Raw genomic sequence first — 56576 nt, 5'->3', positions numbered from 1 at the left:
GGATCACCTTTGCCGTCACCGATCACATCAAGAGCGTTCCCGTGACCTATAACGGTATCCTTCCCGATCTCTTCCGCGAGGATCAGGGCGTGGTGATCGAGGGCACGTTTGCGCCGGGCGGCGCGTTTCAGGCGGACAGTGTGCTTGCCAAGCATGATGAAAACTATATGCCCAAGGAAGTTGCCGACAGTCTGAAGGCCAAGGGCGTCTGGCAGGGGGAGAACAAGCAGCCATGACCGTTGAGCTCGGACATTTCGCACTGGTTCTGGCGCTCGCCCTGTCCATCGTGCAGGCCGTGGTGCCCGTGTGGGGTGCGCGGCGCAATGACGACCGCATGATGGCCGTTGCCGTTCCTGCTGCCTTCACGGTCTTTGCCCTGATCGCACTTGCCTTTGTCGCACTGACATCCGCCTACATCGTGTCGGATTTCTCCCTGCAGAATGTCTGGGAGAACTCGCATTCGCAAAAGCCGATGCTGTACAAGATCACCGGCGTCTGGGGCAACCATGAAGGCTCCATGCTGCTGTGGGTGCTCATCCTGACGTTCTTCAGCGCACTGGTTGCCTTTTTCGGCAACAATCTGCCGCCTTCGCTCAAAGCCAATGTGCTGGGCGTGCAGGCCTGGATCGGCTCGGCCTTCCTGCTGTTCATCGTTGCCACATCCAATCCGTTCACACGCACCAGTCCCGCGCCGATCGAAGGGCAGGACCTCAACCCGATCCTGCAGGACATTGGTCTCGCCATCCATCCGCCGCTGCTTTACCTCGGCTATGTCGGCTTTTCCGTCTGCTTCTCCTTTGCCGTGGCAGCGCTCATCGACGGGCGTATCGACGCCGCCTGGGCGCGCTGGGTGCGGCCATGGACGCTGACAGCCTGGATGTTCCTGACCGGCGGCATCGCCATGGGTTCCTACTGGGCCTATTACGAGCTTGGCTGGGGCGGCTGGTGGTTCTGGGACCCGGTTGAAAACGCCTCGTTCATGCCGTGGCTGGCGGGAACGGCGCTGCTGCACTCGGCCCTGGTGATGGAAAAGCGCTCGGCCCTGAAAATCTGGACGGTGCTGCTGGCCATCCTGACCTTCTCCCTGTCGCTGCTCGGCACCTTCCTCGTCCGCTCGGGCGTCCTGACCTCGGTGCATACCTTTGCCACCGATCCGGGCCGCGGCCTGTTCATTCTTGCCATTCTCGTGCTTTTCATCGGCGGATCGCTGGCGCTGTTCGCACGCCGCGCCCAGACGCTCGCGCCGGGCGGCCTGTTCCAGCCGATCTCGCGGGAAGGGGCGCTGGTGTTCAACAACCTCTTCCTGACGACGGCTGCTGCAACCGTGCTGATCGGTACGCTCTATCCGCTGCTCCTGGAAACATTGACCGGCGAAAAGATTTCCGTCGGGCCGCCGTTTTTCAACATGACCTTTGGTCCGCTGATGATCCCGCTGCTTGCCGCCGTGCCATTCGGACCGCTTATGGCATGGAAGCGCGGTGATATTCTCGGCGTCGCCCAGCGGCTGATGATGGCATTCTTCCTCGCCCTGCTGGTGGTGGCCGTGGTTCTCTACAAGACCTCGGGCACGGCGATCTTCTCGGCGTTCGGCATCGGCCTGGCGTTCTGGCTGATGCTGGGCGCACTCACCGATCTTTCCCTGAAAGCCGGTTTTGGCAAGGCACCCGTCAGCGTCATGCTGCGGCGGCTGGCCGGCCTGCCGAAATCGGTGTTCGGCACGGCCTTCGCCCATTTCGGCCTTGGCGTCACCCTCCTGGGCATCGTTGTCGTCTCGACCTTTGCCACGGAAGACGTGACGGTGATGAAGCCGGGCCAGACCATCCGGGTCGCCGATTACACGCTGCGCTTTGAGCGCATCGATCCGGTCAAGGATTCGAATTTCACCGAGGATCAGGGCAAGTTCACCATCCTCGACAGCGCGGCGCGGGAGGTGGACACGATGATGTCGTCCAAGCGCTTCTACCCCGTGCGCAAGATGCAGACCACCGAGGCGGGCATCAAGACATTCCTCTTCAGCCAGCTCTATGTCTCGCTGGGCGACGCCACGCCGGATGGCGGCATGGTCGTGCGCGTCTGGTGGAAACCCTATGTCACGCTGATCTGGCTCGGCGCGCTGGTGATGATGGCCGGCGGCGCCATGTCCCTGGCTGACCGGCGCCTGCGGGTCGGCGCACCCGGCAAGGCAAAAGCTGCCAAGCCGCAGCGGGCGAGGGGAGCCGTGGCATGAGGCGCGCGCTCGCCGCGGTTTTGCTGTTGCTGACGGCCCTGAGCTTCGCGGCGACCGGCGCACGCGCCGTCTCGCCCGACGAGATGCTGGCCAACCCGGCACTGGAGACACGGGCGCGCACCCTGTCCACCGAGCTGCGCTGCATGGTGTGCCAGAACCAGTCGATCGATGATTCCAACGCGGACCTGGCCAGGGATTTGCGTGTGCTGGTGCGTGAACGGCTGACGGCAGGCGATACGGACGAGCAGGTGCTCGATTTCATCGTCGCCCGCTACGGCGAATTCGTCCTGTTGAAGCCGCGCCTGATGCTGAGCACGATCCTGCTGTGGGGTTTTCCCGTTGCGGCGCTGGTTGCCGGTGCAATCGCCATCGTGGTTTCGATTCGCCGCCGCCGCCGTTCTCCTCTGGAAACGGCGCCGCTGTCCGACAGCGAAAAGAAGCAGCTCAAGAAACTCCTGGCTGCTTCCAACGATTGATCCGCAACCGCTATTTGCGATGCGCGCCGATGACCGATTCCACATTCTGCCTGTGGACCGGCTCGTAGGGTGCGTAATAGGTCAGCACGCCCGAACGGAAATCATCCGCGGTAAACGCCTGCAGGTCATCGCCAGCCAGCTCCGGCTCGTTGCGCAGGCGCATCAGCTTGCTGACATAGCGCCCCGTGGCGGCAATCAGTTCCGGTCCATAGCCGCCGGCCACGATCACATTCTCCGCGCCGTGATTGGGCAGAATTTTTTCGATATCCCAGGTTGAAATCCGTTCCAGATCGAGCAGGTGGTTTTCCAGCCGGTTCGGTTCCGCCACATAGGTGATCGGCTCTTCCAGCGCGTCGCCGGCAAACAGCAGCTTCAGATGCGGCAGGATCATCACCGTGCCGTCATGGCTGTGAATATCCACGTGACGCAGTTGCACCGCGATGTCGCCGATCTTCAGGTCGCGCTCGCCCGTGAAGATGCTGTTGGGCATGACCAGCGGCCGGATGGGCGGCGTGCCGTTCTCCAGCCGTTGCCTGTTGTCGGTAAGCGCCTTGGCCGTCAGGACATTGGCGATGATCTCGCAATCGGCAAACACCGCATTGCCTGCCACATGATCCACATGCCAGTGGCTGAGCACCACGCGGATGTGCCGCACGCCTGCCTCCTGCAGCGTGTTGCGGATCAGCGCCGCATGCTGGTTTGAAATACTGGTGTCATAAACCAGAGCTTCCTCGCCGGAAACGATGGCGTAGGAACACAGGCCAAGCGTATAGGCTCCGTCATCCAGCCAGTTCGGATCGGCGGAATAGGCGCGCGCGCCGTCTATCCTGCCATCGTAAAATGCATAAACGCCCGGATAGGGCTGGTGCGTACGCATTGTGGATCCGAGCGGTGGCATTGATGGCATATGGGCTATCCTCCAGTGGCTGACGAATCGCAGCGCCAGAAAATTATCTTACAAATTTGTCATGTTGCGGAAATGGCGGCGTAACGTTCTTATCTGTATCACTGTTGGTTATTAAACGGTCGGATTTCCGATCGGGCGTCCAAGGAGAAAGTTTTATGTCTAACAATCGTACGTCCTCCACATACCGCAAGGGCATTGCTGCCGCGCTGCTCGCCTCGGCGCTCGCCGGGGGACTGCTGGCCACAGGCCCGCTCGCTGCCGTTGTGCCTGCGCAGGCTGAAGCCGTGCGTGTAGACGGCGCGCAGCAGCCCGGCTTTGCCGATGTCGTTGAAAAGGTGAGCCCCGCTGTTGTCAGCGTCCGGGTGAAGAGTTCCGTCCAGCAGACCGCCGATGACGGTTCGGGCATTCCCGGCTTCGACCAGCTTCCCGACAATCATCCGCTCAAGCGCTTCTTCTATGAATTCGGCGGCCCGAACGGCCAGCGCGGCATGCAGCCGCGCAAGGGTCCGCGCGATCACCAGAACCGTCCGGACCGCATGCGTCCCACCGCCCAGGGCTCGGGCTTCTTCATTTCGGAGGATGGCTATCTCGTCACCAATGACCATGTGGTCGAAGACGGCAGCACCTACACCGTTGTACTCAATGACGGCACCGAACTCGATGCCAAGCTGATCGGTAAGGACAAGCGTACCGATCTCGCCGTTCTCAAGGTCGACGACAAGCGCAAGTTCACCTACGTGTCCTTCGGCGATGACAACAAGATGCGTGTCGGCCAGTGGGTCGTTGCGGTCGGCAATCCCTTCGGTCTCGGCGGCACGGTGACGGCCGGTATCATTTCGGCGCGCGGCCGCGATATCGGCGCCGGTCCTTATGATGACTTCCTGCAGATCGATGCGGCCGTCAACAAGGGCAATTCCGGCGGTCCGGCTTTCAACCTGAACGGTGAAGTCGTCGGCATCAACACCGCGATCTATTCGCCGTCCGGCGGCAGCGTCGGCATCGCCTTTGCCATCCCGTCGACGACGGCCAAGATGGTCGTCGACCAACTGATCAAGACCGGTACCGTCTCCCGTGGCTGGATCGGCGTGCAGATACAGCCGGTCAGCAAGGAAATCGCCGAATCGCTTGGCCTTTCCGAAGAGAAGGGTGCGCTGGTTGCCGAACCGCAGTCCGATGGACCCGCTGCCAAGGCCGGTATCCAGTCGGGCGACGTGATCACCGCCGTCAATGGCGAGACGGTCTCCGATCCCCGCGATCTGGCCAAGAAGATTGCCGCGATCAATCCGGGCAAGGATGCCGAACTGACCGTCTGGCGCAAGGGCGAGGCCAAGTCGCTCAACGTGTCGATCAAGTCGATGCCCGGCGATGACAAGCAGGCATCGAACAAGGACAGCGGCGGCAAGCATCAGGATCCGGCTTCGGTGCTGGATGATTACGGCCTGACGGTTGTTCCTTCCGACGATGGCAAGGGTGTCGTGGTGACCGATGTGGATCGCTCCGGCGATGCCGCCGACAAGGGCATCACAACCGGCGACATCATCGTCTCGGTCAACAACAAGCCGGTCAAGAGCGGCTCCGACATCGATGCGGCGATTGCTGAAGCGACGAAGAGCGGACGCAAGGCCGTTCTCCTGCAGGTGCAGACCAACGACCAGTCGCGGTTCGTGGCCCTGCCCATCAACCAGGGCTAAGCGGACCGGATAGGATTGCAGCGGCGCTGCACCTGTCCCCCGTTAGCGCCAAAGCAAAGGGCAGCAGATTGTCGACAGATCTGCTGCCCGCTTGCCGTAAAGGGTGCCATTGCTATGGTGCTTACCTCTGTCTCAAAACCGGCTTAGAATGAACGTCATGAAAATTCTCGTTATTGAAGATGACCGTGAAGCGGCCCGTTATCTGGAAAAGGCCTTTGCCGAGGCCGGGCACTCCGCCGATCTGGCAGGCGATGGCGAGACCGGCTATACCCTGGCGGAGCAGGGCAGCTATGATGCGCTGATCGTTGACCGCATGCTGCCGCGCCGTGACGGCCTATCCGTTGTCGCCGCCCTGCGCGCCCAGGGCATCGATACGCCGGCGCTCATTCTTTCCGCGCTGGGGCAGGTGGATGACCGGGTGACCGGCCTGCGCGCCGGCGGCGATGATTATCTCACCAAACCCTATGCATTCTCGGAATTGCTGGCGCGCATCGAAGTGCTGCAGCGCCGTTCCAGCCCGAAAGAGGCGGAAACCATGTACCGGGTCGGCGATCTGGAACTCGACCGCCTGTCCCACACGGCCAAGCGCGCCGGCCAGGCCATTGTCCTGCAGCCGCGTGAATTCCGCCTGCTGGAGTATCTGATGCGTCACTCCGGTCAGGTGGTGACCCGCACCATGCTGCTCGAGCATGTCTGGGATTATCATTTCGACCCGCAGACCAATGTGATCGACGTGCATGTCTCGCGCCTGCGCGGCAAGATCGAGAAAGGTTTCGACACGCCCCTGCTGCACACGGTGCGCGGCGCCGGCTACATGCTCAAGGCTGGCGGAATCGATGCATGAGCCGCTTTCTTGCCATGATGAAAATGACAGCCGTCCGGCTGTCAGCGCTGTATCTTCTGCTTTTTACCGTTTGCGCCATCGTGCTGGTCTTCTACATGACCAGTCTTTCCGTCAATCTTCTCACATCCCAGACTGAAGCCGCCGTCAACGAGGAGGTCGAAAGCGTCGGCCAGTCCTATCAGCGCGCCGGCATTGCCGGTCTTGTGCGCTCGGTTGACCGGCGCAGCCGTCAGCCCGGCGCCTATCTCTATCTCGTCGCCGATCCCGCCGGACGCATCGTCGCCGGCAATGTGCAGAGCATCGAGGCGGGTGTTCTGCAGACCGACGGCTGGATCGAGCGGCCGATTGCCTATGAACGCTATGGCGAAACCAGCAGCGATCCGCAGGTGCATACCGCCATCGCGCGGGTGATCGTCATGCCCAATGGCATCCGCGTCATGGTCGGCCGCGATCTGGGCGAGCCGGAAAAGATCCGGCTCGTGGTCCGGCGCTCGCTCGGCGCGGCGCTGGGCATCATGGGCGTCGGTGCGTTTCTGATCTGGTTTTTCGTCGGGCGGCGCGCATTGCACCGGATCGATGAGGTTTCCGCCGCGTCGCAGCGCATCATGGGCGGCGATCTCGCCGGACGCCTGCCGGTCAGCGGGTCGGGCGATGAGTTCGACCGTCTGGCCGCCAATCTCAACGGCATGCTGGCGCGTATCCAGGAATTGAACGAGGGGGTGCGCCATGTCTCCGACAACATCGCGCATGACCTCAAGACACCGCTGACCCGCATGCACAACCGGGCGGAATCCGCCCTGGCCAATGCCACGACCACCAAGGCCTATCGGGCCGCGCTGGACGGAATGATTGCCGATTCCGACCAGCTGATCCGCACTTTCAATGCCATTTTGATGATTTCGCGGCTGGAATCCGGTTATTCCTCCGAGACGATGGAGCTGTTGCCGCTGTCGACGGTCGTGCAGGACGTCTATGAGCTGTACGAGCCCACGGCCGAAGAGGCGGGCATCCGTTTCGTTCTGGGCGCGGAGGATGCAACGCCGGTCCGCATCAACCGCGAACTGGTCGGGCAGACCATCTCCAATCTGGTCGACAACGCCATCAAATATGCCGGCGGCGGTGAAAAGCCGGTGGAAATATCCCTCGCTGTGGAAAAGCAGGATCACACGATCCGGGTGATTGTCACTGACAATGGCCCGGGCATCCCGCCCGATCAGGTGGATCGGGCCACGGAGCGTTTCGTGCGCCTGGAGGAAAGCCGTTCGCAACCGGGGTCAGGACTGGGTCTCAGTCTTGCCAAGGCGGTGATGAAATTGCACGGTGGCACTCTGGAATTGCAGGACAATGCTCCGGGGCTGCGCGCTGTGCTCGCTTTCCCGGTGGGGGAGGAGACCAAATGAATGTCAGGACCAGGGCATCCGGCCTTGATGATGCAGCGTTTTTCGCCCGCGATCTGCGCCCGCTGACACCGCTGGACAAGAAGGCGGCCGCCGCCTTTCTGGCCGAGCTTGCCGACAGCGCCGCCGGGAAGGAATGCCCTGCCACCGCTGGCGTGAAGGGCCATGGACAAGCGGCGGCCTTCCTGGCGGCTGTCCTTGACCTCTCGCCCTATCTGCGCACGGTCTTCATCCGCCGCCCTGCCATTCTGGAACCGCTGTTCACCATGCCGCTGGCACAGCGTCTTGACGCGCTCATGCAGAGCGTGGCGGCAAGCTCGGAAGCAGAGAATATCACCGAAACCGGCATTATGGCTGTCCTGCGCCAGTTGAAACTGGAGGGGCATGTGCTGATCGCGCTGGGCGATCTTTCCGGCGTGTTCGATACGGCAGAAACAACACGCTGGCTGTCGCGGCTGGCGGAAGAAAGCGTGCGGGCGGCGGTGCGGTTCCTGCTGCGCGATGCGCACGAGTCCGGCAAACTCAAGCTTCCGGACCCGGAACACCCGGAAAAGCAGTGCGGCTGGATCATCCTCGCCATGGGCAAGTTCGGCGCGTTCGAACTGAACTATTCCTCTGATATCGACCTGATCGTCTTCATCGACGAGCACAGCCCGGCCATTCCCGATCCCTATGAATGCGTCGAAACGTTTTCGCGCCTGACGCGGCGTCTGGTGCGCATCCTGCAGGACCGCACGGCCGACGGCTATGTCTTCCGCACCGATCTGCGCCTGCGCCCGGATCCCGGATCAACCCCGCTGGCAATTCCCGTCGGCGCAGCGCTCAACTATTATGAGGGGCGCGGCCAGAACTGGGAACGTGCCGCCATGATCAAGGCGCGGCCCGTCGCCGGCGATATCGCCGCGGGCAGGCAGGTGCTGGCGGAGCTTGCGCCCTATGTCTGGCGCAAATATCTCGACTATGCCGCCATTGCCGACGTGCATTCGATCAAGCGGCAAATCCATGCCCATAAGGGCCACGGCGAAATTGCCGTGCGTGGACACAACGTCAAGCTTGGCCGGGGCGGGATCCGCGAAATCGAATTTTTCGTGCAAACCCAGCAGCTGATTGCCGGCGGCCGCTTTCCGCAGCTGCGCGGCTCGCGCACGGTGGACATGCTGGCGGCGCTCAACGGCCTTGGCTGGATCAGTGCGGAGGCACGCGACACGCTGGTGGAGAAATACGGCTTTCTGCGCGATGTGGAGCACCGCATCCAGATGATCGCCGACGAACAGACCCATATGCTGCCGGAAGACGACGAGAATTTCCTGCGGGTGGCCCACATGATGGGCTATCGCGACGGTGACGCCTTTGCCGCCGATTTCCGCCAGTCGCTGAAAACGGTCGAAACGCACTATGCGGCGCTGTTCGAACAGGCGCAGGAACTGGCGGGCGAGGCCGGTAATCTGGTGTTCACCGGCGATGTCGACGATCCCGATACGCTGGAAACCCTGGCGAAATTCGGCTTCGAACGCCCGAGCGATATCTGCCGCGTCATCCGCACCTGGCATTTCGGCCGCTACCGCGCCACCCAATCGGCGGAATCGCGCGAGCGCCTGACTGAACTGACGCCCGTGCTGCTCAAGGCCTTCGGCGCGACGAGCCGGGCCGACGAAGCGCTGATGCGCTTTGACGAGATGATCAAGGGCCTGCCCGCCGGCATCCAGCTGTTCAGCCTTTTGCAGTCCAACCCGCGGCTGCTTGATCTGCTCGTCCTGATCATGGGTGCCGCGCCGCGCCTTGCCGACATCATCACCCGCAAACCGCATGTCTTCGACGGCATGCTCGATCCGGCGATCTTCGCCGATATTCCGACCCGCGCCTATCTGGCCGAGCGGCTGGAAAACTTTCTTGGACCAGCCAAAGTCTATGAGGACATCCTTGACCGCCTGCGGATTTTTGCAGCCGAGCATCGCTTTCTCATCGGCATCCGGCTTCTGACCGGCGCCATCGACGGTATCCGGGCAGGCAAGGCCTTTTCCGATCTCGCCGATCTGGTCATCGACCGGGCCTTGCAGGCGGTGATCGACGAATTCGCGAGCAAGCACGGCGTCGTGTCCGGCGGGCGCATCGCCATTCTCGGTATGGGCAAGCTGGGCAGCCGCGAGCTGACCGCAGGCTCCGACATCGATCTCATCCTGCTTTATGACCATGATGCGGATGCCGAGGAATCCGATGGCGAAAAGCAGCTGGCGCCATCGCAATACTATATGCGGCTGACCCAGCGCCTGATCGCGGCGCTTTCCGCCCCGACGGCGGAGGGCGTTCTCTACGAGGTGGATTTCCGCCTGCGCCCCTCCGGCAACAAGGGGCCGGTGGCGACGCATATCGATTCCTTCCGTAAGTATCAACGCACGGAAGCCTGGACCTGGGAACACATGGCGTTGACCCGGGCGCGGCCCGTGGCGGGCGATACCGCGCTGTTCGGTGAGATCGAGACAGAAATCAGCGAGATTCTCAGCCTGCCGCGCGATCCGGCAAAGATTGCCAAGGACGTGGCCGAAATGCGGGCACTGCTGGAAACGGAGAAGCCGCCGCGCGACGCCTGGGACATGAAGCTGGTTCCCGGCGGCATCATCGATCTGGAATTCATCGCCCAGTTCGCCGTGCTCACCGGCAATGTCGAGGGTCCGATCATCGCTCATTCGACGGCTGAGGTGCTGACAAAGCTCAAGGCCGGTTTTGCCGAACCGGTCGTGACGGATCAACTGGTGGGCGCTGCCAATCTTTATACGGAGCTGACGCAGATTATCCGGCTGTGCCTGAACAGCGACACCCGGCGCGAGGATTTTCCGCCCGGCCTCGGCGATCTCCTGTGCCGCGCCTGCGATCTTCCCGATCTCGGGCGGGTGGAAACCCATCTGGAAGACACGGCGAAATCCGTCCGCAAGACATTCAATGCAGTGCTGCGTGAAGCGCGTGCAAACAAATCCAGCGGAAAGTAGAGCGTTCTAAACCCGCCATTCCTCCCGCACCGGGCCGATGGTCCGGGTGGGGATGCGCACGGAGACGATGGTGCCGACGCCCTCGGTCGAGCGGATTTTCAGCGCGCCGCCATGCAGCTCGGTCAGCGAGCGGGAAATGGCAAGCCCAAGGCCCGAACCCGTATGGGTCTTGGTGAACTGGTTTTCCACCTGTTCGAACGGCTGGCCGATCTTCTTCAGCGCCGATTTCGGAATACCGCAGCCCGTATCCTCGATGGTGAATACCAGCGCGCCCGACACCTTGCGCGCCCGCACCGAGATGCGTCCGCCCGTATCGGTGAATTTCACCGCGTTCGACAGAAGGTTGATCAGGATCTGCTTGATCGCCCGCCGGTCGGCATTGAGCGTGACGCTGTCGGCGATTTTTGTTTCCACCTTCACGTCCTTGTTCAGCGCCTGCAGCGAGACGACGCGCACCGTCTCGTTGATCAGCGGGCAAAGGTCGATCTCTTCACGGTCGAGTGAGAAGTGACCGGCCTCGATCTTCGACATGTCGAGAATGTCATTGATCACGTTGAGCAGGTAATTGCCGCTGGTGTGGATGTCCTGCACATATTCCTCGTAGCGGTCTGAACCGAGCGGGCCGAACGTGCCGGAATGCATGATTTCGGAGAAGCCGATGATGGCGTTGAGCGGCGTGCGCAGTTCGTGCGACATGTTGGCGAGAAATTCGGATTTCGCCCGGTTGGCCGCCTCGGCGCGTTCCTTCTCCACCGCATATTTGCTGTTGAGTTCGGTGAGTTCGAGCGTGCGCTCGACTTCGGATTTGCGCGCAAGGCTGAGGTCGTGAATGGTCGCCATCAGGCGGCGCTCGCTGTCGACCAGCCGCTCTTCGTGCACCTTCAATTGGGTAATGTCCGTGCCCACCGACACCAGCCCGCCATCCTGCGTGCGCCGTTCATTGACCTGCAGCCAGCGGCCGTCGGCCAGCTGCCGTTCGAAGGTCAGCGCGCCGGCACGGCCATGTTCATTGGCCATGCGCTTTTCAAACGCAACGGCGCGGATGCGCGGCTCCAGTTCATCCCTGCCGATGCCGGGAAGCAGGCATTCATTGGCCAGGCCGGAATATTCGTTGAACTTGCTGTTGGACATGACGAGGCGATTGTCCGCATCCCAGAGAACGAAGGTTTCGGAAATGCTCTCGATGGCTTCGCGGATGCGCTGGTCGGCCTGTGCGGTCTGCTGGGCAAAGCGGTGCTGTTCGCTGACATCGACGGCAACGCCGACGAGATGCGTGTCGCCGACGGAGGCATCGGCAACCTGCGCGCGCACCCGCATCCAGACCCAGTGGCCCTCGGCGTGGCGCATGCGGAACACCCGGTCGATCTGGCTGATCTCGCCCGCTGCCACCTGGGCGGCCAGACCGTACAGCTTGTCGTCGTCCTCGTGGATGATGGATGAAATATCCCCCAGCGACAGGATCGCGTCATAGGCTTCATAGCCGAGCATTTCATACATGGACCGCGACCAGTAGACCCGGCCGCGCGCCATATCCCAATCCCACAGCCCGCAGCGTCCGCGTGCCAGCGCCGTATCCACCCGCGCCTGGGTGTGCTGGTAGAGCGCATCGGCATCCTGCGCCCGGGCCGACTGGCTGAAATAGGCATAGAGGACCACCAGCATGATCGCGGCGGTTCCGGCGAACAGCGTGACATTGACGGATATCATCCGCCGCCATTCGGCAAAGATCGCATCGACGGGATGCATGACGAAGACGGAATAGCCGCCGCTGCCGGTCCGGCTGAACGCGGCAAGGCCCGTCGTGCCGTTCATGCGCACTTCCATCACCCCGGCGCGCTCGCCGAACAGGAACAGCGGCTGGCCGTCGGTGACAAAGCTTTCCAGATTCTTGTCGCGCCAGCGGTCGCCGCCATCCGACGAGGCGACGATCTTCGATTCACCCGAGGCAATGGCGATCCACATGCCATGCGGGATGAGGTCGTTGGAACGCATCTCGGCGATGATGTTCTGCAGCTCGCCGCCGTCGAGTTTCTGGCCGGCCTTCATCCGGTTGTCGATGATGCTCGCCATGTGGTTCGCGGCCAGCGCCAGCGTGGCGCGGGCCGTCCGCTCCGTATCGTCGCGCCATGACAGGAGCGACATCGCACGGGCCGTTGCGAGGATGATGAGGAAAATAATGATCAGCGGCGGAATGGCACGGCGCAGGTAAGGCTCCGCCGCCAGCAGCTTGCCGTAGGCAGGGTCAGCGAGAAGTTTGATATGACCGGAAAGACGGGTGCGCCCCCGCGCAGTCTCCCGCTTTCCGGCATAATCCTTCCCCGTCGGCGCGCGATACGCGTCCGCATTTGCCATCGAATGGCCCCCTCAATTGCCCGTATAATCAGTGATTTGCTTCGCCACGCCGCACATCCGAAGCACCTGTAGTGAATCAAAACTGATTCGGTGTGTCCAGTCCTTTTGTTAAATATTTAGCAATCATTGTGGCAGCCATGAATCAGTTTTGCAGCCGATTCGACTAAGCCTTTGAAAAGACTCCACGTCCGGAAAAGGCCGGCGAGGGGTAAAACTATGCCCCGGCCGGTGGATAACCGGCCGGGGCATCAAAACGGGGAAGAGACAACCGAATCTTCAGGCAAAACCGGTGTGAAGCAGCTCAGGCGAGCGTCCTTTGAACGATGTCGCTGACGTCGGCGGAGAGGTCCTTGACCACGGCGATGGAGGCCAGGGCCTCGCGCGCATGCTCGCGCCGCACCGCCTCGAACGAGCGCCAGGAGCGCATGGCTGTCAGGAGCCGCGCCGCAAGCTGCGGGTTCTTCTTGTCGACGGTCAGGATGGTCTCGGCGAAGAATCTGTAACCCTCGCCATCGGCACGGTTGAAACCGGTCTGGTTGCCGCTGGAGAAGGCGCCGATCAGGCCGCGTGTCCGGTTAGGGTTGTCGAGCGAGAACAGCTTGTGAGTCATCAGATAGCGCACCCTGGCCAGGGCGCCTTCGCCCGGCTGGGTCGCCTGGACGATGAACCATTTGTCCATGACGAGGGCATCATTGCCGAAGCGGTCCTCGAATGCCTTGAGCGCATTCTTTGTCTGGGTGCTGTCGCCGAAGCGCTGGACGAGCACCGCCAGCGCCGCGACGCGGTCCGTCATGTTGTCCGCATGGCTGAATTGGGCCGCCGCGCGTTTCGGGCTGCCGTCGGCAGCGCTGAGATAATCGAGCAGCACATTGCGCAAGGCACGCCGTCCGGCGCTTGTCGCATCCGGCTTGAACGGGCCGCTGTGGTCGAGATCGTCATGCAGCTGATCGAATTTGGCGGCATGCGCTTCGGCGACGGCAAGAATGAACGCCTCGCGGCTGCCCAGAATCGCGTCGGGGTCGATATTGCTGCCGAGTTCCCGGGCGATATCGCTTTCCGACGGCAGGCCAAGGCACAGCGCCCGGAAAGCCTCGTCCAGATTGCTGTTGAAGGCGATTTCGCCGAGAAGCTTGATCGACGAGCTTTCAATGGTGGCGGACTTGCCGCCGCGCACGCGTTTGGCGTTGCTGGTCAGTTTCGCCGTCAGCAGCTGCGTCAGTGCCTGCCAGCGGTTGACGGCGTCGCCGTCGTGGCGGGCGAGGAACGTCAGATCGGAGCGGGTGAGCTCGCTGGTCATGGTGACCGGAGCGGAGAAACCGCGCAAGAGGGAGGGCACCGGCCGTTCGGTGATGCCGGAAAAGCTCAGCCGTTCCTTGCGCTTGAACAGGTGGATGACATCGCCCTTGACCGTTCCACCCTTGACGGATTTCGGCCTCAGCTCACGCCCCTTGGCGCCCAGCAGGGCAAACTGCACGGGAATGTGCATGGGCTTCTTCGATGATTGTCCGGGGGTGGCCTTCAGCGACTGTTCGATCTCGATTTCAAAGGTCTGCGTCGCCTGATCGTAATCATAGGTGATGGCGAGATTGGGCGTACCAGCCTGATCGTACCAGAGGGCAAACTGGCTCAAATCCTCGCCGGAGGCCTCCTCGAACACCTTGATGAAGTCCTCGATTGTCGCCGCATCGCCGTCATGGCGCTCGAAATACAGATCCATCCCCTTGCGGAAGAGGTCGGCGCCGAGAATGGTGCGGATCATGCGCACGACTTCCGAGCCCTTTTCATAGACGGTTGCCGTGTAGAAATTGTTGATCTCGCGGAACTGGCGCGGGCGCACGGGATGGGCGAGGGGGCCGGCATCTTCCGGGAACTGGTGGGCTTTGAGACCCTTGACCTCGGCGATGCGCTTGACGGCGCGCGAGCGCATGTCGGCGGAAAATTCGTGATCGCGGAAAACCGTCAGGCCTTCCTTCAGGCACAGCTGGAACCAGTCGCGGCAGGTGATGCGGTTGCCCGTCCAGTTGTGGAAATATTCGTGGGCGATCACCGCTTCGATGCCGGCATAGTCGATATCGGTCGCGGTCTCGTGGTCGGCAAGCACATATTTGTCGTTGAAGACGTTGAGCCCCTTGTTCTCCATCGCGCCCATGTTGAAGTCGGAGACAGCAACGACGTTGAAGACGTCGAGATCATATTCGCGGCCGAAAACATCCTCGTCCCACTTCATCGAACGCTTCAGCGCATCCATGGCGTAGAGCGCGCGCGGCTCCTTGCCGTGCTCGACATAGATGCCGAGATCGACGGGGCGGCCCGAGGCGGTGGTGAAACTGTCGGTGATGACCCCGAGATCGCCCGCCACAAGTGCAAAAAGGTAGGCAGGCTTGGGATGGGGATCGTGCCAGACGGCAAAATGCCGACCATCGGCCAGGACACCCTTTTCGCCCGGATTGCCGTTGGCCAGAAGCAGCGGCGCTTCCACGGCATCGGCTTCAACGCGCACCGTATAGACAGACAGGAGATCAGGGCGGTCGTAGAAATAGGTGATGCGGCGGAAGCCTTCCGCTTCGCACTGGGTGCAATATACCCCGCTTGAGCGGTAAAGGCCGGTCAACTGGCGATTGGTGGTCGGATTGACTTCCGTGGTGATCTGCAGCTTGAACGTGCCGCTCTCGGGCAGGGCGCTGATTTCAAGGCGATCGGGCGTTGCGACATAGGCATTGTCGCCCAATGCGACGCCGTCGATGCTGATGTCGATGAGTGTGAGTTCGTCGCCGTCAAGGACAAGCGGTGCATCGGTGGCAACGCCCGGCCGGCGTTCGATATGCAGTGTCGACTTGACGATGGTGCGCTCGGGATGGAGCGAGAATTCAAGGTGGGTTTCGGGAATAAGAAAATCGGTTGGCTTGTAATCTTCAAGATGAAAGATCTGGCCGGTATCGGTACGCATTGGGAAACTGTCCTTTTTGTGGTGCCGGACCGTAGCCGTGTTTGCCCCGGCATACAACAAAGCAGCCGGTTTTTTCCGCGTATGCTGTTGCTTTTGTTCACTTCCGTATGTGCTTGGAACATGCAACGTGATCGCATTGGTATCTGGAAGGATTCGTCAAAGTAACCTATACAGATATATCAATTCTGTTTCTCTCCGTTCGCTCCCTCAAGGAATACCAGTCGTGACAACTATCGTTCACCAGAAAGACGGTGGACCGCCCCTCACGGATAAGGTGCGCAGCACCAATGTCATGCTCGGAATTGGCCTCAAGGTCGCTTCGGTCTGCGTCTTCGTCTGCATGTCCAGCCTGCTGAAAGCGTCGGACGGTATCCCCGCAGGACAGCTGGTGTTCTTCCGCTCCTTCTTCGCCATCTTTCCGGTTGTCGTGTTCATCGCGTGGCAGGGCCAGCTGAACGTCGCGTTCAAGACCAATGAACCCTTCAGCCACTTCTGGCGCGGTTTTGTCGGCGTCAGCGCCATGAGTGCCAGTTTCTACGGCCTTACCAAGCTGCCGTTGCCGGAAGCGATTGCCCTCAGCTATGCCACGCCCCTGCTGACCGTATTGTGCAGCGCCGTGTTCCTGCGCGAGACCGTGCGGCTTTACCGCTGGAGCGCTGTGTTTGTCGGGCTCATCGGCGTGCTGATCATTCTCTGGCCGCGCATGACGTTCTTCACCGGTCAAAGCGAATTCGGCGGCGAAGAGGCAATCGGCGCGCTCGCCACCCTTTGCGGGGCAGGGCTTGCGGCCATCGCCATGCTCCTGGTGCGGCGGCTGGTCCAGACTGAACGCACCCCGACCATCGTCGTTTACTTCTCGATTGCCTCGAGCGTCATCGCGCTGGTCAGCCTGCCTTTCGGCTGGGTCTGGCCCACGCCGATGCAGGCGACTTTCCTGGTCATGGCCGGTATTGCCGGCGGCGTGGCGCAAATCCTTCTGACCGAGAGCTACCGGCACGCTGACATGTCGACCATCGCGCCGTTTGAATATACGTCGATGCTGCTCGGCCTGGTTATCGGCTACATGCTGTTCGGCGATATTCCGTCCAGCGAAATGATGACGGGTGCGGTCATCGTCATCAGCGCCGGCATCTTCATCATCTATCGCGAGCGCCAGCTCGGGCTTGCCCGGGCACGGGCGCGCAAGGCCTCGACGCCGCAGGGCTGACCCTAGTCGTCCTTGGCCGCGCTGATGGCCGGGTTGAGCTGCAGCGTTTCCGGCGTCTGCGGCCTGTCCGGCGCGCGGTAGACGAAGTCCGGCCGTTCCGACGGCACCTGCCGGGCCCGGCGCAGACTGCGCCAGAAGGCGTAGGAACCGTAGGCTGCGTAGCAGCCCGCCATGGTCATGAAGAAACCGGCGGGGCCGGTGACATCCATCAGCCGCCCGGCAATCTGCGGGCCGATCATGCTGCCGATGCCGTAGACGATCAGCAGCCCGCTCGAGACTTTGACGAATTCGCTCGGCTCGGCAAAATCATTGGCATGGGCGACGTTGAGCGAATAGATCGGAAACAGCACCGTGCCGAAGGCGAACATCAGGGAATAGATGACCCAGGGGGTAACAGGCTGCACGATGATCATGGTCACGGACAACAGGACACCGACAATACCGGCCACCACCATCACATAGCGCCGGTCGACAAAGTCGGAGATGCGCCCGATGGGATACTGGAAAATGGCGCCGCCGATCATGGCGCTGGCAATCATCGTGGCGATGTCGAAGGTGGAAAGACCGATTTCGCGGCCATAGATCGCTGACAGGAAATTCCATGCCCCCGCTATGATACCGGCAATCAGCGAGCCGATCATCGCCGCCGGCGATTTGCGGTAGAGGCCGGACAGGTCGAGCGAAACCTCGGTCAGCGGGCGCGGCGACTGGGCATTGGAAAGCCCGGTTGGCACGAGGGCTGCGGCATAGATCAGCGCACCGATCATGAACAGCGCCTGTGTCGCCGGGTTGCCGAACGGCAGGATGTATTGCCCGACCAGCAGGCCGATCATCGACACGATCATGTAGATTGAAAACACCATGCCGCGTGTGGCGTTGGTCACGCGCTCGTTCAGCCAGCTTTCAATCACCATGTAGCTGCCGGCCAGCGAGAAGCCGGCAAGCGCCCGGAACAGGGTCCAGGCCCACGGGTCGATGATGAGCCCATGTAGAAGCATCGACATGCTGAGCAGGGTCAGGAGAACGGCAAAGACGCGGACATGGCCGACGCGGCGCACCAGACGCGGAACGACAATGCACCCGCCGGTGAAGGCGAGGGCATAGCCCGTGCCAAGCCAGCCGACCGTGGTCGGCGACCAGCCTTCTATTCCTGCGCGCAACGGCAGCAGAATGCCTGCCAAACCGCCGGCGGTCAGCATCAGGAAGGTGCTGGTCAACAGTGCCGCAATCGGCAAGAGCTGGCGAAACATATGGGGACCCTGCGTTTCTGCACCGGAAAGTACAGGTTTCACCGGGCTTCAGAGCCGGAAATTACGACACTGTCATTCCAGTTTTGCGCCATGGCATATGAATTATTGCGTGAGGGCGCGCAACTGTATTTTGGCGGCAATGAAATCACGCCAGGCAAAGCGCTTCTGGGCTGAATTGCGCAGGAGATAGGCCGGATGCAGCGTCGGCATGACCGGGATGTCGATCCCCGCAGCCGTGCGGTGGGTTTTCCAGTTGCCGCGCAGCCGCAAAATGCCTTCCGGCGCATGCGTCAACGCCTTGGCGGCGGGGCCGCCGAGGGCAACCAGCAGTTTGGGGGCGGCAAGTTCGATCTGCCGTTCGAAGAAGGGGCGGCAGATCTCGGTTTCCAGCGGCGTCGGCGTGCGGTTGCCCGGCGGGCGCCAGGGAATGGTGTTGGCGATGTAGACGCCGGTGCGGTCAAGGCCGATGGCGCTGAGCATCCGGTCGAGTAACTGCCCCGAACGGCCGATGAACGGCACGCCTTCCAGATCCTCTTCGCGTCCCGGTGCCTCGCCGACGAACATGATGGGGGCGTGCGGATTGCCGTCGGCAAAGACCAGGTTCTTGGCAGTGAATTTCAGATTGCAGCCATCGAAGGATGCCAGCTGCTCACGCAACTGTTCAAGCGTGGTGGCGCTCGAGGCGAGCTGCCGTGCCAACGCAATCTTGGTGTCGTCGGGGACGGAGGTCTTGTTCAAGGCCGGCGCTGCCACCGGTTGCGGCTCCGGGCGTGGCCGCTCGGCCTGCGGTACTGCTTGGCGCGTTGCTGCGGGCGGCTGAACAGGCTTGCGTGCGGGCTCCACTGCGGCAAGGCGATCGACCGGCGCGTCTTCGAGCGGTGTGTCGGCACCGGCTTCGGCATAAAAGTGCAAGAGTTCACGCAGGTCGGGCAATGGCTGATCCTTGAACCCGGATTGGAGCGGGTCTCCCCTTCAAGTCGCAAATTGCGCGCGTGATTGCAAGGTCAGGTGGAGGGAATGCGCGGCTCCTGCACCAGATAAAAGATGCGCTTGGGCGTAAAATCACCGATGGGGAAATCCATGCTCACATTTGCCTTTGGATCTACCTTGCCATCATGAAACAGCATGCGGTCATAGGGCTCGAAATCATCGTCGTAGGCGGCAAACAGATTGGAATGAATCATGCCGGTCACATCACAGGGCTGGCAGAAGGACAGCCCGTCGCTATAGTCGCTCGGCTCCCCGAGCAATGACTGCAATTCGAAGAAAAACTCCTGCCACGGGCGGCCGCTGCCATTGATGGCCCGGATCTGCAGATGGAACAGCAGGCCGAAACCCTGTGGCACGAATCCTGGCTTCCCCACGCTGGCGTTGCGAATGACGAGCGTGACCGGAACGATATCATTCAGCTCTTCGGTGATGACGATCGGATCTTCGGTTGTACCGGTGCCACTGACCGAACGGATGCTGAACCCGCCCATTTCATCGGAAAAACTATAGGGCCCAACGGTCCATTTTTTCTGCTCCTGCGCCGCAGAATGGGTAAAAATCATGGTGACAGCCAGAACACTGCCCATTGTCCGGATCATCCAGAGTGATCTCATCCCGTCCCCGCTTGTTGGTTATCCCCGATCCACCAGCAGTTTTTTATGCGAGACATGTCAATGGAGGCGAGTATGAACGAAATGCGCAAAGGCGCAACTGGGTTGACCGGCCTGCGGATGGCGCGGTGCGCGGTTCGACACGCTCACCATGAGGAAGGTGGTTTGATTGCAGGGCTCATCTGCGATGTTGCAGAATGTGGCTCCCTGCAGCTCTCACTCTTCCTCATGGTGAGCATCCTGAGCTTGTCGAAGGGCGAACCACGCACAATGGCCCTGCAATCTCGCCTGAGAAACACCGGCAAATGCCCTTGATGTGACAGCCGTTATCCTGTTCCCGGGCCTTGGAAATTCCGCTGCACACAGGGCTAAAATATTGACGTTTACGTTAAGGTAAATTATAAATTGTGGAAATGGTCGTAGGATGAGGGCAATTGGCCGCATCTTGAATGGATGCTAGCCTCTGTCATACGGCTATTGTTGCGTTACAAATGGGAAAAACACAGGCGAAGTGTTTGCGGGGCATAGCATTCAGGAGGACTTCATGAGCGAGACAAACGAACTTCCAGAGCGGGAGAGCATGGAGTTTGATGTCGTGATTGTCGGCGGTGGCCCATCGGGCCTGTCAGCGGCGATCAGGCTCAAGCAGATCAATCCCGAACTGTCGGTCGTCGTGCTGGAAAAGGGCGGCGAGGTCGGTGCCCATATTCTTTCCGGCGCGGTCGTCGATCCCATCGGCGTCGACAAGCTCTTGCCCGGCTGGCGGGACGAGGAGGGACACCCCTTCAAGACACCCGTGACAGCGGATCATTTTCTGGTTCTGGGGCCGGCAGGCTCCGTCCGCCTGCCGAATTTCGCCATGCCGCCGCTGATGAACAATCACGGCAATTTCATTGTTTCGCTGGGCAATGTCTGCCGCTGGCTCGGCACCAAGGCGGAAGAACTGGGCGTCGAGATTTATCCCGGATTTGCCGGTTCCGAAGTTCTCTATGACGATAGCGGCGCGGTCATCGGTGTGGCCACCGGCGACATGGGCATCGAAAAGGACGGTTCACATGGTCCGGCCTATACGCGCGGCATGGCGCTGCTCGGCAAATACACGCTGATTGCCGAAGGCGCGCGCGGTTCGCTCGCCAAGCAGCTCATCAGCAAGTTCAAGCTCGATGAAGGCAAGGAACCGGCCAAGTTCGGTATCGGCCTGAAAGAGCTCTGGCAGATCGATCCGGCCAAGCACAAGCTGGGCCTGGTGCAGCATTCCTTCGGCTGGCCGCTCGACCTGAAGACGGGTGGCGGTTCGTTCCTCTATCACCTCGAGGACAATACGGTGGCCGTCGGCTTCGTCATGCACCTCAACTACAAGAACCCCTATCTGTCGCCGTTCGAGGAATTCCAGCGCTTCAAGACACATCCCGCCATTCGCGGCACGTTCGAGGGCGGCAAGCGCCTTGGCTATGGTGCGCGCGCCATTACCGAAGGCGGCTGGCAGTCGGTGCCGAAACTGTCCTTCCCCGGCGGCGTGCTGATCGGTTGCTCCGCCGGTTTCGTCAACGTGCCGCGCATCAAGGGATCGCACAATGCCATGCTTTCGGGCATGCTGGCGGCGGAACATGCGGCGGCGGCACTGGCTGCGGGACGGGCCAATGACGAACTCATCTCCTACGAAAACGCCTGGCGCACCAGCGAGATCGGCAAGGACCTGAAGCGGGTGCGCAACGTCAAGCCGATGTGGTCGAGACTCGGCACCGTCGGCGGCGTGGTTCTTGGCGGCATCGACATGTGGCTGAACACGATTTTCGGCGGCTGGTCGCCCTTCGGCACGTGGAAGCATGGCAAGTCCGACGCGGCGTCGCTGGAACCGGCGGCCAAGCACAAGCCGATCGCCTATCCCAAGCCCGATGGCGTCTTGACCTTCGACCGCCTGTCCTCGGTGTTCCTGTCCAATACCAACCACGAGGAAAACGAACCGGTCCACCTCATCGTCAAGGATGCAGCGCTGCAGAAATCGTCGGAACACGATGTCTTTGCGGGGCCATCGACGCGTTATTGCCCGGCGGGCGTTTATGAATGGGTCGAGGAAAGCACCGGACCGAAATTCGTGATCAACGCCCAGAACTGCGTTCACTGCAAGACCTGCGATATCAAGGACCCGAACCAGAACATCAACTGGGTGCCGCCGCAGGGCGGCGAGGGGCCGGTCTATACCAGCATGTGATGAAAAGCCCGGTTGATCCGGGCTTTTTTCCGATTGAGACCCGAGTGAAAGCTCTCGTTTTTGTCGATCAACCGACCTGTACCGGAGTTTACCCGTGATCACCTGCTATCTCAAATATGTCATCGATCCCTACAAGCTTGCCGAATTCGAGGACTATGGCCGCCGCTGGATCGCGCTCGTCACTCGCCTGGGCGGAAACCATCACGGCTATTTCCTGCCGAGCGAAGGGGCAAGCAACATCGCCTATGCGATGTTCAGCTTTCCCAGCCTTGCTGACTATGAAACATACCGGCAGCGCATGGCAAAAGACCCAGAATGCCAGGCGGTGTTTGAAATGGAAAAACACAATCGCAGCATCGTCAGCTACGAGCGCAGTTTCCTGAGGCCGGTATTCGAATAATCACTGCGTCAGCATCACGGTCTGCAGATCCGGACCGTCATCGGCCGCCGCATCGATTGCAAACCGCAGGAGCAGTGGCAGGTGATCCGAGCCGACAGGCGCGAGCGTTTCGACGCCTACGCCTGAGATGCGGCTTGATACGAGAATATGATCAAGCGGCAGGCCGATCCATCTGGCCGCTTTCGCCAGCGTGCCGTTGATCAGCCAGCTCGGGCGCAATCCATCCACCGGCATGGTTTTGCTTGCCGCCGCGATCTGGCGAACGGTTTGGCTCCATGGTGCCGCATTGAAGTCACCGGCGACAATCATCGGCCCCTGCAGCCGTTCGAAATAGGCACGCATTTCCTCAACATTATCGGGTTGCGCAAACGGCCAGGGCCAGTCCAGGTGCAGGGCGGCAACCAGTGCGGTGCGGCCGCCGAAATCAATCCGGGCGAGGCCGGCAAGGGCGTTGCCGATGCATTGCGGCGTCGTGCCCAGCGCAAAGGGGCGGCGGGAGAGGATGGCCACGCCACCGATGCGTTTGCTGCTGGGGCAGTAGAGATTGTAGGGATACCGCGCTTCGATCGCCGCGAGCTTCGCCCGCCAGCTGTCCGAAACCTCCTGCAGTGTGATGACGTCGGGGCTCTGCTGCGCAATCAGACGGATAACCTCCGTCTGGTCGGCATTGTCAAAGCGAAGGTTCAACTGCAGCAGCGTGTATTGCGGCTGGCCGGATGGCGTGGCGGCTTGCGGCGTCCCGGCTGATGCGGGCGCGGGAGCAGGGGCCAGTACGGTCGACAGGGCCATGACCGCCAGAATGATGGTCATCAGGCTTTCCCGCCACAACCCCATGAAAAGGGCTGGCAGTGCCGTGAGGATCATGAGCGCGGCGAGGTGCATGCGGAAGTGCGCGAATGCATCGAAAACCGGATGCACGGAACCGAAAAATCCGAGCACCAGCGGTACTGACAGCAGGACCGGTACAAGCACGGCCGCGAGCTTCACCCAGGATGATTTTGTCGTTGTTGTCATGGTCACGCATTAAACGGTCAATTGCGACGCAATCAAGATGCGGAATGTCAGATCGCGTTCTCCGCTCATTCAGCAACGAGCCATCGCCGCAACCTCCAAATGCACACCGTCTTCAACATTCAACTCTGCATGCGTTGCTGTTTTCGCGGGATTTGCAAAGGTGTCCATCACTCAGGCGTTTGAGAGTGAAGCAGCACGCACCGAGCCAGCCGGTACATCGGGAGGATGGGCCGCCCGACCATAGCAATGGCCTTGCTCTCAAAACTGGAGGTGAGGCGATGTGGTATCTGCCACTGAGCATCACACTGGAAGTGAAAAAAACCCGGAGCAGCTGGTCACTGATCCTCCGGGTTCAATTCACTATCTAGAAAAAGGAGGTGGGCGAAAGCCCATCTCCACTCCAGAAGAATACGGCATTTCGCCCTTGTTTCCAAGCACGATTTGCTGATTTTGGGTGCCGGTTTACCGATATAAAGCCCTTAACTCTACTGGAAGGCCATCTCGAAGAAGCTGCGCAACTTGCGCGAGTGCAGTTTTTCCGGCGGCATTTCCGCCAGTTTCTCCAGCGCACGGATACCGATCTGCAGATGCTGGGCGACTTGACGCTTGTAGAACTCCGTTGCCATGCCCGGCAGCTTCAATTCGCCATGCAGCGGCTTGTCGGAGACGCACAGCAGCGTTCCATAGGGTACGCGGAAGCGGAAGCCGTTGGCGGCAATGGTCGCCGACTCCATGTCGAGTGCAATGGCACGTGATTGCGACAGGCGCTTCACCGGTCCGCGCTGGTCGCGCAGTTCCCAGTTGCGGTTGTCGATGGTTGCAACCGTGCCCGTGCGCATGATGCGCTTCAGGTCATAGCCTTCAAGTCCCGTGACTTCGGCGACCGCCTGTTCGAGCGCCACCTGCACTTCAGCCAGCGCCGGGATCGGCACCCAGACCGGCAGGTCGTCATCGAGCACGTGATCCTCGCGCACATAGGCATGGGCCAGCACATAGTCGCCGAGCGCCTGCGTGTTGCGCAGACCGGCGCAGTGGCCGAGCATCAGCCACGCGTGCGGGCGCAGAACCGCGATGTGGTCCGTGATGGTCTTGGCGTTGGAGGGGCCGACGCCGATATTGACCATGGTGATGCCGGCATTGTCTTTCTTCGCCAGATGATAGGCAGGCATCTGCGGCAGCCGTCCAATCGGCACGCCCGAAGTCGGCGCGTCGTCACCGGCTTCGGTGATCAGGTTGCCCGGTTCGATGAACCGCTCGTAGCCGCCGCCACCCTCGGCCATCAGCCGCCGCGCCAGGGCGCAGAACTCATCGATGTAGAACTGATAGTTGGTAAAGAGGACATAGTTCTGGAAATGCACCGGGCGGGTCGCGGTATAGTGCGACAGGCGATGCAGGGAATAATCCACGCGCTGCGCCGTAAACGGCGACAGCGGCATGATCCCGTCAATATCGTCGGTCTCATATTCGCCATTGACGATCCGGTCATCCGTGGCGTTGAGATCGGGAACATCGAAGAGATCGCGCAGCGGGCGCTGGAAAGCATCGGCAACCGAGGATTCCACATAGGTGCCTTCAAGGAAGGCAAAGTGGATGGGGATCGGTGTCGTGGATTCCTGCACCGTAACCGGGCCGCCATGATTGCGGATCAGCAGTCTGATCTGTTCTTCCAGGTAGCTCTCGAAAAGATCGGGCCGGGTGATGTTGGCCGAATACTGGCCGGGTGCCGACACATGGCCGAAGGCAAGGCGGGAGTCGATCTGCGCATAGCTTGACGTGGACAGGCGCACTTCCGGATAGAAGGCGCGAAAATGCGTGTTGTTTTCCACTTCGCCCTTGGCGACCTTGTCGAAGCCATCGCGCAGAAACTGCGTGTTCCGCTCGTAAAGGGCGATCAGCGCCTGCACGGCGGCTTTCGCGTCGGTGAATTCTTCGGGTTCAACATGGGGCGGCATGCTGATGGCGACGGGTTTCTTTATTCCGATTCGATTGTTCATGCTCTTAATATAGTGAAATCGGATGTCAGTTGGGAGATGGCAAAAAGCCTGAAATTTCAATTCGGTTCAGGCCGCCTGCCAAAGCCGGCCGGAAATCGGCCACCGGCTATTGCGATCGGGCATCGGGCACTTATGTTTGACCGGATAGATTAAGCTCCCAGGAGATCGATATGACGACGCAGACCAAGCCGATTGAACTCTATTACTGGCCGACACCCAACGGCTGGAAAATTTCCATCATGCTGGAAGAGCTTGGGGTTCCCTACGATCTCAAGCTGGTCAATATCGGCAAGGGCGAACAATTCGAACCGTCATTCCTCAAGATCGCGCCCAACAATCGCATGCCTGCGATCATAGATCCGGAAGGGCCAGGCGGCGAACCGATCTCCGTGTTCGAATCCGGCGCCATCCTGCAATATCTCGGACGCAAGTTCGGCAAGTTCTATCCGCAGGACGAGCGCAAGCGCGTCGCCGTGGAGGAGTGGCTGTTCTGGCAGGTGGGCGGCCTCGGGCCCATGGCCGGGCAGGCGCATCATTTCCGGCAATATGCACCGGAAAAGATTGAATACGGCATCAACCGCTACACCAACGAGGTCAACCGTCTGTATGGTGTGATGAACCGGCGTCTGGAAGGCCGGGACTATCTTGCCGATGCCTATTCCATCGCCGATATGGCGTCGTTCGGCTGGGTTGTCTCCCACGCCAATCAGGGGCAGGATCTCAATGATTTTCCCAATCTCAAGCGCTGGTTTGAAGCCATAAGCGCCCGCCCTGCCGTTCAGCGGGGCAGGGATCTGGGCAAGGAAGCGCGCCGCAATCTCGCCGACGACAAGGAAGCGCAGAAAATCCTGTTCGGCCAACGGGCGCGCTGACAGGCGAGCCATTGTCAGGGGCAGGATCATCCCCTAGAGGTGCCGCGTCTCCGTCGGCACCTCTCCCCAGTTGTCGTGCAAGCCGTCCTGATGTTGCACAGGGGCTGCCAGCAGTTCTTCCAGCGAAAGGTCATCGAGAACGGACAGGTTGACGGCATAGAAGGGCCCGCCCATCACCTCCAGATTGCCCTGTCCGAACGGCTTGACGCCGCAGGTCCTGCAGAAGGAATGCGTGATGGTCTTGCTGCCGAACTGGTATTGCGTGAGATTGCCGGCGCCTGCGAGGATCTGTACGGCATCACCGCCGGTAAAGGCTTTCCAGAACCGCAGCTTGGCACAGAACGAGCAATTGCATTTGCTCGTGCCGGCATCGAGATCGATCGTGCATTCGAAACGCACGGTCTGGCAATGACAGCTGCCATGATAGGTTTTTTTCATCGGATATCTCCGCTGGGGTGATCGAAATCAGTGACAGCAGCTATCGTCGGCGGATTTGGCCGTGCCGGCATATTCGTCATGGCGCTTGACCCAGTTCTTGCCGAGACCGCCAAGATCGGGCGTGCCATCCCAGCCCTCCTGCCGGCCGAGCGGCGTCAGGTCGAGATAGTTGTAGGTGCCAAGCTGCAGGTCGCCGCCGCGTCCATAGCTTGAATAGGTGTGGTAAACCGTATCGCCGTCGCGCAGGAAGACACTGGTTCCCGGCTGTTCGCCCCGCATGAACCAGGGCATGCCCTTGCGCTCATATTCCTCGGCCGTGGTGTAATTGTAGATGGGCGGCGCGACCGTCTCGTCCAGTGTCACGTGGAAATCATAGTTGAAATCGCTGTCATGGGACGACACCCACGGGAAGGTCCAGCCCATGCGTCTTCTGTAAGCTTCGATTTCGGCGAGGGGCGCGCGCGAGACGGCCACCAGCGTGGTGTCGCGCGCGTGCAGATGCGCAAGATTGCCGATACTGTCGGCAAGGAAGGAGCAGCCGGGGCAGCCTTCGCCTTCGCCCGGTCCCAGCATGAAATGATAGACGATCAGCTGGCGGCGCCCCTCGAACAAATCGGACAGGCCGAGCTTGCCCTTCGGCCCCTCGAATACATAATCCATGTCGATCTGCACCATCGGAAGTGCACGGCGCTCGCGGTTCAGGGCATCGCGCTGTTTGGTGAAGGCCTTTTCCTTCAGCAGAAAGGCCTTTCTGGCCTTGTCCCACTCGGCGCGGGAAACAACCTTGCGGTCGTCAGGGTGTGCATGGGTGTTCATCGTTTCCTCCTTGATATTGGCTCAAGCGATAATCAGTCCATAAGCGGGGGCATGCGCTCCTCAGTGAAGGCGGCCCAGCGGCTCGACATAGGCCTCCAGCCGTTCCATGCATTCGGTCCAGCCATTCTCATGCGAATCCCGGTCGTCGGCGGAATCGAACGGTGCCTGATGGAAGACGAGCCGCGTGCGCTGTCCCTGCGCGCTCATTGTGACGGTTACCAATGTCTGCGGCCCGCGCAGGCCATCGCTATCCTCCCAGGCAAAGGTGAAGACGATCCGCTCCGGCTCGACGATCTGGGTGTAGCGGCCGACCATCCAGGCGTCCTCGCCGTCGGGAGAGCGGATGGACGAGCGATAGGCACCGCCCTCCCTGAAATCGATCTGGCAGTTCGGGCAGGTGAAATTCTTCGGGCCCCACCAGCGCACGACATGCTCCGGCTGTGACCAGACCTTGAAAACGAGCGCCACCGGCGCATCGACGATCCGGACGATTGTCAGTTCGCGATCATTGTCCCTGCGGGCCAGCGCTGCGGTCATGGTTCTTCTTCCTTCCCATTCCGAACCGATTATATCTAACTCATAGGTTAAATAACCTTTTGGTTTAATACACTCGGATTTTGCCAACGTCAACATTGCCGGGGCTTACTTTTTTGCGTCACACATTTTCCTTGGAAAGCGCCACATCCGGCATCAGTTTCCGCTCCGGCAAGGACCGCCTTGCGATTCACGATGCCGGAGACGCAGATGAGACATGTCAGGTCATATTACACGCCGCGCTGCACGTGTTGGGTCCATGCCGGTTGTTCCGGCCCTGTCGCTGTCGATCAGACCGGCGGGCGCAGCGAAGGAGCGGGATATCGAAGCCGTGTTCAAAGACCTGGAGAAGGCAAGCGGTGCACGCCTTGGGGTTTCGGTGCACGGTACGGGCAGCGGTAAGCGCATCGCAAGACGGCGCAACCCGGCCGGGCCGGCCATATCTGATGCAAGCAAACAAAAACCCCGCGAGAGCTCTAAGCTTTCACGGGGTTTGGCATGCCGTCTGAAAATTACTGGCGTGTCAGGCTTTCGCTCTTGCAGATGAGCCCGCCCAGCACGCAACCGGACAGGGACAGGGTGTTGCCGCTGACGCTGGCCTTGCCATTATAGGTTTTGCCCTCGTCGAGCTTGTTGACCTGTCCCTTGTAGGACCCGCCCTTGCCGGACATCTCGCCGATGGATTTGCCCTTGTACTCGCCGGTCAAGACCGTGCCGCAATACTTGTCGGCGCCGCAGGACGAGTACTGGATGAGCGTGCCGGTCGGCCGCTTCCACGTGCCGACGATCGGTTCCTCGGCCAGTGCCGGACCTGCCATCAATACAACGCCGGCGCATGCCAATAAGAGTTTGCGATTCATATGTTCCTCCCAATAAGGGTTGTGCGGCAAATGGGATCTCTCCGCGTCCATTTGCATGTCCCTTACGTAAACGTAATTCAAAAAAACCCTGAAAGGAAGCCTCATGCGCGCTCGCAGCCGGGGTTTTTTGCAGGCAGGCGTTGCGGAACGGCGAGGAGATTCCTGTGCGAATGGCTCTAAGCCCGGCAAAAAGAAGCTGTGCCTTGGTTAGCAAAGGCTTGAAATCGGACAGCGGCATTTTAAGCGAATTTGATCCAAATGCCTGCAATTGCTGGGGCGATATATTTAATGAATTCCGAAGTTTACCAGTTGTTTTTGTTTTGTTTGGCTCCAGTTAATCATGCCCCTTAACAGCAATTTGAGGGCTGTGTGGCATTCTCGAAAACATCGAAAGAGCACGCCAAAACAAACAAATCAGGCGGTTCTCAGAAGTCTAACAGGGCTTATCGGTTTAAACAGGGACTCGGTAAAATGGCACGCTTTGATCTTCAGAATATCGATGCCGGACATGTCGGCGGCACCGCAGAAACGGACATCCTCTTTGAAATGGGCATCATGTATGCCACGGGCCGTGACTGTGCCGTTGATCATGTCGCCGCGCATAAATGGTTCAACATTGCGGCAATCAAAGGCAGCGACCGGGCTGCGGAACTGCGCGCCGAACTGGTGAAAACCATGTCCAAGGCCGATCTGGCGACGGCTATGCGCGAAGCCCGCGAATGGATGACCACGCACTGAACTGCAGATGCTTGGTGCGTGGTTCGACAAGCTCACCATGAGGGAGATGAGTGGTCTGCAAAGCCAATCGGAAACATTGCAGGATAGAGCGCCTGCAATCCTCACTCTTCCTCATGGTGAGCTTGTCGAACCACGCATGAGCGCTCAAGCCACAGCGGCACGAGACAACAATGGCTCAGCCCATCGGCTGGAACGCATCGCGGATCACCTTGGCCATCCCGTCAATCGCGGGGCTCATCATCCGCGGATTGCGCCGCAGCACGACATTTGATGAATCAATGACCGGAAATCCCTCTGCTTCCGTCAGTTCACGGCAGCCCGGCGGAATATTGCTGCGCGCGAGCGGGGCGATGGCAAGGCCAGAAACCGCTGCTATTTTCAAGCCTCCGCCCGTATCGCAGCTATAGGCCACGCGATAATCGATCCTGTTGCGTTCCAGCGATCCCATGGCGAATTTCCTGCACCAATCCGAGCGCTCGTAGATCGCGATGGGAACGGGCGTTATTTCATGCACGCAATGCACCTCCGAGGTGACCCAGACGGTCGGGTCGACAAACAGAACCTCGCCGGTTGCCGGCGGCTCCCAGTTGAATATGACGGCAAGATCAAGCTCGTCCGCATCTAGTGCGGCCAGCTGCTGCGCCGAATATCCGCATTTGACCGTTACCTCCACCTGCGGATGCTGGCTGGCAAAGGCGGCGAGGGCGCGCGGCAGGATCGTGTAGCCATATTCTTCGGGAAGGCCGATCCGCACGGGGCCGCCAAGCGGCTTGGCCCGGATCGTCGCCATGGTTTCATCCAGCAGCGCGACGATGCGCTGCGCGTTGACGAGCAGTGCTTCGCCCTGCGCGGTCAGCGCAACGCCGCGCGAGCCGCGGGCAAAAACGCTTTCTCCCAGAACCTCCTCAAGCCGCTTGATCTGGACGCTCACGGCCGATTGCGTGCGCCCGATCCTTTCCGCCGCGCGGGTGACATTGCCGGCCGTTGCCACGGCCAGGAACGTGCGGAGCAGATCGCTGTCGAGCGGCGGGTTCATGGTGTTTCCTGCAATTAAAATTTCGAATGACAGGCATAATTTCTATTCGTTTGATGTATGTCAATGCTTGCGTCAAGCATGGTGACTATTCGCCATTCGAGACCAGCTCCATGTCTGTTTTCTGCTTGTTTTCAAATCTTTGGAAGGGTTTGCGGATCGCTGATCGCGAGGCTCGCCAACTCGCGGTACTGTCGCGCAAGCCGGGTGAACATTTGCTGCGCGATGCCGGTCTCACGCGCCAGGACGTAGCCGGGATCGCCTGCTGTTATCGCCTGAAGCGGCTGCAGGTACTCCTGCGGCACTCGAACCAGCCGTGCCATTGATACGGCTGCCGGTTCGACGCTGAACACTCTTCTTCGGCAATTCCACATTATTGACGCAATCAGGACGAGATTATTGCTGTGATTGCAACCTGGCCGTTAGACTGTATCGCGGTGAGGGGGCATTGTTGTCATGGGAGCGTCGCGGCAACCCGGCAGGTCTGAGTTACCGGCCTGATTTCAGGGGGCGGCTGCACATTCGGGAGAATCTGGAGGAAGATGCTTTGAATTGTCACAGTAATGCAAATATTTTCTTCTAAACGATGTGTAGTATAAAGTTTTAATTCAGATATATCTTTATCATATTAGAATTGATTTTGTAACAATGCTCATTTTTTATGTTGTTTTGTCTTTTTGTTATGAATTTCTGTGATGGGCTATGATTAAACCTATCATTAGAATTATGATAGTTAATTCGATTTAATGTGGTTTTTTAGTGAGACTTTCGCAACTCTTAGGGGTTGCGAACACCGGGATATCAGCTAAGTAAACAGTTTATGGAATTTTTGATTCTTAAAGAAGATGGGGAAGTTATGCAGGACGAGCTTGGGGCATTATTATCAAGGTTGAGCCATGCTCAAAAAGAGTTGATAATTTTGACTGCAAAGACCAATGCTTTTCCTGACAATAATACCTTGAAAAGGATAGCCACACTGGCGTTGAACATTTCCGCCGTGGAAGCCCTGATTGCCGATACGCAAAACCGCGACAAACGCGCGAAAATGACCAAGGCGAACGATTAAAAGGATTGAACGGCATGAACCCCTGTTGCCGATAGAGGCGCTGTTCATGCCGTTCTGTCGATAAAACCGTTTTCAGCACATCAGACGCTGGCAGGACCGGTGCGGGTTGCTTCGAACAGGAACCAGTGGCGGCGCTCGGATTCATCGATGTAATTCTCGATGATGCTCGTGGTGGCACTGTCATGGTATTCGCTGCAAAGCTCATGCACCTGCCGCAGATAGCTGATAAAGCTCTTCGTGTCGTCGCGCAGTTCGGCCAGCATGTCCTCAGGCGTCACGAAATTGGCGTCGTTGTCGAGCAGGCGCTGCTGGGCGGAAATCTGCCCGATGGAGCGCAATGTTGTGCCGCCGATCTTGCGCACGCGCTCCGCCAGAACGTCGGTCATGTCAAAAATCTGGGCGCCCTGTTCATCCAGCATCAGGTGATAATCGCGAAAATGCGGCCCGCTCATATGCCAATGGAAGTTTTTCGTTTTCATGTAGAGCGCGAAGGTATCGGCGAGCAGCGCGTTGACGGCGGCTGCGATGTCGCGGGTCGCGTCCGCGCCGAGATCGGTGGGCGTTGCGGTGGGCGCGCGTTTGATCGTCTGCAATGATTTGGTAGCCATGGGTCGATCTCCTCTGCTGTGAATGGGAAATTCTTACGACTTGAGTAGGCAAGTGGTGCTAGTGGTCCGATTCTGGCATTTGCATCCCTTCGATACATTCGCATGCCGCGCGTCATGTCAAATGGGATGCGAATGTCAAATTCGTTCCACTCGTCACAGATATACGACTAGCACGACTGTTTGTCATTTCTGCTTCAAATCTTGGTCAACGCGGCGACTTCCGCCTCTTCGAAGCGCACAAGGGCCGTCTTCTCCTTGACTTGAGCCCCTTCGTTGACGATCTCGGCAATTTTTCCGTCATGCGGAGCGGTGATGGAATGTTCCATCTTCATGGCCTCCAGCACCAGGAGAACCTGCCCCTTCCTGACGAGATCGCCGGCAGAGACCCGGACGGATTTCACCAGACCCGGCATCGGCGCGGTCAACCGGTCACCCGCACCTCCGGCCTCGTCGGCCTGCTGCAGGGGATCCGGCACGGCAAAAATTGCCACCACGCCCCTGGCGATGACCGCGATGCCTTGCGGTATTGCCGCGGTCTTCGCCCGCAGGTTGATGCCCTTGCCGGTGATGTGCCAGCCGCTGCCATCGCGCCGCACCCGCAGGTCAAGGGTGGCGTCGGCTACAGCGACCTCGAAGCGATCGTCATCCAGAACCGTAATGCCATGGCGGAGCGTATGGCCGGGCTCGCCCAGCGTAACCGGGTATTGCGGCGGCGCCAGATGGCTGTAGCCGCGCAGTGCCGTCCAGGGATCGTCGGAGGTGACCTTTGTCAGAAGGCCGCTGGCATAGAGCACGGCCAGCTCCTTTGCGCCCGCCGGCATGGCCACGGGAACAACCAGACTGTGAAGATCCCGGTCGATCAGGCCGGTATCGACATCACCGGCGGCAAAACCCGGATGCCGCGCCAATGCGGCGAGAAATGCCGCATTGGTGACCGTTCCGGCAATCTCCGTGTTCAGAAGGGCGTCTTCCATGGCTTGCAGCGCGGTCGCGCGATCTTTGGCGTGAACGACGATCTTGGCAATCATCGGGTCGTAATAGGGGGAAATGGTGTCGCCCGGGCGCACGCCGGTCTCAATCCGCACCGTGCCTTCCCTGACGGCAGCGGGAAAGGCGAGGTGATGCAACGTGCCGATGGCTGGCAGAAAGCCCTTGGCCGGGTCTTCCGCATAAAGCCGCGCTTCCACGGCATGGCCATTCAGCGGGATTTGCGCCTGCGTCAGCGGCAGGGGTTCGCCCGCCGCCACGCGCAGCTGCCATTCCACCAGGTCAAGCCCGGTGATCATTTCGGTCACGGGATGCTCGACCTGCAGGCGCGTGTTCATTTCCATGAACCAGAAGCCGTCCGGCCGCAGGCCCTGGCTGGCATCGACGATGAATTCGATCGTGCCCGCGCCGGAATAATGGATGGCCTTGGCCGCCTTCACGGCGGCGTCGGTCATCGCCGCGCGCATCTCCGGCGTGATGTCGGGAGCAGGGGCTTCCTCGATCACCTTCTGGTGGCGGCGCTGCAGCGAACAGTCGCGTTCATAGAGATGCACGGCATTGCCGTGATTGTCGCCGAACACCTGCACCTCGATATGGCGCGGCTTGGAGACGTATTTTTCCACCAGCACCCGGTCATCGCCGAAAGCGCTCTTGGCTTCGCGCCGGGCGCTGCCCAGCGCTTCGGCGAAATCATCGGGGCTGTCGACCTTGCGCATGCCCTTGCCGCCACCGCCGGCGCGTGCCTTGATCAGCACGGGATAGCCGATCTCGCGCGCCTTGGAGGCGAGCACGACCAGTTCCTGTGCTTCACCGTGATAGCCGGGAACGACAGGCACGCCCGCCTTTTCCATCAGCCGCTTGGCGGCGTCCTTCAGGCCCATGGCGCGGATGGAATCGGCCGAGGGGCCGATGAACACCAGTCCGGCCTTGACCACGGCATCGACAAAGCCGGGGTTTTCCGACAGGAAGCCGTAGCCGGGATGAATGGCTTCGGCGCCCGTATCGATGGCCGCCTGAATGATGCGGTCGGCGCGCAGATAGCTTTCCGATACGGAGGAGCCGCCGATATGCACGGCCTCGTCGGCCATTGCCACATGCAGCGCATCGGCATCGGCGTCGGAATAGACGGCAACGGTACCGATACCCATCTTCTGCGCCGTGCGGATGACCCGGCAGGCAATTTCACCGCGATTGGCAATGAGGATTCTGGAGAACATTTTTGTCATGGTTTTTCTCCTTACATCCTGAAGATACCGAATGTGGTATCCTCCACGGGTGCATTCAGGGCTGCGGAAAGTGAAAGGGCGAGAACCTCGCGGGTTTTGGCCGGGTCGATGATGCCGTCGTCCCACAGGCGCGCCGAGGAATAGAGCGGGTGGCCCTCGCGCTCGTATTTTTCCAGGATCGGCGCGCGGAAGGCTGCCTCGTCGGCCGCGGGCCAGTCACCGCCCTTGCGTTCGATCCCCTCGCGCTTGACCAGCGCCAGCACCGTTGCCGCCTGTTCGCCGCCCATGACGGAAATGCGGGCATTGGGCCACATCCACAGGAAGCGCGGCGAGAAGGCGCGGCCGCACATGCCGTAATTGCCCGCGCCGAACGATCCGCCGATGATCATCGTCACCTTGGGTACGCGCGCCGTGGCAACCGCCGTCACCAGCTTGGCGCCATCCTTGGCGATGCCGCCCGCTTCATAGGAACGGCCCACCATGAAGCCGGTGATGTTCTGCAGGAAGACCAGGGGAATGCCGCGCTGGGTGCACAGCTCGATGAAGTGCGTGCCCTTCAGCGCGCTTTCGGAAAACAGCACGCCATTGTTGGCGATGATGCCGACCGGCATGCCGTAGAGATGGGCAAAGCCGGTGATGAGGCTGGTGCCGTAATTCTGCTTGAACTCGTCGAATTCGGAACCGTCGACCACGCGGGCGATGACTTCGCGCACGTCGTAGGGCTGGCGCAGGTCCGTGGGCACGATGCCGTAGAGTTCATGCGGATCGTAAAGGGGCGGACTCACTTTGCGAAGGTCGAGCCCTATCACCTTCTTTCGATTCAGGTTTCCGACGATGCGCCGGGCGATGGCAAGGGCATGGGCATCGTCCATGGCATAGTGATCGGCAACGCCGGACTCGCGCGTGTGCACCTCGGCGCCGCCAAGGTCTTCCGCCGTCACGTCCTCGCCGGTCGCGGCCTTCACCAGTGGCGGGCCTGCGAGAAAGATGGTCGCCTGGCCTTTGACCATGATGGTTTCTTCCGACATGGCCGGCACATAGGCACCGCCCGCCGTACAGGAGCCCATGACCACCGCGATCTGCGGAATACCCGCCGCTGACATGTTCGCCTGATTGTAGAAGATGCGGCCGAAGTGCTCGCGATCCGGAAAAACCTCGTCCTGGTTCGGCAGGTTCGCACCACCGGAATCAACGAGATAGATGCAGGGGAGGTTGTTCTGCATCGCGATTTCCTGCGCGCGCAGATGCTTCTTCACGGTCAGCGGATAATAGGTGCCGCCCTTGACCGTGGCGTCGTTGACGACAATCATCACCTCCTTGCCGGACACGCGCCCGATACCGGCGATCAGCCCCGCCGATGCGATATTGTCGCCATACATGTCCCAGGCGGCAAACTGGCCGATTTCCAGAAAGGGCGAACCGGGATCAAGCAACTGTACCAGCCGGTCGCGCGGCAGCAGCTTGTTGCGCGCGGTGTGGCGCTTGCGTGCTTCGTCGGTCCCGCCCTTGCTCACCAGCGCAGCCTTGGCCTTGATGTCATCGACAAGGGCGCGCATGCGCTCCGTATTGGCGGCAAAGGTTTCGGATGTGGTGGTGATCTGGGACTGAAGTATGCTCATGTATTCTCCTATCGGATCACTTCGATGTGGCAGCCGACATCAAGGTCGGCCCAGGCGCGGTCGGTGGTAATGGCAGTGGCGCCTTCCCGTATGGCAAGAGCAAGGCAGGCGCGGTCGCCGAGAGAAAGACCCTTGTGACGGGTTGCGGGGCGCAGCAAGGCGGCGGTCAGTGCGAGATCCTTGTCGAAATCAACATACCGGACGCTGTGTCCGGTCATCAGTGCATCGGGAACGGCAAGGGAAAGGCCCTTGTCGGCGCAGGCGGCCATGATCTCGGCCAGGTTGACGGTCGTGCAGAGCGCGCCGGAAAGGCAGGCCTGCGCACGGTCTGCCCCCGGCTCCTGCAGAAGAACCGCCAGCACCGCCGAGGCATCAAGGACCACCGTGGTCATTTCTTGTGTGCCTTGGCGATTTCCGCAGCTTCGCGCGCCAGCCTGTCAAACCGCGCATCGGAAGCGCGTTGTTCGGCCAGTCTGTCCGCAATGAATTCGTCCACCAGACTGACGCCCGGCCTTTTGAGCTTTTCGGCGCTCTCCCAGATCTTTTTCAGCGTCGCGCTCTGGGAGGCAACCTGAAGATAACCGTCGACCATGCGCAGGGCGACGGTGTCGCCCGGCTTCACGTTCATGAGCTTGCGCATCTCGGCCGGGATAACCAAGCGGCCGCCATCACCTATCGTAGCAGTCACAGCCCAGGAAAACGGTGCCGACGTGGCGTCGGTATCGTGGTCAAACGCTTGCGATTCCTCACGGAAACCTTCATTCTTCTTGCGTGCCATTGTTGAAGACCTCTTTGAGAACAATGGAAGAAACCTGCCATCATTCATAAAACATGGCAATTCTACCAAAGAATGACATAAAATAGAATTCATGCCATTCAGGCGCTCTCCCCGAACATTTCGCGCCCGATCAGCATGCGGCGGATTTCGCTGGTGCCTGCGCCGATTTCATAGAGCTTGGCGTCGCGCAACAGGCGTCCCGTCGGGTAATCATTGATGTAGCCGTTGCCGCCCAGCGCCTGGATGGCCTCCAGAGCGCACCATGTGGCCTTTTCCGCCGCATAGAGAATGCAGCCGGCGGCATCCTTGCGCGTGGTCTCGCCGCGGTCGCAGGCGGCAGCCACCGCGTAGACATAGGCACGCGAGGCGTTCATCGTCGTGTACATATCGGCAAGCTTGCCCTGCATCAGCTGGAATTCGCCGATCGGCTGGCCGAACTGCTTGCGCTCATGCACATAGGGCACCACCACGTCGAGGCAGGCGGCCATGATGCCGAGCGGACCGCCGGCAAGCACGACCCGTTCATAGTCGAGGCCGGACATGAGGATGCGCACGCCCTTGCCCTCTTCGCCGAGCACGTTCTCGAACGGGATCTCGCAATCTTCGAACACCAGTTCGCAGGTGTTGGAGCCGCGCATGCCGAGCTTGTCGAGCTTTTGCGCCGTGCTGAACCCCTTGACGCCTTTCTCAACGAGAAACGCCGTCATGCCGCGCGACCCGGCGGCGGGATCGGTCTTGGCGTAGACCACCAGCGTATCGGCATCGGGACCATTGGTGATCCACATCTTGTTGCCGTTCAGCACATAGCGGTCATTCTTCTTGTCGGCGCGCAGCTTCATCGACACGACGTCGGAGCCCGCGCCCGGCTCGGACATGGCGAGTGAGCCCACATGCTCGCCCGAACACAGCTTTGGCAGATATTTCGCCTTCTGCGCGTCCGTACCCCAGCGGTTGATCTGGTTGACGCAGAGGTTGGAGTGCGCGCCGTAGGACAGGCCGACGGACGCCGATGCCCGGGAAATCTCTTCCACGGCAATGGCATGGGCGAGATAGCCGAGGCCCGAGCCGCCGAAATCCGGGTTTGCCGTCATGCCGAGCAGGCCGAGCGCGCCCATTTCCTGCCAGAGATGCATGGGGAACTGGTTGGACCGGTCCGTTTCGGCGGCAAGCGGTGCGATGCGTTCCTGCGCGAACCGGTGCACCGTCTCGCGCAGCGCTTCGAGATCATCTGAAAGTCCAAATCGCAGACCTGACTGATACATGCTACTCTCCCATGTCCTTTGTCGTGACATTCTTGGCGCCCACAAGGCGCAATCCCATAGTGACGTATTTTTCCGCAATCTGCGTGACAGTAAGCCTGTCGTCCGGGCGAAACCAGACATTCACGCCGGTGGTCATCGCAATGATGGCCCGGGTCGTCAGCGGAATGTCGTCGATATCGAATTGACCGGATGCGCTGCCCGCCTCGAGGATCAGCCGCAGCTCGTTCTCGTAGACCGCCCGCAATTCCACCAGAATGGCCAGCTTGTCACCCTGCAGGCTGCGCAGTTCCATATTGGCAATGTGCACATCGTCCCGGCGCTCCACGTGATAGCGGATGTGAAAGCGGATGAAGGCGGCAAGCCGTTCGAGCGGCGTGGTCAGGGTCTGGCTCTCGGTCCGCCAGGCCGCCAGCAGCCGGTCCATGTGGTCGCGCATCACCGCGAACAGCAGCTCCTGCTTGGTCGGGTGATAGCGGTAGAGGGCCGCCGCCTGAACACCGACCTTTTCCGCCAGCTGGCGCATCGACATGGCCTCGTAGCCGACCTTGGCAATCAGCCGCCTTGCCGCGACATGAATCGCTGCCTGGGTCTTTTCGCCGTCTGAGCCAATTGTTCTCGCCATAGGATATTAATAAAACGAACGTTCAATTCATTCAAGAGGGAATTTCAACTCTCGATATTGGTTTCCACAACTGGGAGACGAAGGCTCTCAGACGAAGTGATAAGAGGCGTCCGATGGTGCCGCAGCGCAAAATCGGGTAGATTCAGTTTATTGCCAGTCTTCAATATGCCTTTGATTGAATAGCGTTTTTCATAAGACTGAGAGTTGAAAAGCATGGTTGGTCGAGAATTCAAACATCTGTTGCCTGCGCTGGCCGCTGCAATTGTTCTGCTGGCAGGGGGTGTGCCGGCGCAGGCCGTTTCAATGAAGGAGTGCAGTGCCAAGTACAAAGCTGCGCAAGCGGCAGGCAGCACAACGGGCTGGAACGAATTCCGCAAGCAGGAATGCGCAAAAGCGGCGTCTGCGGCGGCGGAAACTGCGTCACCGGAGGCAAAACCGGAGATTGCGCCAAAGGCCGCCCCGACGGCCGGGGTGCCGAAATCACTCGTGTTTCCGGGCGCCGTTTCCAGCAAATTTGCGGCGGAGAAACCGGCCAAGGCGCGCATGCACACCTGTCTGGAGCACTATCACATCAACAAGGACAACAATACGCTGGGGGGCATGCGCTGGATCGAGAAAGGCGGTGGTTACTACAAGCTGTGCAACAACAAGCTGAAGGGAATAAGCTGATCTCATCGTCCCGGCTGCAGGGCGTGATGCCTCTTTGTATCGTGGCAGCTATTTCCTGAAATCGAATGTGCGGAAGGCTGTGGCGGCAACGAGCAGCCAGCCGAGAATGAGCAGTGTACCGCCGGCGGGTGCGGCGCCGGGGAACAGGCGGTCACCGGTGATATCGCGGGAGGCGAGATCGCCGATGAACAGGAGGAGGCCGAGCAGCAGCGCGAGGCCGCCGCCATAGGCCGCGCGGCTGATTTTCGCCAGCACCGCGAGGGCGAGGAAAGCCGGGGCGTGGATGAACAGGATGGGCGCAATGGTTGCCATATGCGGACTGGCGCTGTGCGCGGCGGCTGCATAGGCGGCGATACCAGCGGCGCCGATCAGGCCGCCGAGGCCGGCGAATGTCCGGTTGAGGTCGTGCCGGTGCGGGGTGCCGCTGTTGGTATCACGAAGGTGGGTGTCGCCATTCAATGCCATGTTCGGTTCCAGTCTATGTCGGTGCAGCTGTGGTCTGCTTTCCCGGTCTGCTTTTCAGATCTATTTCCCAGATCTATTTCAATGCGGCCAGCGTCTCGGCGAGCTTTTCCTCGAACAGGTCCAGTTCCTCGTCCAGTCCGACACTGACACGAATGCAGCGGTCAAGCACGGGGGCCATGGGCTTGCGGGCGAAAATGTCGCGCTCGATGAGACCACTCAGCACGCTGGCGGCATAGGTGCCGTCGCGCCCGCAGTCGATGGTGACGAAATTGGTGGCGGAAGGGATGGCGGCAAGGCCGTTCCTGGCGGCGATCGCTGCGATACGGTCGCGCCCGGCTATGATCCGCGCCACCACCGCATTGAGATAGGGTTGGTCGGCAAGGGCAGCCAGCGCAGCGATCTGCACCATGCGGTTCATACCGAAATGGTTGCGGATCTTGTCGAAGGCGGTGATCTGGCTTTCCGCGCCAATGGCATAGCCGCACCGCATGCCGGCCAGGCCATAGGCCTTGGAAAAAGTGCGCATGCGCAGCACGTTGGGCCGCGAGACGTCGATGGCCGGCAGGGCGGAGGCCGGGGCGGTCTCGCCATAGGCTTCGTCGAGGATCAGCAGAGTGGTTTCGGGCAGGGCGGCGATGAAGGCTTCGATCGCCGCTGCCTCGTGCCATGTCCCCATGGGATTGTCGGGATTGGAGAAATAGACCAGCGGCGCCTTTTCGCGGACGACAGCGTCCAACAGGGCATCGAGGTCTTCCCGGTCATTTCGGTAGGGGACAGTGACAACCCGCCCGCCGAACCCGGCCACATGAAAGTTGAAGGTGGGATAGGCGCCGAGCGAGGTGACAACCGGTGTTCCCTCGCGCACATATTGGCGAACGGTCAGCCCCAGCAGGGTGTCGACACCTTCGCCGACCACGATATTGCGCGGCGTGACGGCGAGATGCGCGGCGAGCGCCGCCTTCAGGTCGAAATTCTCCGGGTCGCAATATTTCCACACCTCCGGCGCGGCGTCGCGCATGGCTGCGATCACCGATGGCGCCGGTCCAAACCCGTTCTCATTGGCGCCAAGCCGGGCGCGAAACGGCCGGTTGCGTTGGCGTTCCAGTGTTTCCGGTCCGACGAAGGGCACGGTGGAGGGGAGCGATTCAATCAGGGGGGTAAGCTGCGGTTCCATGGCCACAGCGATAGCATTTTTTCCGGCGGTGAAAAGCAAAACCTGTCTCTTATTTCGGTGTAACAGGATTGAGTTTGCGGCCTTGCCGGTTGACCGCCGGCTTTATGCCAACCCACAGGGCCGGAACCAGCGCCGCCGCCAGGATCCACCACATCGGGCGGATCGAATAGGCGAAGGAGAGGTTGGCCAGCAGCACCCGCATCGGCGGAATTCGGGTGGCGAGCGCGAACCAGGCATATTCGGCAAGGGCGGTTCCCAGCGCCGCCAGCACGGCAATGGCAAGCAGCGTCCACGGCGAAGACAGGGCAAAGCCGCGCGCATGGGCAAAGCGGTAGAGCAGCAGCGCGATGAGAAAACCCGCCATCAGCGTCGCCTGCGTGACATCCGCCTTGGACTGCATGAAAAAGTGCAGGACGCCGAGCGCCGCCAGCGGATAGGCCAGCATGTGCAGCCGGTTCCAGTTCCTGCCCATGCGCCGGATCATGCCATCGGTGGAGGTCACGCCGAGCGCAACCAGGCCAAGCAATGCGGTGAAGCCGATCAGCAGATAGATGCGCAGCCAGATCTCGCTGGCCACCCGCAGCAGATTGCCGTTCTGGTCGGCGATATAGAGCGAGAAGTGCAGGGCGGCATAGGCGAGGGCGGTGAGGCCGAGAATGCGCCGGATCAGGATAAGCCTGTTCCAGCGGGTGATGTTGCGCAGCGGCGTTATGGCAAGCGAGATCAGGAAGAAGCGGATCGCCCAGTCACCGGTCTGGTGAATGGCTTCCGTGATCGGCCGCGGCCCGAGAATATTGACCTTGTAGCCCGTGGTGATGAACACCAGAGGGACAAAGGCAGCAATGAGGGCTGCGATTTTGATGGCCGACGGCTTTCCTGCCCGGTCATTCCATGGAAACTTGATCACGCCGCTGTTTTCCCTGATCACATGGCTCCTTACATCCACAGGAATCCGGCAGTGACAAGACAACAAGCCGTGAAAATTGCCAGGATGTCCGGGGCGCGCAATCCGGCCGCTCAGTCAGCCGGGCCGGCAAACAGAATGAGATTGCCGTCCGGATCGAGCACGATGAAGTTTCTCGCCCCCCACGGCTCCTTCTTCAGCGTCTGGTGAAGGGACACACCCGCCGCCTGGAAGTCGAGGAAAAGCTGCTTGATCTCAGCCGCACTGTCGACGGCGATGGCGGCGGAAAGCAGATGCTCCCGGCTGCGGATATCGCCGGCAAAGACAGGCTCGCAGACCAGCCGCAAGGCAAGCTTGGCCCGGTCGCGGATGAGTTGTCCGTAGAAGGGCGGCTCTCCATAGAGGAAATCAACGGCAAAGCCGAGTTTGCCGGTGTAGAAGTCGCATGATCGCTGGATATCGGCGACGAAAAGCTGGGCAGCAATGGAACTGAGGACGGCGCGCGGCGCGGGTTGATGGATGGGGGTGCTCATGGTCGGGGCTCCTGATAGGAGCGCCTGCCACCCCTCGAAACCGCGCTGGCGTGCCACAAGTTCCTGCGCATCGCTGAGCCTGAACGGCGCATCCAGCACGTCCTTGTCATCGAGATGCCGGAACCGCGGCAGGGCGGCCCGGATTTCGGCGGCAACGGGATGGTACCGTTCACGATGCCAGCGCAGATACTGCTTGGCTTGCTTCCTGAGGTTTTCGAGGTTCGGCATTGGCGCATCTGTTGTCATTTGACGCAGGCGGGCATTGCCCTTTCGACCGCACGTCGATGCGCCCTACGCAGCCCGGCAATAGTCGTGCGAACCAACGGTCTTTGTCAAGACGGGCCCGCAACAGCAAAAAATCCGCCGACGGGTCACCGGCAGATGTACGGGAGGCAATGGCAGGGATAGGTCAGGGGCGCTGGGTCGCCAGCCAGCGGTCGGCGCTGGCCCGGCCGAAAACCCGGGCGCGGCGATTATATTCCGCGGTCAGCTGCCGCCGGCTTTCTTCGCGCGCATAGGTCCGTTTGGCCGGCCGGTTCTTCCGGACGCGCGCGGACATGGCATCCTGTTCAGGGCGAACGCGTGTGGCTTGCGCATTGGCACCGGGAGCATTGACACTGGGGGCAGCGGCATTCGGCATACCTTGCGCCTGGCTTTCAGCAGCAAAAAGTCCCGCAGCCACCGCTACGGCAAAAAACAGGCTTCGCATCAATATTATCCTTCTTGATTCGTCTGTGTTTTGACGGGTGCCAAAAGAGTTCACGACCTTTTCGTGAAGTTTCAAAACCCGTCAAGGGACAGCGCTGTCCCCTGTTTATAACTTACCAGCGGTAATGGCGGCCCCCATAGATAATCAGGGGCGGAGAATTGAATCGCATGTCATCGAATTGAGCCCGGCTTGTAGCACGGCGGTCCAGTTCAAGGTCGAGCAGGCAGCGGGCAAAGGCGTCGGTGCCCCGCTTGAAACCGTAGGACGAACAGGTCCGGCCATCGATGGCGCGCCGTTCCTCCGGGGTGATGGTCTGGCATCCGGCAACGAACAGAATGAGAAGCAACACCGAACAGGTTGCACGTTTCATTGGGCTCTCCATGCCGCCGTTCTCCTGCGCGAGACGGCGACCAAATCAGTTCAACAGGCCGAGATTATCACAGAGCATCCGCTCGTGTTATCCCAATTGATCGATTGGATGGAGGAATTGCCGGAGAGGCAAAAATGTCCTGGAAAGTAAAGTCCGGTCAGACGATGAGGACGCCGGCAAGCATCACGATAATGATCATTCCTGCCAGCAGGGGCAGGATCGACATGCTGGCTTCCGCCGGTTTGGGTTTCAATACCAATTTGGCAAAGTCAGCAGCACGGTTGCCGCGATTTCTGTGACCACAAGGAACAAGACCAGAGGGAAGAATCCGTCGCTGATCTTTCTGTTGTCATTGGCTGGTGCAACGCTTGTCAAAGTCTGCTCCTGATTTAAACGACCTCCGCGGAACGCGAAACCCGGTCATGCTCGTCAGTGCCGATAGTCGGCTTGGTCACGCAACTGTAACAGCTTGAAACTTTTTGTCACCCCAAAAAGCACGTTCAGGCCCCAAACGTCTTTGTGAACGGCCCGTCCGGTGGGCCTTTTGCCTGTCAATGCCGAAGAAAACAATGTGGTTTCAGTGACTTGATTCGCGCGGTGCACAGGCGGAAAAACCTGCGCACCGCGCGTGTTTTTTTACTCGGCCGGAGCCGGGGCGGGATGAACCGTGGCCGAATTGTGGCTTGATTCGCCGTCGAAGTGGCTTCCCTGACTCGCATGCTTGAGCGGCCGGTTGCCGGTCATGGCGCGAACGAGCACGTAGAAGACCGGTGTCATGAACAGGCCGAACAGCGTCACGCCGATCATGCCGGAGAACACGGCCACGCCCATGGCGCTGCGCATTTCCGAACCGGCGCCCGTCGAGGTGACGAGCGGAACCACGCCCATGATGAAGGCAAGCGAGGTCATCAGGATCGGGCGCAGCCGCAGGCGGCTGGCTTCGATTACCGCCTTGAACGGCGTTGATCCGGCGAACTCCAGTTCCCGCGCAAACTCCACGATCAGGATGGCATTCTTGGCGGAGAGACCCACCAGCACGATCAGCCCGATCTGCGTGAAGACGTTGTTGTCACCGGCGGTCAGCCAGACGCCGAAGAGGGCGGCGAGCAAACCGAGCGGAACGATCATGATGATCGACAGCGGCAGGGACAGGCTTTCGTACTGGGCCGACAGCACCAGGAACACCAGCAGGATCGACAGCGGGAAGATCAGGTAGGCGGAATTGCCGGCGATGATCTCCTGATAGGTAAGCTCCGTCCATTCATAGCCGATGCCGGCCGGGAAGGTCTCGGCGGCGATGCGTTCGACGGCAGCACGCGCCTGTCCGGAAGAGAAGCCCGGCGCCGCGTTGCCGTTCACATCGGCCGCGAGGAAGCCGTTGTAACGCATGGCGCGGTCGGGTCCGGCACTCGACTGCACCTTGAGCAGGGCCGACAGCGGGATCATTTCACCCGAACCCGAGCGGACCTTCAGGTCGCCAATGTCTTCAGCCTTCGCCCGGAAGCCGGAATCGGCCTGCATGCGGACCGAATAGGTGCGCCCGAACTTGTTGAAGTCGTTGACGTAGACGGAGCCGAGATAGATCTGCAGCGTGTTGAAGATTTCCGGCAGCGAGACGTTGAGCTGGCGTGCCTTGGCACGGTCCACATCGGCGTAAAGCTGCGGAACGTTGATCTGATAGCTGGAGAACAGGCCGATGAGTTCCGGAGCGGCGGCAGCCTTGGCAAGGAACGCCTTGGTGGCATCGTCCAGTGCCTGATAGCCCAGGCCGTTGCGGTCCTCGATCTGGAACTTGAAGCCGCCGATGGCGCCGAGGCCCTGCACGGGCGGCGGCGGGAAGACGGCGCTGAACGATTCCTTGATGCCGAACAACTGCATGTTCAGCGCCTTGGCAATCGCTCCGGCACTTAAGTCAGGCGTCTTGCGCTCCTCGAATGGCTTGAGCGAGACGAAGACGATACCGGCATTGGAGCTGTTGGTGAAACCGTTGATCGACAGGCCGGGGAACGCAATGGTGCTCTGCACGCCCGGAATCTTCAGGGCGATGTCACCGATGCGGCGAACGACGGCCTCCGTGCGGTCAAGCGTTGCACCATCCGGCAGCTGGGTGAAGCCGACGAGATACTGCTTGTCCTGCGGCGGCACGAACCCGCCGGGAACACTCTTGAACATGAAGGCTGTCGCACCGATCAGCAGGATATAGATGCCCATCATCACGGTCTTGCGCGAAATGACGGCGGTGACGCCCCGGCTGTAGCCGTTGGCGCCGCGTGTGAACACGGTATTGAAGCCGCGGAACAGCCAGCCCAGCGTCTTGTCCATGAACCGCGTCAACGCATCCTTCGGCTCGTCATGGCCTTTCAGAAGCAGGGCGGCGAGGGCCGGGGACAGGGTCAGCGAGTTGAAAGCGGAGATGACGGTCGAGATGGCAATGGTCAGCGCGAACTGGCGGTAGAACTGCCCGGTCAGGCCGCTGATGAAGGCAAGCGGTACGAAAACCGCCACCAGCACCAGCGCAATGGCGATGATCGGACCCGACACTTCGCGCATCGCCTGAACGGTTGCCGCGCGTGGCGCCAGACCGTTTTCGATGTTGCGTTCGACGTTTTCCACCACCACGATCGCGTCGTCCACCACGATGCCGATGGCGAGCACGAGGCCGAACAGGCTCAGCGCATTCACCGAGAAGCCGAAGAGGTGCATGACGGCGAACGTACCGATGATCGAGATCGGAACCGCAATCAGCGGGATGATCGAGGCGCGCCATGTCTGCAGGAACAGAATGACCACGAGAACGACGAGCACCACGGCTTCCAGCAGCGTGTGCACGACAGCCTCGATGGAGGCGCGGACGAACTGCGTCGTATCATAAACGATCTCGTAGCTGACGCCTTCCGGCATGGTCAGCTTCATCTCGTCCATGACGGCACGCACCTGATCGGCGATCTGGATGGCGTTGGAGCCCGGTGCCTGGAAAACGGGGATGGCGACGGCCGGCTTGTTGTCGAGCAGCGAGCGGAGCGAATACTGGGCTGCACCAAGCTCGATACGGGCGATATCGCGCAGATGCGTGATCGCGCCGTTGGCGGCGGTCTTGACGATGATCTGGCCGAATTCTTCCTCGGTCTGCAGGCGGCCCTGCGCGTTCACCGACAATTGCAGGTCAACGCCGTTGGGGCTGGGCGAGGCGCCGATGACGCCGGCGGCGGCCTGGACGTTCTGCGCGCGGATTTCATTGAGGACATCCGTCGCCGACAGGCCGAGCTCCGCCGTCTTCTGCGGATCGAGCCACACGCGCATGGAATAATCGCCCGAGCCGAACAACTGCACGTCGCCGACACCGTTGATGCGGGCGAGCCGGTCCTTGATGTTGATGAGTGCGTAGTTGCGCAGATAGGTGATGTCATAGCGGTTGTTGGGCGAAATGAGATTGACCACCAGCATCAGGTCCGGCGAGCTCTTCACCGTGGTGATGCCGAGGCTGCGCACCTCTTCCGGCAGGCGGGGTTCCGCCTGCGACACACGGTTCTGCACCAGCTGCTGCGCCTTGTCGGGGTCGGTGCCGATGGCAAAGGTCACGGTCAGGGTCATCTGGCCGTCGGTGGTTGCCTGGCTGCCCATGTAGAGCATGCCTTCGACGCCGTTGATCTGTTCCTCGATCGGCGTTGCCACAGTTTCGGCAATGACCTTCGGGTTGGCACCCGGATATTGCGCGCGCACCACGATGGATGGCGGCACGACATCCGGATATTCCGAAACCGGCATGGCCGTCAGGGCGATCAGGCCGCCAAGGAAAATCACGAAAGACAGAACGCCCGCGAAGACCGGGCGGTCGATGAAGAAATTGGAGATATTCATATCACTATCCGCCTGCCCGTTGCGGGGCTTTGCTGCGATTACTGTTGTGTCTTGGCTGGATCGGTGGCCAAGGCCTGCAAATTGTGTGCTGCAGCGCCCATGGCGACCATTTCAGGAGCGACGAGTGAACCGGGACGAATGCGCTGCAGGCCGTTGACGACGATCTTTTCGTCCGGCTGCAAGCCGCTGGTGACGATGCGCAGGCCTTCCGCCGGTGCCCCGAGCGAAATCTCGCGGTATTCCACGATGTTCTTGTCGTTGACCACCATGACGAACTTCTTGCTCTGGTCGGTGCCGACAGCCTTTTCATCGACAAGCAGTTCCTGCTTTTCGTTGGCCGTGCCCATGCGCAGCTTGGCAAACTGGCCCGGCATGAACTTGCCGTCCGCATTGTCAAACACCGCCCGTACCTTGACCGTGCCGCTGGCGACATCGACGCTGTTGTTGATCAGCTGCAGCTTGCCCTTCACGTCGCTCTGGCCGTAAACGTCCATCACGACGGGGATGCGGTCGGAGAAATCGCGGCTGTTGAGACCCTGCGGCAGGTCGGCGAGGGCCTGGGCAACAGTGTTTTCATTGGCCTCGAAGCTGGCATAGATCGGGCTGATCGAGACGATGGTGGTCAGCAGCGGCGAGCTGGGACCGGAGGCGATCAGATTGCCGGCGGTGATTTCGATGCGGCCGACGCGGCCGCTGATGGGCGCACGGATTTCCGTGTAATCGAGGTTGAGCATGGCGGTCTTGAGCCCGGCCTGTGCCGCTTCGAGATCGGCCTGTGCGCCGCTCTGCACATTGATGCGCTGGTCATAGTCGCTCTGGGACACGGTGCGCGAATCGATCAGGCGCTTGCCGCGTTCCAATTCGTTCTTGGCGAGGGACAGTTTCGATTCTGCGGCGCTGACGGCGGCCTTTGCCCGCGCGACCTCGGCTTCATAGGGAGCCGGATCGATCTTGACGAGGAGGTCGCCCTGCTTGACCAGTGCACCTTCCTTGAAGGCGATGGACTGGATGGCCCCGGCGACGCGCGAACGAAGGTCGACATGGTCGATGGCTTCGAGACGGCCGGAGAACTCGCTCCACCGGGTGATGAGTTTTGGCTGGACGACAGCGACGGAAACGGGCGTCGCCACGGGCGCGGCCTGCTTGCTGGTTTCGGCATGGCTCTTGCCAAGATCGAACAGTTGGGTCGAACCCACGGCTGCCAGCGCCACAATAAAGCCGCCGACATAGAGTGATCTTTTGTAAGTGCTGATTGACATCGTGGTCATCCTGCTTTGAAAGTTGTATCGCCATTGGGAGTGGCTAAACGAAATTGGATCGTTGACGATCGATACCGATCGGTATAAAACGAGATATAAGGCTGCGGTACGGTGGCTGTCAATTGGATTTTATACCGAGCGGTATATTTCTTCTAGGGAGTCTTGTCCATGGGACGGCCGAGGGAATTTGATGCCGATGAGGCACTGCAGACTGCGCTCGAACTTTTTTGGCGCAAGGGCTACGAGGGCACATCCATCACTGACCTGACGGACGGCATGGGTATAACCAAGCCAAGCCTTTACGGCGCTTTCGGCAACAAGGAAGAATTGTTCCGCATGGCGCTCGAGCGCTATGAACAGAATTACATGGCGTTTTTCTGGAAAGCGCTGGAGCAGCCGGACGCACGCACCGTCGCTATGGATATTCTGCACGGCTTTGCCGATGCGCAGACCTGCGACTGCAATCCCTCGGGGTGCATGGGAATCAATGCGGCCATGGGCTGCAGCGATGCCGCCGCCGCCATTCAGAAAACCATCATCGAAAAGCGCAATATGGGCCAGAAGGCGCTGGCGCGGCGTTTTGCCCGGGCGAAACGCGAGGGTGACCTGAAAACCGAGTGCGATCCGGAAGATATCGCCCGGTTTATCATGACCATATCCCAGGGTACCGCGGTACAGGCATCGAGCGGAACCGCGCGGGAAGAGCTCTACAGGCTCATTGATATCGCCATGCGCTGCTGGCCGGGCTGATCGCGGACGATTGGCATTTTCTGCAGTTCGTGCAGGATTTTCACACCAGCCGGTGACGGAACAGCCAGGATGAAACCGGCAGTGTCACCACCGAAATGCCGATGAGCGCCAGCATTTCCGGCAGGAGCTGGCGAATCCCTGCACCTTCCAGATAGACCTGGTGCGTGATGCTGATGGCATAGCGCAGCGGATTGATCAGCGTGAAATATTGCAGGATATCCGGCATGTTGCCGATGGGCGCCGTCAGGCCCGACAGCAGCATGAACGGCATCAAGAGCACGAAGGAAAAGATCATCGCCTGCTGCATGTTCGCGGCCAGCGACGACAGGAAAAGCCCGATGCCGACCGCTGCCGCCAGAAACAGGATCAATCCCATATAAAGAATGAGGTAGGACCCGGCGAAGGGGATCTGGAACCACAGCTGCGCAACGAGCAGGATGAGCGTTGCCTGCGTGGTGCCCACCATCATCGACGGCAGGGCCTTGCCCACCATGATTTCGGAGGGGCGGAAGGGCGTGACCAGCAACTGGTCCAGCGTTCCCGCCTCCCGCTCGCGCGCCACGGACATGGCGGTCAGCATCATCGTCATCATCATGGTGATGGTGCCGATCAGTGACGGGATCATGTTCCAGCGCGTCTCCAGGCTCGGATTGTACCAGGCGCGTGTCGTCACCGTGATTCCGGTATTGGCGGTCTGGCCGTTCTCGGCACGCCAGCGATGGGTGAAATCCGTCACGATGGCGCTGACATAGCCCTGCGCCGTGCCCGCCGTATTGGAATTGCGCCCGTCGGCGATAACCTGCAACTGGGCAGGCCTTCCGGCCATCAGGTTCTTTTCAAAGTCCTGATCGATGACCAGAACCAGCAGAACGCGCCTGTTGTTGATGTAACCGGCGATATCGCCTGTCCGCTGCAGAGTGGCGATGCGGGTAAACGTGGCGGAACCGTCGAACCGTGCGGCCAGCGCCATCGAGGCGGCGCTGTGATCGTGATCGAGAAGGGCGTAGGGCACGTTGTTGAGGTCGTAGCTCGCGGCATAGCCGAAGACAAGGCATTGCATGATCGGCGGCACCACCAGCACGATGCGGCTCTTGGGGTCCTTTAGCATGGCTAGCAATTCCTTGCGGATAAGGGCGATGATGCGGAAGAGCGACTGGATCATGGCTGCCTCACCCGAGTTTCTTGCGCGTTGCCCGCACGGAAGCGGCCATCAGCACCGTTGCCATCACCGCAAGCACCGCGGCGTTGGGCAGGATCACCCCCCAGATATCGCCGGCGAGAAACAGGGTCTGCAGCACGCTGACGAAATAGCGGCCTGGGAAAATATAGGTGATGAACTGGATGACGAGCGGCATGCTGCGGATGTCGAACATGAAGCCGGACAGCATCATCGCGGGCAGGAAGGTGACGACGAGGGTGACCTGACTGGCAACGAACTGGCTTTTGGTGACCGATGAAATCAGCAGGCCGATACCGAGCGCCACCATCAGATAGAGCATCGAGACGATGACGAGTATCCACAGCGAGCCGCGCAGCGGCACATGGAACAGGATCTGGCTGCCGACAACGGACAATGCCAGCCCGAGCATGCCGAGAACGAAATAGGGAATGATCTTGCCGAGCAGGATTTCAACCGGCCGCACCGGCGTAACGAACAGGGCCTCGAAGGTACCGCGCTCCCATTCCCGCGCCATGACGAGCGCGGTCAGGAGTGCGCCGATCAGCGTCATGACCAGCACGATCAGCCCCGGCACGAGGAAATAGCTGCTTTCATTGGCCTCGTTGAACCAGAGCCGTGTCTGTATATCCACGGAAGCGCCATTGCTCGTGATCCTGCCTTCGGCCGCCTGCCGCGCCAGCCACGTGGCAACGGCGCCTTGCGCATAGGCCAGAGAAATGCGCGCCGTATTGGCATCGGTGCCGTTGACGACGATCTGGATATCGCCATTGCCCAGCGCAACGTTTCGGGCAAATTGCGGCGGAATGCGCACGATGCCGCTGACGGTCTTGTCCTTGAGCAGCCGCTCGGCCTCCGCCATCGTCTTGACCGGATGGGTCTGGAAATAGTCCGAAAGCTCGAAACCCGACACCGCGCCGCGCGCTTCGGCGGAATTCTCTTCCATCACGAGGGCGACCGGCAGGTTCTTCAGATCGAAGGACAGGCCGTAGCCGAACAGGATCAGCAGCATCATCGGCATGACGATGCCGACGGCGATGCTGCTGGGATCGCGGATCACCTGCCAGGATTCCTTGCGCACCAGCGCCAGGATGCGCCGCAGGCTGCCCGAATGCTGCGATGCGGCGGTCATGCTGCCTTACCCCGGTTTTCGGTGGCGCTGCGCGATTCCTCGACAATGGCGATGAATGCATCCTCCATGTTCGGCTCGCGCCCGTCCTGCGGTTTGGCATGGCCACGGATGTCGGCGGGCGTTCCCTCGGCAAGGTTGCGCCCGGCATCCATGATCATGATCCGGTCGCAATATTCCGCTTCTTCCATGAAATGCGTGGTGACGATGACCGTTACGCCCTGTTCCGACAGGGCGGTGATGCGGCCCCAGAATTCGCGTCGGGCGAGGGGATCGGCACCGCTCGTTGCCTCGTCGAGGAACAGGATATCCGGTTCGTGCAACAGTGCGGCGGCCATGGCCAGGCGCTGCTTGAACCCGCCGGGCAACTGGCCGCTCGGCAGCGTCGCCAGTTCACCGAGTTCAAACTGCTGCTTCGACCAGTCGATGCGTTCGCGTTTTTTCGCGCCGCGCAGGCCATAGGCGCTGGCGAAGAAATCCAGGTTCTCGTCCACCGAGAGATCACCGTAGAGCGAGAATTTCTGCGCGACATAGCCCAGATTCTGCCGCGCCTCCGCCCGCGCCGTGCGCAAATCCGCACCGGCAACCCGCAATGTTCCGCTGGTTGCAGGAATCAACCCGCACAGCATGCGGAATGTGGTGCTCTTGCCCGCACCGTTCGGCCCGAGCAGCCCATAGATCTCGCCGCGCTTCACCCGGAAACTGACATGGTTCACCGCGGCGAAATCCCCGAACATGCGCACGAGGTCATGCACCTCAACGGAAATCTCATCCTTGCGTGCCGAGTCTGCCGAGCGCTGCAGCTCCAGGCTGCTGGAATGGCCTTCGCCCGCCACGGCGCTGAACAGCACCATGAAGCCGTCCTCGAAACGCGGCGGGGTTGCGGTCAGCGCCACGGGCCGGCCGTCGACGCTGAGTTTGCCGTTGAAACCCGGTTGCCGGACGATGCGCACCTTGCCTGCTTCAGGCACCGCATCCACCACGCCGTCATGGCGGAACAGCCGCGCCTGCAGCGAGCGGGCATTCATGCCGTCCTGCGGCGCGGCGATGAACACATTGCCTTTCGCGCGGGCGGTGATCTCGTCGGGCTTGCCCTGCGCCAGCACCTTGCCCAGATGCATGACGACCGCATGGTCGCAGAACTCGGCCTCGTCGAGATAGGAGGTGCTGACGATGACCGTCAGGCCGTCTTCGCGCACCAGTTTCAGCACGATCTGCCACAGTTCCCGCCGCGACAGCGGATCGACGCCGACGGTCGGCTCATCGAGCAGCAGCAATTCCGGCGAGCGTACCAGCGTGCAGGCAAGACCGAGCTTCTGCTTCATGCCGCCGGACAGTTTTCCCGCCAGCCGTTCGGTGAAACGGCCAAGATTGGTCATGTCCATCAGCCGCGGATAAATCTCGCGGCGCTGGTTCGGGGTGATGCCATGCAGGTCCGCATAAAGATCGAGATTTTGCTGAACGCTCAGATCCTCATAAAGACCGAATTTCTGCGGCATGTAGCCGATGCGGTTCTGCACCGCCTGCGGATCGGCCGCGACATCGATGCCGAGCACCTTGAGTTCGCCGCTCTCGGCCGCCATCAGCCCGGCCATCAGCCGCAGGATTGTCGTCTTGCCCGCGCCGTCGGGCCCGACAAGGGCGGTCACCGTCCCGTGGCGCGCCTCAAACGAGACATCATCGAGCGCCTTGACCGTTTCGCCGGTATCGCGGTGGAACGTCTTGTGAATGGACCGCGCCGTGACGGGGGAGGCTGGCGCGGCGGCGGTCATGGTTTTGTGTCCGCCATTGGCGCAATCGCGTGCGGCGCGGCATCCGGCCGCAACGTGACGGTGGCCGGCATGCCGAGCCGCAGCACATCCTTCTGGTCCTCGACAAAGACGCGCACCTCATAGACGAGGCTGGTGCGCAGGTCGGTCGTCTCCACCGTTTTCGGCGTGAACTCCGCCACCGGCGAGATGAAGCCGACCCAGCCGTCCAGCGGCTGATCGGGAAAACTGTCCGTGGTGATCCTGGCCCGCATGCCGGGGCGCAGATGGCCGAGATTGGTTTCGGAGACATAGGCGCGCACCCATTTCGTGCCGCGCGTTGCCAGCGAAAACACCGGTTTGCTGGGCGCTGCAATCTCGCCCGGTTCCATCAGCCGCGAGCGCACGACGCCATCAAACGGCGCAAAAAGCTGCGCATCGGCAAGCTGCTGGCGCATGAGCGCCAGTTGCGCCTCGCTGCCGCGCAACTGCGCTTCGCTCTGGCTGATTTCCTCGACACGCGGACCGGCGATGGCAAGCGCCAGCGCACTTTGCGCCACGTCGACCTTGGCATCGGCAACAGCCGCCGCCGCGCGCGCCGTATCAAGGTCCTGCTTGCTGGCGGTGGCATTGGCGGTCAGTACGCTTTGGCGCTCGAATTGCGCCTTGGCGTTCAACGCATCGGCCTGTGCCGACACCAGATTGGCGCGGGCCTGGGCGATTTCCTCGGGCCGGCTGCCGTTTTTCAGCTGGAGCAGTGCGGCCTGCTGGGCGGCGACCGTTGCTTCCGCCTGCTGCACCTGCGGGGCGAGGCGGCTGGTATCGAGCCGCGCCAGCACCTGGCCCTTGCCCACGACATCACCTTCTTCCGCCAGCACCTCGGCAATCCGCTCCGATCCGTTGAAGGCAAGCGATGCCTGCCGCAGGTCGACATTGCCGTACAGCGTCAGCGCATCGTTCGTCGATGACGGGCGATAGTACCACCAGGCTCCGCCGGCGAGGGCGGCGATGAGGATCAGCGGAAGCAGGAAACGGATGATTTTGCTCATGCGCCATCATACAGGCCGTGTGCGCATTATGTCAAATTTGAATTTCAATTTGAACTTTTAATCCTTTCAAATCTGGGTTACTGTACGGGCATGATACGCAAAACACCTCGAAAACTTCCCGGACGGCGCGAGGACGGCGCTTCGACCAAGGCCCAGATTCTGGAAGCGGCGGGCGAAATCTTTGCCGAAAAAGGCTTTGACCGCGCCACGGGCAAGGAGATCGCCGAGCGGGCCGGGAGCAATTCGGCCGCGGTGAATTATTATTATGGCGGCATTGAAGGGCTCTATGCCGCGGTGCTGGTCGAGGCGCACCGGCGGCTCCTGACCTACGACCGGCTGGTGGCGCTGGCGCAGGGACCGGGGGCTTCCATCGACAAGCTGAAAATCCTCATCGGACTGATTGCCGCGGCAATCACCGCCCCGGCGTCATCCACATGGGTGTTGCGGGTGCTGAGCCGCGAGATTCTCGCGCCATCCCAGGCCTTTCCCGTGTTGTTGAATCAGGAGGTGCTGCCGAAGAAACAGGTGGTAACCGGGCTCGTTGCCGATATTCTGGGGGTGCCCGCCGACCATCCGGCGGTGGGGCGGTGTTTGCTCAATATGGTCTCGCCCTTTGCCATGCTGCTGCTCGGCAACCGCCAACTGCTGTCACAGGTTCTGCCCGATCTCTTCGCACCGGCGCCCGGTGCGCAGGAAGCCATTATCGCCCATTTCCAGCGTTTTGCTTTGGCGGGATTGGCGGCGACAGCGGCGGAGTTGAAGCGGGAAGCCGGGGGCTAGCGTCTGTTTCATGCTGGAAGCGCGGCAGGCCGGATCACTCTTTCATCCGCAGTCTCACCCCCGGACCACCATTCACCATTTCACCATCCGCCTCAAAGATAACCCCCGCTGTTTCCAGAGCCGCTGCGATAGCCATGATGGTCGCTGGTTTCAGTTTCTCGCCGCGTTCCAATCGGGCGATTGTATCCGTCGACACGCGGGCAAGAGCCGCGAGATCACGCACGCCAAGTCCCAAAGCCGCACGCGCCATTTTGCACTGTAAATCGATCATTTTCGCTGCACGGTTACGATTTTTCCGGAGGCGCCGGAGTAAATAATCGCGGGGCAAGAGAATCAACCGTCCGGCATTTACCAGCGCTTACCTGACCAACCGCACGCCACCGCCACCGCTGGTCATCTCACCATCCTGCTGGAACACCACGCCCTCGGCCTTGAGCGCATCGGTTACCGCATCCAGGGTATCGGTGCGGACTTTCACTCTTTCGCTTCCGAAGGCCTCCATGTTGCGTATGGTGTTGGCGCTCACGCCCGCCTTCTCGGCGAGGGTGATCTGCTCCATGCCAATCAGCGAACGGGCTGCTCTGATCTGATTTCCGATAATAGCCATGTTGTTTCCAGAGTAAACGTTTTTGGTATTATACCTAAGTTCAATTGACCGTAAATGAGCTCGGCGCGTATGGTTTCAGTCGCAATATTTTTGGTAATGATCACTAATCAGGAGAGGCGGTTCGGCACAAGGCAGTGTACATCATCCCGCAGGCAGTCTCACCCCCGGACCGCCCGGCGTCATTTCTCCCTCGGCCTGAAAGATGACCCCTTGAGCTTCCAGCGCGCGCTTGATGACATCGAGTGTTGCGTGGCGCGGCTCGGATACACCGCTCTCAAATTGCCGCACCGTCACAATGCCAACATGCGCCGCATCGGCAAGTTGCTGCTGAGACCATTGGATAAGGGCGCGTGCTGCGCGGCATTGTGCAGATGTGATCATGCTTTCCTATAGTAAATCCCGACTATTTTTACCAGAACTGTCGAAAATAGAT

53 protein-coding genes (1 of these 53 only partly in view) are annotated in these 56576 nt (G+C 60.6%); 17 read left to right on the top strand and 36 right to left on the bottom strand.

Features of this window, described 5'->3' with window-relative positions:
* The 3 genes in view from ccmE to J1W56_RS01255 are tightly spaced (each overlapping or abutting the next) and all read left to right on the top strand, a layout consistent with a single transcriptional unit that may run on beyond the window.
* Positions 1-236, top strand: partial view of a cytochrome c maturation protein CcmE gene (gene ccmE / locus J1W56_RS01265; protein WP_223611373.1) — the 3' portion only. The gene continues 211 nt to the left of window position 1, outside the view; only the last 236 of its 447 coding nucleotides appear in the window; its start codon lies off the left edge, out of view; its stop codon occupies positions 234-236.
* On the top strand, positions 233-2227 hold the full coding sequence (locus J1W56_RS01260) for a heme lyase CcmF/NrfE family subunit (protein ID WP_223611372.1): 1995 nt from the start codon (positions 233-235) through the stop codon (positions 2225-2227). The genes ccmE and J1W56_RS01260 overlap by 4 nt, the downstream gene beginning before the upstream one ends.
* Positions 2224-2703, top strand: coding sequence for a cytochrome c-type biogenesis protein (locus tag J1W56_RS01255; RefSeq protein ID WP_223611371.1), 480 nt, complete (start codon positions 2224-2226; stop codon positions 2701-2703). Before J1W56_RS01260 ends, J1W56_RS01255 begins: the two co-directional genes overlap by 4 nt.
* Positions 2704-2713: 10 nt before the next feature.
* Here J1W56_RS01255 and J1W56_RS01250 read toward each other — a convergent pair whose 3' ends face one another.
* The gene (locus tag J1W56_RS01250) at positions 2714-3580 is read right to left on the bottom strand and encodes an MBL fold metallo-hydrolase (RefSeq protein WP_223611370.1); all 867 of its coding nucleotides are present in this window, start codon (positions 3578-3580) and stop codon (positions 2714-2716) included.
* Positions 3581-3765: 185 nt separating this feature from the next.
* Between J1W56_RS01250 and J1W56_RS01245 the strand changes: the two genes are divergently transcribed.
* From J1W56_RS01245 to J1W56_RS01230, 4 genes are all read left to right on the top strand, one after another.
* Positions 3766-5301 carry a Do family serine endopeptidase gene (locus tag J1W56_RS01245; RefSeq protein WP_223611369.1) on the top strand — a complete coding sequence of 512 codons (1536 nt, stop codon included), beginning with the start codon at positions 3766-3768 and terminating at the stop codon, positions 5299-5301.
* Positions 5302-5458: 157 nt separating this feature from the next.
* Positions 5459-6145: a response regulator transcription factor gene (locus tag J1W56_RS01240; RefSeq protein WP_223611368.1), complete on the top strand. Its 687-nt coding sequence runs from the start codon at positions 5459-5461 to the stop codon at positions 6143-6145.
* On the top strand, positions 6142-7545 hold the full coding sequence (locus J1W56_RS01235; protein WP_223611367.1) for a sensor histidine kinase: 1404 nt from the start codon (positions 6142-6144) through the stop codon (positions 7543-7545). The genes J1W56_RS01240 and J1W56_RS01235 overlap by 4 nt, the downstream gene beginning before the upstream one ends.
* On the top strand, positions 7542-10526 hold the full coding sequence (locus J1W56_RS01230; protein WP_223611366.1) for a bifunctional [glutamine synthetase] adenylyltransferase/[glutamine synthetase]-adenylyl-L-tyrosine phosphorylase: 2985 nt from the start codon (positions 7542-7544) through the stop codon (positions 10524-10526). Before J1W56_RS01235 ends, J1W56_RS01230 begins: the two co-directional genes overlap by 4 nt.
* A gap of 6 nt (positions 10527-10532) precedes the next feature.
* Here J1W56_RS01230 and J1W56_RS01225 read toward each other — a convergent pair whose 3' ends face one another.
* Entirely contained in the window at positions 10533-12878 is a 2346-nt protein-coding gene (locus tag J1W56_RS01225) for a PAS domain-containing sensor histidine kinase (RefSeq protein ID WP_223611365.1), read from the bottom strand.
* Between the two features lie 301 nt (positions 12879-13179).
* Complete coding sequence (gene pepN, locus J1W56_RS01220; protein WP_223611364.1) at positions 13180-15825, bottom strand: aminopeptidase N; 2646 nt, start codon at positions 15823-15825, stop codon at positions 13180-13182.
* A gap of 292 nt (positions 15826-16117) precedes the next feature.
* Here pepN and J1W56_RS01215 point away from each other — a divergent pair, with 292 nt between their 5' ends.
* Complete coding sequence (locus J1W56_RS01215; RefSeq protein WP_223612367.1) at positions 16118-17032, top strand: DMT family transporter; 915 nt, start codon at positions 16118-16120, stop codon at positions 17030-17032.
* 2 nt (positions 17033-17034) lie between these two features.
* Here the strand turns inward: J1W56_RS01215 and J1W56_RS01210 are convergent, their stop codons facing one another.
* The 3 genes from J1W56_RS01210 to J1W56_RS01200 all read right to left on the bottom strand — a co-directional run bounded on the left by J1W56_RS01210 (position 17035) and on the right by J1W56_RS01200 (position 19886).
* Complete coding sequence (locus J1W56_RS01210) at positions 17035-18282, bottom strand: MFS transporter (RefSeq protein ID WP_223611363.1); 1248 nt, start codon at positions 18280-18282, stop codon at positions 17035-17037.
* 102 nt (positions 18283-18384) lie between these two features.
* Entirely contained in the window at positions 18385-19215 is an 831-nt protein-coding gene (locus J1W56_RS01205; RefSeq protein ID WP_223611362.1) for a uracil-DNA glycosylase, read from the bottom strand.
* A 71-nt stretch (positions 19216-19286) separates the two neighbouring features.
* Entirely contained in the window at positions 19287-19886 is a 600-nt protein-coding gene (locus J1W56_RS01200; RefSeq protein ID WP_223611361.1) for a hypothetical protein, read from the bottom strand.
* A 72-nt stretch (positions 19887-19958) separates the two neighbouring features.
* Here J1W56_RS01200 and J1W56_RS01195 point away from each other — a divergent pair, with 72 nt between their 5' ends.
* The 3 genes from J1W56_RS01195 (at position 19959) to J1W56_RS01185 (ending at position 22495) form a co-directional block, all read left to right on the top strand.
* Positions 19959-20198, top strand: a complete 240-nt coding sequence (locus J1W56_RS01195) for a hypothetical protein (protein ID WP_223611360.1) — start codon at positions 19959-19961, stop codon at positions 20196-20198.
* A 229-nt stretch (positions 20199-20427) separates the two neighbouring features.
* Positions 20428-22095 (top strand): electron transfer flavoprotein-ubiquinone oxidoreductase, encoded by a 1668-nt coding sequence (locus J1W56_RS01190; protein ID WP_223611359.1) that lies wholly within the window; start codon positions 20428-20430, stop codon positions 22093-22095.
* Between the two features lie 94 nt (positions 22096-22189).
* A complete protein-coding gene (locus J1W56_RS01185; protein ID WP_223611358.1) occupies positions 22190-22495 on the top strand; it encodes an NIPSNAP family protein in 306 nt (101 codons plus the stop codon).
* Here the strand turns inward: J1W56_RS01185 and J1W56_RS01180 are convergent, their stop codons facing one another.
* Together J1W56_RS01180 and J1W56_RS01175 are read right to left on the bottom strand one after the other, a co-directional pair.
* The gene (locus tag J1W56_RS01180; RefSeq protein ID WP_223611357.1) at positions 22496-23509 is read right to left on the bottom strand and encodes an endonuclease/exonuclease/phosphatase family protein; all 1014 of its coding nucleotides are present in this window, start codon (positions 23507-23509) and stop codon (positions 22496-22498) included.
* 485 nt (positions 23510-23994) lie between these two features.
* The gene (locus tag J1W56_RS01175) at positions 23995-25503 is read right to left on the bottom strand and encodes an AMP nucleosidase (RefSeq protein ID WP_223611356.1); all 1509 of its coding nucleotides are present in this window, start codon (positions 25501-25503) and stop codon (positions 23995-23997) included.
* Positions 25504-25673: 170 nt separating this feature from the next.
* On the opposite strand from J1W56_RS01175, the gene J1W56_RS01170 reads away from it, so the two are divergent.
* A complete protein-coding gene (locus tag J1W56_RS01170; RefSeq protein ID WP_223611355.1) occupies positions 25674-26375 on the top strand; it encodes a glutathione S-transferase N-terminal domain-containing protein in 702 nt (233 codons plus the stop codon).
* Between the two features lie 33 nt (positions 26376-26408).
* On the opposite strand, the gene J1W56_RS01165 is transcribed toward J1W56_RS01170, so the two are convergent.
* The 4 genes from J1W56_RS01165 to J1W56_RS01150 form a co-directional block, all read right to left on the bottom strand.
* Positions 26409-26813: a GFA family protein gene (locus J1W56_RS01165; RefSeq protein WP_223611354.1), complete on the bottom strand. Its 405-nt coding sequence runs from the start codon at positions 26811-26813 to the stop codon at positions 26409-26411.
* 27 nt (positions 26814-26840) lie between these two features.
* A complete protein-coding gene (locus J1W56_RS01160) occupies positions 26841-27629 on the bottom strand; it encodes a DUF899 domain-containing protein (protein WP_223611353.1) in 789 nt (262 codons plus the stop codon).
* 60 nt (positions 27630-27689) lie between these two features.
* Positions 27690-28166 (bottom strand): SRPBCC family protein, encoded by a 477-nt coding sequence (locus J1W56_RS01155; protein WP_223611352.1) that lies wholly within the window; start codon positions 28164-28166, stop codon positions 27690-27692.
* 509 nt (positions 28167-28675) lie between these two features.
* Positions 28676-29023: a DUF2147 domain-containing protein gene (locus J1W56_RS01150; RefSeq protein WP_223611351.1), complete on the bottom strand. Its 348-nt coding sequence runs from the start codon at positions 29021-29023 to the stop codon at positions 28676-28678.
* 471 nt (positions 29024-29494) lie between these two features.
* On the opposite strand from J1W56_RS01150, the gene J1W56_RS01145 reads away from it, so the two are divergent.
* The gene (locus J1W56_RS01145) at positions 29495-29761 is read left to right on the top strand and encodes an SEL1-like repeat protein (protein ID WP_223611350.1); all 267 of its coding nucleotides are present in this window, start codon (positions 29495-29497) and stop codon (positions 29759-29761) included.
* Between the two features lie 175 nt (positions 29762-29936).
* On the opposite strand, the gene J1W56_RS01140 is transcribed toward J1W56_RS01145, so the two are convergent.
* Both J1W56_RS01140 and J1W56_RS01135 read right to left on the bottom strand, forming a co-directional pair.
* Positions 29937-30797, bottom strand: a complete 861-nt coding sequence (locus tag J1W56_RS01140) for a LysR family transcriptional regulator (protein WP_223611349.1) — start codon at positions 30795-30797, stop codon at positions 29937-29939.
* 131 nt (positions 30798-30928) lie between these two features.
* Complete coding sequence (locus J1W56_RS01135; RefSeq protein ID WP_223611348.1) at positions 30929-31117, bottom strand: hypothetical protein; 189 nt, start codon at positions 31115-31117, stop codon at positions 30929-30931.
* 497 nt (positions 31118-31614) lie between these two features.
* Here J1W56_RS01135 and J1W56_RS01130 point away from each other — a divergent pair, with 497 nt between their 5' ends.
* Positions 31615-31860 (top strand): hypothetical protein, encoded by a 246-nt coding sequence (locus tag J1W56_RS01130; protein ID WP_223611347.1) that lies wholly within the window; start codon positions 31615-31617, stop codon positions 31858-31860.
* An 80-nt stretch (positions 31861-31940) separates the two neighbouring features.
* Here J1W56_RS01130 and J1W56_RS01125 read toward each other — a convergent pair whose 3' ends face one another.
* The 7 genes from J1W56_RS01125 to J1W56_RS01095 all read right to left on the bottom strand — a co-directional run bounded on the left by J1W56_RS01125 (position 31941) and on the right by J1W56_RS01095 (position 38962).
* Positions 31941-32468: a Dps family protein gene (locus J1W56_RS01125; protein ID WP_223611346.1), complete on the bottom strand. Its 528-nt coding sequence runs from the start codon at positions 32466-32468 to the stop codon at positions 31941-31943.
* A gap of 194 nt (positions 32469-32662) precedes the next feature.
* On the bottom strand, positions 32663-34672 hold the full coding sequence (locus J1W56_RS01120; protein WP_223612366.1) for an acetyl-CoA carboxylase biotin carboxylase subunit: 2010 nt from the start codon (positions 34670-34672) through the stop codon (positions 32663-32665).
* 20 nt (positions 34673-34692) lie between these two features.
* Positions 34693-36300 (bottom strand): carboxyl transferase domain-containing protein, encoded by a 1608-nt coding sequence (locus J1W56_RS01115; RefSeq protein ID WP_223611345.1) that lies wholly within the window; start codon positions 36298-36300, stop codon positions 34693-34695.
* A gap of 8 nt (positions 36301-36308) precedes the next feature.
* Positions 36309-36692 carry a type II toxin-antitoxin system VapC family toxin gene (locus J1W56_RS01110; protein WP_223611344.1) on the bottom strand — a complete coding sequence of 128 codons (384 nt, stop codon included), beginning with the start codon at positions 36690-36692 and terminating at the stop codon, positions 36309-36311.
* Positions 36689-37078, bottom strand: coding sequence for an AbrB/MazE/SpoVT family DNA-binding domain-containing protein (locus J1W56_RS01105; protein ID WP_223611343.1), 390 nt, complete (start codon positions 37076-37078; stop codon positions 36689-36691). The genes J1W56_RS01110 and J1W56_RS01105 overlap by 4 nt, the downstream gene beginning before the upstream one ends.
* Positions 37079-37176: 98 nt before the next feature.
* The gene (locus J1W56_RS01100; protein WP_105735995.1) at positions 37177-38340 is read right to left on the bottom strand and encodes an isovaleryl-CoA dehydrogenase; all 1164 of its coding nucleotides are present in this window, start codon (positions 38338-38340) and stop codon (positions 37177-37179) included.
* Between the two features lies 1 nt (position 38341).
* Positions 38342-38962, bottom strand: a complete 621-nt coding sequence (locus J1W56_RS01095) for a TetR/AcrR family transcriptional regulator (RefSeq protein ID WP_223611342.1) — start codon at positions 38960-38962, stop codon at positions 38342-38344.
* A 213-nt stretch (positions 38963-39175) separates the two neighbouring features.
* On the opposite strand from J1W56_RS01095, the gene J1W56_RS01090 reads away from it, so the two are divergent.
* Positions 39176-39631 (top strand): hypothetical protein, encoded by a 456-nt coding sequence (locus J1W56_RS01090; RefSeq protein ID WP_223611341.1) that lies wholly within the window; start codon positions 39176-39178, stop codon positions 39629-39631.
* 48 nt (positions 39632-39679) lie between these two features.
* On the opposite strand, the gene J1W56_RS01085 is transcribed toward J1W56_RS01090, so the two are convergent.
* The 8 genes from J1W56_RS01085 to J1W56_RS01050 all read right to left on the bottom strand — a co-directional run bounded on the left by J1W56_RS01085 (position 39680) and on the right by J1W56_RS01050 (position 48903).
* Positions 39680-40096, bottom strand: a complete 417-nt coding sequence (locus J1W56_RS01085; protein WP_223611340.1) for a DUF423 domain-containing protein — start codon at positions 40094-40096, stop codon at positions 39680-39682.
* A gap of 73 nt (positions 40097-40169) precedes the next feature.
* Positions 40170-41270 carry a pyridoxal phosphate-dependent aminotransferase gene (locus J1W56_RS01080; RefSeq protein ID WP_223611339.1) on the bottom strand — a complete coding sequence of 367 codons (1101 nt, stop codon included), beginning with the start codon at positions 41268-41270 and terminating at the stop codon, positions 40170-40172.
* 49 nt (positions 41271-41319) lie between these two features.
* Positions 41320-42177, bottom strand: coding sequence for a protein-methionine-sulfoxide reductase heme-binding subunit MsrQ (locus J1W56_RS01075; protein WP_223611338.1), 858 nt, complete (start codon positions 42175-42177; stop codon positions 41320-41322).
* A 110-nt stretch (positions 42178-42287) separates the two neighbouring features.
* On the bottom strand, positions 42288-42935 hold the full coding sequence (locus J1W56_RS01070) for a VOC family protein (RefSeq protein ID WP_223611337.1): 648 nt from the start codon (positions 42933-42935) through the stop codon (positions 42288-42290).
* Between the two features lie 181 nt (positions 42936-43116).
* Positions 43117-43416 (bottom strand): hypothetical protein, encoded by a 300-nt coding sequence (locus J1W56_RS01065; RefSeq protein WP_223611336.1) that lies wholly within the window; start codon positions 43414-43416, stop codon positions 43117-43119.
* A gap of 112 nt (positions 43417-43528) precedes the next feature.
* On the bottom strand, positions 43529-43786 hold the full coding sequence (locus tag J1W56_RS01060) for a hypothetical protein (protein WP_223611335.1): 258 nt from the start codon (positions 43784-43786) through the stop codon (positions 43529-43531).
* A 636-nt stretch (positions 43787-44422) separates the two neighbouring features.
* Positions 44423-47644, bottom strand: coding sequence for an efflux RND transporter permease subunit (locus J1W56_RS01055; RefSeq protein WP_223611334.1), 3222 nt, complete (start codon positions 47642-47644; stop codon positions 44423-44425).
* A gap of 38 nt (positions 47645-47682) precedes the next feature.
* The gene (locus J1W56_RS01050; protein WP_223611333.1) at positions 47683-48903 is read right to left on the bottom strand and encodes an efflux RND transporter periplasmic adaptor subunit; all 1221 of its coding nucleotides are present in this window, start codon (positions 48901-48903) and stop codon (positions 47683-47685) included.
* A gap of 168 nt (positions 48904-49071) precedes the next feature.
* On the opposite strand from J1W56_RS01050, the gene J1W56_RS01045 reads away from it, so the two are divergent.
* On the top strand, positions 49072-49653 hold the full coding sequence (locus tag J1W56_RS01045) for a TetR/AcrR family transcriptional regulator (protein WP_223611332.1): 582 nt from the start codon (positions 49072-49074) through the stop codon (positions 49651-49653).
* A gap of 40 nt (positions 49654-49693) precedes the next feature.
* On the opposite strand, the gene J1W56_RS01040 is transcribed toward J1W56_RS01045, so the two are convergent.
* Genes J1W56_RS01040 through J1W56_RS01025 form a run of 4 tightly spaced genes read right to left on the bottom strand, consistent with a single transcriptional unit; the run spans position 49694 to position 54756 of the window.
* Positions 49694-50815, bottom strand: coding sequence for an ABC transporter permease (locus tag J1W56_RS01040; RefSeq protein ID WP_223611331.1), 1122 nt, complete (start codon positions 50813-50815; stop codon positions 49694-49696).
* A gap of 7 nt (positions 50816-50822) precedes the next feature.
* Positions 50823-51962: an ABC transporter permease gene (locus tag J1W56_RS01035; protein WP_223611330.1), complete on the bottom strand. Its 1140-nt coding sequence runs from the start codon at positions 51960-51962 to the stop codon at positions 50823-50825.
* Positions 51959-53731 (bottom strand): ATP-binding cassette domain-containing protein, encoded by a 1773-nt coding sequence (locus J1W56_RS01030; protein WP_223611329.1) that lies wholly within the window; start codon positions 53729-53731, stop codon positions 51959-51961. Before J1W56_RS01030 ends, J1W56_RS01035 begins: the two co-directional genes overlap by 4 nt.
* The gene (locus J1W56_RS01025; protein WP_223611328.1) at positions 53728-54756 is read right to left on the bottom strand and encodes an HlyD family efflux transporter periplasmic adaptor subunit; all 1029 of its coding nucleotides are present in this window, start codon (positions 54754-54756) and stop codon (positions 53728-53730) included. Before J1W56_RS01025 ends, J1W56_RS01030 begins: the two co-directional genes overlap by 4 nt.
* A gap of 90 nt (positions 54757-54846) precedes the next feature.
* Between J1W56_RS01025 and J1W56_RS01020 the strand changes: the two genes are divergently transcribed.
* Positions 54847-55536, top strand: coding sequence for a CerR family C-terminal domain-containing protein (locus J1W56_RS01020; RefSeq protein WP_223611327.1), 690 nt, complete (start codon positions 54847-54849; stop codon positions 55534-55536).
* A 34-nt stretch (positions 55537-55570) separates the two neighbouring features.
* On the opposite strand, the gene J1W56_RS01015 is transcribed toward J1W56_RS01020, so the two are convergent.
* From J1W56_RS01015 to J1W56_RS01005, 3 genes are all read right to left on the bottom strand, one after another.
* Positions 55571-55864, bottom strand: coding sequence for a helix-turn-helix domain-containing protein (locus tag J1W56_RS01015; RefSeq protein ID WP_223611326.1), 294 nt, complete (start codon positions 55862-55864; stop codon positions 55571-55573).
* 30 nt (positions 55865-55894) lie between these two features.
* Positions 55895-56143: a helix-turn-helix domain-containing protein gene (locus tag J1W56_RS01010; RefSeq protein ID WP_223611325.1), complete on the bottom strand. Its 249-nt coding sequence runs from the start codon at positions 56141-56143 to the stop codon at positions 55895-55897.
* A 141-nt stretch (positions 56144-56284) separates the two neighbouring features.
* A complete protein-coding gene (locus J1W56_RS01005) occupies positions 56285-56524 on the bottom strand; it encodes a helix-turn-helix domain-containing protein (RefSeq protein WP_223611324.1) in 240 nt (79 codons plus the stop codon).
* Positions 56525-56576 lie beyond the last annotated feature (52 nt).

The organism is Phyllobacterium calauticae (assembly GCF_019991125.1).
GTDB lineage: Bacteria > Pseudomonadota > Alphaproteobacteria > Rhizobiales > Rhizobiaceae > Phyllobacterium > Phyllobacterium calauticae.
This window is presented reverse-complemented; position numbering and strand designations above follow the sequence as displayed.

Coding starts and splice junctions, on each gene's coding strand:
- J1W56_RS01250 (WP_223611370.1), bottom strand. CDS start 3,580: ATGCGTACGCACCAGCCCTATCCGGGCGTTTATGCATTTTACGATGGC.
- J1W56_RS01165 (WP_223611354.1), bottom strand. CDS start 26,813: ATGAAAAAAACCTATCATGGCAGCTGTCATTGCCAGACCGTGCGTTTC.
- J1W56_RS01070 (WP_223611337.1), bottom strand. CDS start 42,935: ATGCCGAACCTCGAAAACCTCAGGAAGCAAGCCAAGCAGTATCTGCGC.
- J1W56_RS01085 (WP_223611340.1), bottom strand. CDS start 40,096: ATGGCATTGAATGGCGACACCCACCTTCGTGATACCAACAGCGGCACC.
- J1W56_RS01245 (WP_223611369.1), top strand. CDS start 3,766: ATGTCTAACAATCGTACGTCCTCCACATACCGCAAGGGCATTGCTGCC.
- J1W56_RS01145 (WP_223611350.1), top strand. CDS start 29,495: ATGGCACGCTTTGATCTTCAGAATATCGATGCCGGACATGTCGGCGGC.
- J1W56_RS01210 (WP_223611363.1), bottom strand. CDS start 18,282: ATGTTTCGCCAGCTCTTGCCGATTGCGGCACTGTTGACCAGCACCTTC.
- J1W56_RS01100 (WP_105735995.1), bottom strand. CDS start 38,340: ATGTATCAGTCAGGTCTGCGATTTGGACTTTCAGATGATCTCGAAGCG.
- J1W56_RS01040 (WP_223611331.1), bottom strand. CDS start 50,815: ATGATCCAGTCGCTCTTCCGCATCATCGCCCTTATCCGCAAGGAATTG.
- J1W56_RS01065 (WP_223611336.1), bottom strand. CDS start 43,416: ATGCGAAGCCTGTTTTTTGCCGTAGCGGTGGCTGCGGGACTTTTTGCT.
- J1W56_RS01125 (WP_223611346.1), bottom strand. CDS start 32,468: ATGGCTACCAAATCATTGCAGACGATCAAACGCGCGCCCACCGCAACG.
- J1W56_RS01035 (WP_223611330.1), bottom strand. CDS start 51,962: ATGACCGCCGCATCGCAGCATTCGGGCAGCCTGCGGCGCATCCTGGCG.
- J1W56_RS01115 (WP_223611345.1), bottom strand. CDS start 36,300: ATGAGCATACTTCAGTCCCAGATCACCACCACATCCGAAACCTTTGCC.
- J1W56_RS01160 (WP_223611353.1), bottom strand. CDS start 27,629: ATGAACACCCATGCACACCCTGACGACCGCAAGGTTGTTTCCCGCGCC.
- J1W56_RS01060 (WP_223611335.1), bottom strand. CDS start 43,786: ATGAAACGTGCAACCTGTTCGGTGTTGCTTCTCATTCTGTTCGTTGCC.
- J1W56_RS01170 (WP_223611355.1), top strand. CDS start 25,674: ATGACGACGCAGACCAAGCCGATTGAACTCTATTACTGGCCGACACCC.
- J1W56_RS01255 (WP_223611371.1), top strand. CDS start 2,224: ATGAGGCGCGCGCTCGCCGCGGTTTTGCTGTTGCTGACGGCCCTGAGC.
- J1W56_RS01240 (WP_223611368.1), top strand. CDS start 5,459: ATGAAAATTCTCGTTATTGAAGATGACCGTGAAGCGGCCCGTTATCTG.
- J1W56_RS01120 (WP_223612366.1), bottom strand. CDS start 34,672: ATGTTCTCCAGAATCCTCATTGCCAATCGCGGTGAAATTGCCTGCCGG.
- J1W56_RS01010 (WP_223611325.1), bottom strand. CDS start 56,143: ATGGCTATTATCGGAAATCAGATCAGAGCAGCCCGTTCGCTGATTGGC.
- J1W56_RS01150 (WP_223611351.1), bottom strand. CDS start 29,023: ATGAATCGCAAACTCTTATTGGCATGCGCCGGCGTTGTATTGATGGCA.
- J1W56_RS01230 (WP_223611366.1), top strand. CDS start 7,542: ATGAATGTCAGGACCAGGGCATCCGGCCTTGATGATGCAGCGTTTTTC.
- J1W56_RS01235 (WP_223611367.1), top strand. CDS start 6,142: ATGAGCCGCTTTCTTGCCATGATGAAAATGACAGCCGTCCGGCTGTCA.
- J1W56_RS01190 (WP_223611359.1), top strand. CDS start 20,428: ATGAGCGAGACAAACGAACTTCCAGAGCGGGAGAGCATGGAGTTTGAT.
- J1W56_RS01180 (WP_223611357.1), bottom strand. CDS start 23,509: ATGACAACAACGACAAAATCATCCTGGGTGAAGCTCGCGGCCGTGCTT.
- J1W56_RS01135 (WP_223611348.1), bottom strand. CDS start 31,117: ATGGCACGGCTGGTTCGAGTGCCGCAGGAGTACCTGCAGCCGCTTCAG.
- J1W56_RS01095 (WP_223611342.1), bottom strand. CDS start 38,962: ATGGCGAGAACAATTGGCTCAGACGGCGAAAAGACCCAGGCAGCGATT.
- J1W56_RS01200 (WP_223611361.1), bottom strand. CDS start 19,886: ATGAGATCACTCTGGATGATCCGGACAATGGGCAGTGTTCTGGCTGTC.
- J1W56_RS01110 (WP_223611344.1), bottom strand. CDS start 36,692: ATGACCACGGTGGTCCTTGATGCCTCGGCGGTGCTGGCGGTTCTTCTG.
- J1W56_RS01225 (WP_223611365.1), bottom strand. CDS start 12,878: ATGGCAAATGCGGACGCGTATCGCGCGCCGACGGGGAAGGATTATGCC.
- J1W56_RS01090 (WP_223611341.1), top strand. CDS start 39,176: ATGGTTGGTCGAGAATTCAAACATCTGTTGCCTGCGCTGGCCGCTGCA.
- J1W56_RS01140 (WP_223611349.1), bottom strand. CDS start 30,797: ATGAACCCGCCGCTCGACAGCGATCTGCTCCGCACGTTCCTGGCCGTG.
- J1W56_RS01260 (WP_223611372.1), top strand. CDS start 233: ATGACCGTTGAGCTCGGACATTTCGCACTGGTTCTGGCGCTCGCCCTG.
- J1W56_RS01215 (WP_223612367.1), top strand. CDS start 16,118: ATGCTCGGAATTGGCCTCAAGGTCGCTTCGGTCTGCGTCTTCGTCTGC.
- J1W56_RS01080 (WP_223611339.1), bottom strand. CDS start 41,270: ATGGAACCGCAGCTTACCCCCCTGATTGAATCGCTCCCCTCCACCGTG.
- J1W56_RS01005 (WP_223611324.1), bottom strand. CDS start 56,524: ATGATCACATCTGCACAATGCCGCGCAGCACGCGCCCTTATCCAATGG.
- J1W56_RS01105 (WP_223611343.1), bottom strand. CDS start 37,078: ATGGCACGCAAGAAGAATGAAGGTTTCCGTGAGGAATCGCAAGCGTTT.
- J1W56_RS01025 (WP_223611328.1), bottom strand. CDS start 54,756: ATGAGCAAAATCATCCGTTTCCTGCTTCCGCTGATCCTCATCGCCGCC.
- pepN (WP_223611364.1), bottom strand. CDS start 15,825: ATGCGTACCGATACCGGCCAGATCTTTCATCTTGAAGATTACAAGCCA.
- J1W56_RS01020 (WP_223611327.1), top strand. CDS start 54,847: ATGATACGCAAAACACCTCGAAAACTTCCCGGACGGCGCGAGGACGGC.
- J1W56_RS01050 (WP_223611333.1), bottom strand. CDS start 48,903: ATGTCAATCAGCACTTACAAAAGATCACTCTATGTCGGCGGCTTTATT.
- J1W56_RS01155 (WP_223611352.1), bottom strand. CDS start 28,166: ATGACCGCAGCGCTGGCCCGCAGGGACAATGATCGCGAACTGACAATC.
- J1W56_RS01130 (WP_223611347.1), top strand. CDS start 31,615: ATGGAATTTTTGATTCTTAAAGAAGATGGGGAAGTTATGCAGGACGAG.
- J1W56_RS01195 (WP_223611360.1), top strand. CDS start 19,959: ATGAACGAAATGCGCAAAGGCGCAACTGGGTTGACCGGCCTGCGGATG.
- J1W56_RS01045 (WP_223611332.1), top strand. CDS start 49,072: ATGGGACGGCCGAGGGAATTTGATGCCGATGAGGCACTGCAGACTGCG.
- J1W56_RS01055 (WP_223611334.1), bottom strand. CDS start 47,644: ATGAATATCTCCAATTTCTTCATCGACCGCCCGGTCTTCGCGGGCGTT.
- J1W56_RS01175 (WP_223611356.1), bottom strand. CDS start 25,503: ATGAACAATCGAATCGGAATAAAGAAACCCGTCGCCATCAGCATGCCG.
- J1W56_RS01030 (WP_223611329.1), bottom strand. CDS start 53,731: ATGACCGCCGCCGCGCCAGCCTCCCCCGTCACGGCGCGGTCCATTCAC.